Origin of the sequence: Iodobacter fluviatilis, assembly GCF_900451195.1 — a bacterium.
In the GTDB taxonomy this organism is placed as follows: domain Bacteria; phylum Pseudomonadota; class Gammaproteobacteria; order Burkholderiales; family Chitinibacteraceae; genus Iodobacter; species Iodobacter fluviatilis.
This window is the reverse complement of sequence record NZ_UGHR01000004.1, coordinates 518,779-576,449: the sequence shown is the minus strand read 5'-3', so window position 1 is coordinate 576,449 and position 57,671 is coordinate 518,779. Positions and strand designations below refer to the sequence as shown.

Here is a 57,671-nt window from a genome sequence, read left to right as displayed (position 1 = left end):
TGGTTAGTGGCTTTCCAGAACAGGCCTAATCTAGGCGAAAAGCCTTCAAATCTGGCTTCGCTGTAATCGTGGCCTGCGGCAGGCAGCGGGCTGTTATAGCGAAGTGCACGGTTTGGCACACCTTCTGCGGTGATGTGGTCATAGCGTACTGCTGCTGTCAGCGTCACATCGCCATAGCTCACGGCATCCTGCAGATAAACGCCCAAGCCTCTTTGCTGGCCGGCAGGCATATAGTAAGGCTGGAAATAGCCGTAGTTATAACTTGGGTCTTTGATAGCCGTGCTGCTTGGGTAATACATCAGCGTATCGCGCTGATGATCATGCCACTGCGTACCAACGCTCAGCACATGGGCAAATGGGCCACTTGTAAATAGGCTTTCATTGCGTAATTCAGCCAGCTTATCGGTGTAAGTCGCCCAGCTTTCATTGCCTAATGATCCCAGAAATGAGCCCACCGAAGCAGAGGCTGAACGTTGATCATGCTGATTGGTTTTAGAATAGCCGTAGCTGGCCAGCACATTAATCAGCGGTTGATCGCTTGGGCTAAAGCGCCATTTTGCCGTATAGGTTGTGTCTTCCTGATCCCGGTACAGCACCTTGCGCTTCCATGCTTCATCAAGGCCAAATTTTTTAATTTCTGCATCGGTAGGCGCTGGCGCGTCTTCACCCAGCGCAGCAAAAGGCGCCCATGCACTGCTGCGGCCTTGCATGGTCGAGAGTGTGAGTAACTGGTCTTCTGTCAGGCGGATATTGAGTTTGGCGAGGCTGGATGGCGCGTCAATGGCCGAAAAACGGAAAGGATCGCCATTGGGTTTGCGTAAATCATCAGCTTCGCGCTGGGTAAAATACACCAGCGCATCAAAACGGCCATCTTCTGTACGGCCATACACCGCCGCCGTGCTGTCTTGCTCATGATTATTGGTCTGATGCGAGTACTTAAGCAAAGCGCCTAGCTGAGCATCGCCCTGCAACAAATCTTTCGCGTCTTTTGTCTCAATGGTGATTACCCCGCCAAAGCCACCATTGCCATACATAGAGGTGTGCGGGCCTTTATTGACTTCAATTTGCTTCACCAGCTCTGGCTCAATAAAAATCGAGCCTTGGCGGTATTTTTCAAAGCCCTTAGGCGCGCCGTCCACAATCACTTTGACATCCTGAACTTTATTAAAGCCCCAGATATTTAAAGTTTGCCCACTCGGGCGCGATGAGCCGGTTAAATCCACACCTGGCAGGGTATCGAGCAAGGCGGCCACATTGCCAGCCTGCTGGCGTTCTATATCTTCATGATCTAAATAAGAGCGGCCCACGGTGGCGCTGCCTGTTTTTTCGCCAAATACAGTGATCGCAGGCAAGGTGGATTCAGCAGGCTTTTTTGTAGCGGCGTCGCTTGCTTCCTGCCCCTTGGTCTGGCTGGCAAAAGCAGAGGCGCTGAAGGCGGCGGCAAGTGCAAGCACCATGGCTGTATTTTGGATTTTCATTTTGCTCAAACTCATTTTTATAAGCACAAAGGACAAACTGATCACTCAATTTGTCCTTTATGTAAGGAAATCGACAGAAGCTGAGGAATGTAACTCAGTGTCATTACTATAAATGATAATGATTCCCATTAAAATAGATTCTTACAAAATATCCTTTTCATGCTGAAGGTTTTTGCACGCAGAGCATCAGCAAAAATCCACATTAAAAAAAATATCGCATCTTCCCCACTTGAAAAGGCCTTGCCCCGCCCATACCATCTAGCACTCGTTAGCAGTGAGTGCTAACAGCGTTCTGTAGGCCGTTTGGCCAAGCATTGAATGCCACTTTTTTATCTGGAGAGTGAACACCATGAAAATTCGTCCTTTGCATGACCGTGTAGTAATCAAACGCGTTGAAGCTGAAGAAAAAACTGCATCTGGCATCGTGTTGCCAGGTAACGCTGCTGAAAAGCCGGATATGGGCGAAGTGGTTGCCGTCGGTAACGGTAAGATTTTAGAAAACGGCTCTGTACGCCCAATGGCAGTTAAAGCGGGCGACAAGGTTATTTTTGGTAAGTACAGCGGCCAAACCGTGAAAGTCGATGGCGACGAACTGCTTGTAATGCGTGAAGAAGACATCATGGGCGTGATCGAAGGCTAAGCCTTATCCCGTCATGGCCAAGGCTTTTGCCCGGCCCGATCTCAAACTATTACGGAGTAAATAAACATGGCAGCAAAAGAAGTTAAATTTGGCGATTCAGCACGCGCCCGCATGGTAGCTGGTGTCAATATTCTGGCTGATGCAGTTAAAGTAACACTGGGCCCTAAGGGCCGTAACGTCGTGCTAGAACGCAGCTACGGCGCGCCTACCATCACCAAAGACGGTGTATCGGTAGCCAAAGAAATTGAACTGAAAGACAAGTTCGAAAACATGGGCGCACAAATGGTGAAAGAAGTCGCTTCTAAGACTTCTGATATCGCCGGTGACGGTACCACTACAGCCACTGTACTGGCACAAGCCATCGTACAAGAAGGCATGAAATACGTAGCCGCTGGCATGAATCCAATGGATCTGAAGCGCGGTATCGACAAAGCCGTCATCGCTTTAGTTGGCGAGCTGAAAAACATTGCTAAGCCTTGCTCTACCACTAAAGAAATCGCTCAAGTTGGCTCTATCTCTGCTAACAGCGACGAAATCATCGGTGAAAAAATCGCTGCTGCGATGGAAAAAGTAGGTAAAGAAGGCGTAATTACCGTTGAAGACGGTTCTGGCCTGGAAGACGAGCTGGATGTAGTTGAAGGTATGCAATTTGATCGCGGCTACCTCTCACCGTACTTCATCAACAACCCGGAAAAACAAATTGCCCTGCTGGACAATCCGTTTGTTCTGCTTTTCGACAAGAAAATCAGCAACATCCGTGACCTGCTGCCAGTACTGGAACAAGTGGCTAAAGCCGGCCGCCCACTGTTGATTATTGCTGAAGATGTAGATGGCGAAGCGCTGGCTACTCTGGTTGTAAACAACATCCGCGGTATTCTGAAGACTGTAGCTGTTAAGGCTCCAGGCTTTGGCGATCGTCGTAAAGCCATGCTGGAAGACATCGCTACCCTGACTGGCGGTACTGTGATCGCTGAAGAAGTTGGCCTGACACTAGAAAAAGCCACACTGGCTGAGCTGGGTTCTGCTAAGCGTATCGAAGTATCTAAAGAAAACACCATCATCATCGATGGCGCGGGTAATGAAGAAGGCATCAAAACACGCGTTGGCCTGATCCGTAAGCAAATCGAAGATGCAAGCAGCGATTACGATCGTGAAAAACTGCAAGAGCGCGTAGCTAAACTGGCTGGCGGCGTTGCAGTGATTAAAGTTGGCGCAGCAACCGAAGTAGAAATGAAAGAGAAAAAAGCCCGTGTTGAAGACGCACTGCACGCAACACGCGCAGCTGTGGAAGAAGGCATTGTGGCCGGTGGTGGTGTAGCTCTGCTGCGCGCACGCTCATCGATCATTGATCTGAAAGGCGCTAACGTTGATCAAGATGCAGGTATCAAGATCGTACTGAAAGCCATCGAAGCGCCACTGCGTCAAATCGTACAAAACGCAGGCGACGAGCCTAGTGTTGTTGTTTCTAAAGTACTGGAAGGCAAAGGTAACTTCGGTTACAACGCCGGTACTGGCGTTTACGGCGACATGGTAGAAATGGGTGTTCTGGACCCAGCTAAAGTAACCCGCTCGGCACTGCAACACGCAGCATCGATCGCTGGCCTGATGTTGACCACAGACTGCATGATTGCTGAGCTGCCAAAAGAAGAAGGCGCAGGCGGCATGCCAGATATGGGCGGCATGGGTGGTATGGGCGGCATGGGTATGTAATTAAGCCTTAGCCATCGGGCTTTACAGCCAGACGGCTCGCTTAGACAAAAACGCCACTTCTTTGGAAGTGGCGTTTTTTTATACCGCAGCTATTTCTTAAATGCCATTTTCTCTGCCAGCATCAGCCGAATATCCCTTCTGGCCTCGGCAGCCACCCAGCGTGCTTCTTCATCCTCGTCAGAGGGCTTAAGCGGCGGTACTACAACAGATTTACCATCATCCCCCATCGCCACCATGGTGAAATAACAGCTATTGGTGTGCCGCTCAGTCTGGGTGCGGATATTCTCTGCCACCACCCGAATACCCACTTCCATTGAAGTGCGGCCAGTGAAATTAACGCTAGCCAGAAAATGCACCAGCTCCCCCACAAAGATGGGCTGCTTAAACGTCACCTGATCCACCGAAAGCGTCACCGCATAAGCCCCCGCATAGCGGCTGGCACAGGCATAAGCCACCTGATCCAATTCTTTAAGCAAAGCCCCGCCATGCACCTTGCCAGAAAAATTAGCCATATCCGGCGTCATCAACACCGTCATCATCATTTGGTGCCGGGGCAAATTCAACATATCGCACTTCCTTTGTAAGATTTATTGCAGCATAGCGCGAGGAAGGGGAATCGCAAATACAGTGAAAGCTGCTGGCAGCCATGTAGGACGGTTTAGGTTGATCAGCCCGCGCTGCAATATTTCCACCAAACAAGCGCTCGATTAATTCCTACAGCACAACTTGCCATACGCGGGTTACGCCTGCGGCTAAGCCGCATTACGGAGCTTTTGTCATGGAGTAAATCAATTTTTATAGGGTGTACAACGACACAGTCGTTGCGCACCATAGAGCGGTGCGCAAGAAAAACGACTTGCGCACCCTATAAAAATCGGCTTTTTGCCATGCGTCTGTCTTAAATTTAATGCATACAAGGCTAACGCCTTATCAGCCCTGCATCATTTACCGCAACGCCTTGGGCAGATAAAACACGTCCAAGCTATACGCTAGAAAGCGTAAGATTTTCCACTTTAACTTACAAACAACCGTTCAGTAAAAACCAAACGAGCTTACGTAAAACCTTATCAATAGCACATCTACAATGGCTGTTATAAACCAATATTGGCATGTACCAGCTGACATGCATTTTTCCAAGTTATTGAAATAAACGGTAAGAAGCAGTACTTGGCTTTGTCTCAAACATGCAGTTCGTAGTACGCAGGTCGGGCTAACGCTTTATCTGTCCAGCATTTAATTATGTGCCCCCCCCTTAGGCAAATAAAACATGCCTAAGCTACACGCTATTTTACTTTAGGAAATTCAAATGACTATCGTCACTGTATTCGATTTTGAGGTGCCGGATATTCGCGCAGGTGACTACTTACTAGCAAAAGGAAAAGCGACAAGAGAATATGTTTCAGTCCATTATGGGCGCGTTATCGAAGGAACCGGCATAGATGTAGATTCAGCATTGCTGCACGATGGCGGGAGATATTCCGCCACGCTGAGTCAGAAATAATGATTGCGCTACGTAAGCTAGAGCTCCAACGAACATCTCACGGCACTACTAAACCTTCACATCTTACCCATTCAATCATCCAAACCTAGAGAAGCTTACACTCATGAAACGAAATATGGATTTGGTGCGATCAATTCTTCTAGAGCTTGAGGGCAGAACTCCGAACCTCACAAAGAATGACGACTTTGGGTACAACCTCGAAGAAGTTGCAACGGAGCTAGCAACGGACAAGAACACCTTGACCCATCATTTAACACTAATGTTCGAAGCAGGCCTTATTGACGGATGGGCACTCCGGGGGTTGGCTCATCCCCCAGGCAAAGCATTGCGATTAGATAGTGACTATGTATTCCATGTTGTACCACGCCACCTTACTTGGGAAGGCCATGAATTCCTTGACTCTGTACGAGATGCAGAGATATGGATGTACACCAAGAGCACCGCAGTGAGCGTGGGCTCATTTGGCTTTGACACCCTAAAAGATCTAGCCAAGGGCTTCATTAAGACAAAGATCAAAAATCATACGGGAATAGAACTTTAAACCTATGGCGACTGGGCCTCAGCAGTCCCCCCCCCAAGTCCGTGACTTTGCTTCAACGTTAGCCATAAGAGCCAAAACCATGTGGAAATACTATAAGCGCTTAGTAGAGGATACAAAAACATTGAATCTACTCGATCAGCAAGTAGTAGATGCTTTGTTTAAGCCGGCCCTTCAATCTCACGTCTTTGCCCCGGAAGATTTAATCTGGAGTCTGTCTGAGTGCGCATATCGCAGCGAAGTGTTTCTCCATCAACTTCTTCCCTTATCTGAGTTCTATCAATCAAGAAATGCCCCTCTCTCAGCGGCCATCTGGGGTATCTGGAATACTTTGCAGTATGCCCGAGGCCAAAGAGGTTTTTTTGCAACGGTATTTACAACTCGCTCCCAACAAAAAAAGCTGTTTATCGCTGCTAGAGCTCTTGTCGCCACTGCAGCGGTTCAATTTTCCAATGGTGAAGCTCAAACAAAGAGCACCTCTGGTGCACTTAGCGATTTACCTAGATACAAAACCTATGTAGCAGAGACTATTCAACACTTACAAGCAATCAGCAGTGGACCCTAACCATTGTGGAAACATCAAACGTTAGATCATGTGTAGCCATGTAGGGCTGATTAAATTTATCAAGCCGCGCTGAAATATCTCCACCCAACGGCCAGTCGATTACTGCTCAGCTTGCCATGCCTGAACGCGGGTTACGCCTCAGAACGTACCGCCCACCAGGACTGACGATCCTAAAGTCCAAAAAAAATGGCGAAACGTTTTAAACGCTTCGCCATCCTTGTCAGCACTTCATTTACACCGCGTAAGCCGTTACCACAGGAAAATCAATGGTGGTTTGCGCGGTGGAGTTGATATAGTTGGTCAGGGTATTGAGCGCAACGTGGCTGATGATTTCAATGATTTCGGCATCGTTAAAGCCCGCTTCTTTCACCGCCGCAACGGCTTCATTGCTTACATGACCACGCAGTTGCGCCACGCTGATTGCAAACCTTACCGCAGCATCGGCTTTGGGGTCATTGGATTTGCCGTGACGATTAGCCTCGATTTCGGCGGCATCCAGCTTAGCCAAATTGCTCGCCAAATAAGTATGGGCCGAAAGGCAATAATCGCAGCGGTTAAATTCAGCAATCGCCAAAGCAATGCGCTCCCCAGTTTTTGCACCCAGTGCGCCCTTGGCCAGCGCGCCACTTAAGCTCAGATAACCCTCTAATGCAGCAGGGCTATTGCCTACCAAGCGCATTAAATTGGGCACAACACCAAGTTGTTTTTTTACTGCATCTAATAGGGGTAAAGAAGAAGCTGGCGATTGCTCGGTGGTCAAAATAGCTAAGCGGGTCATGATTGAATTCCTTTTTGCAGTTGGGCTGAGAGTTCTCGATTCGCAGCTGCTTGGCGAGTGAGTACATCTTGCCACCGTACAAAAAATCAATGAATACTCATTATTTTGAATATATTATTTCTTTTTTTACAATAATCATTCAATGACTCTGATCACTATCAGCTAAGCCTGCATTGCTACATTTAAAGATTGTGCTGGAGCAACTCGCCAAGCTAAAACGAGCCATATCGCCAGTATTAAGGACAGCAAGCAGCAAAATATGCCATTTAGCTAACAAAATCCCGCATAATTCGCCCCCTGAATCGCTAAGCCCTCACACCGGATTTTTACATGTCTGTTATCTATCACGCCCACGTTTATTTCTTGCCCGAACAAATCAGCGCAGCAGAGCAGCTGCACAGCCTGCTAAGGGCGTCTTTAAGTGAGGATTGCTGGATGGGGGATTTAATTCACCGCGAGGTTGGGCCGCATACGCGCCCGATGTTTGAGATCAATTTTGCGGAAAGCTTGCTGCCCAAAGTACGCACCCTGTTAGACATGCACCGTGGTGAGCTGCCTGTGCTGATCCACCCAGAGCTAGCCGACGATGTAGAAGCCCATACCCATGGCGCATCTTGGTTAGGCGAAGAGCTTGCCTTGAAAATCCATACGCTAACCAGAGGCTAAACCGCATATTCTGCCCCTTTTCCCGAGGCTGAGACAAAAAAACGCCACCTGCTTAGGTGGCGTTTTATCAGGGCGGGGATTAAACCCCAGCGCCGTGCGCTTGTTCATCCGCATGGTAGCTAGAGCGTACCATGGCCCCCACGGCAGCGTGTTTAAAGCCAATCTCGTAAGCGAGCTTTTCAAAGGCTTTAAACTGATCTGGGTGCACATAGCGCAGCACGGGCAGGTGGCCGGTAGCGGTGGGCTGCAGGTACTGGCCGATGGTGATCATATCTACATCGTGGGCACGTAGATCGTGCATCACTTGGATGACTTCTTCATCGGTTTCGCCAAGGCCCACCATAATGCCGGATTTAGTCCGCACATCAGGGTACATGGCTTTAAAGCGCTTCAATAAATCTAAGGAATGCTGGTAATCCGAGCCTGGGCGCGCTTGTTTATACAGACGCGGTGCGGTTTCAAGATTGTGGTTCAGCACATCAGGCAGCGCCTGCTTGAACAGATCCAGCGCAATATCCAAGCGGCCACGGAAATCCGGCACCAGTACTTCTACTTGGGTATTAGGCGATTGCAGGCGTGATTGGGTAATGCAGTCTACAAAGTGCTGTGCGCCACCATCACGTAAATCATCACGATCGACCGAGGTAATCACCACGTATTTAAGCTTAAGCGCGGCAATGGTTTCGCCCAGATGAACCGGCTCTTGCGCATCCAGCGGATTTGGGCGGCCATGGCCCACATCGCAAAACGGGCAGCGACGGGTGCAGATATCGCCCATGATCATAAAAGTAGCCGTGCCCTTGCCAAAGCATTCGCCAATATTGGGACAGGCGGCTTCTTCGCACACGGTATGCAGCTTTTGGCTGCGCAGGATTTGTTTGATTTCACCAAAGCGGCCATTTAAAGATGGCGCTTGCACGCGAATCCAATCCGGCTTTTTGATGCGCTCATCCAGCTGCACAATCTTAATCGGGATGCGAGCCGTCTTGGCTTCGCCTTTGAGCTTTACGCCCACTTCTTTCGATGGCTGTTTAGTGTCTTGAGTCATGGCTGATCGCTGGCTGAGTAAGGTAGGGGCATTTAAAAAACGGGGCATGGCTTCGCCGCATTTTTAAAGCGCTAATACCCCTACATCGTTTAAGGATTTGATCTGGAAGGCTATTTTTTCGGCAAGTTTACCGGCAATTGCAGCTGATGTCGCATCGCTGGCGAAATCGCTGAGCTGAGTGACGCGCATACCGGCGTAGCCGCAGGGATTTATCCAGTCAAATGGCGTTAAATCCATATTCACATTCAGAGCTAAACCGTGATAGCTGCAGCCCTTACGTATCCGTAATCCTAAAGATGCAATTTTTGCCTCGCCCATTTCTGGGTTTACATACACGCCAGGGGCATCCACTTTGCCGTAAGCAGTGACGCCAAAATCAGCAAGGATATCGATGACAGACTGCTCTAGTTTTCTGACCAGCTCGCGCACACCCAAGCCATTGCGGCGTAAATCCAGCAACACATAAGCCACTACTTGGCCTGGGCCGTGGTAGGTAATCTGCCCGCCCCGGTCAATTTGCACGACAGGAATACTGGTGGCGGCAATCAGATGCTCAGGCTTGCCCGCTTGGCCCTGGGTGTAAACCGGAGGATGCTCAACCAGCCAGATTTCATCGGCAGTATCGGCATCGCGGCGCTCGGTGAATGCCTGCATGGCCCGCCATGTTGGCTCGTATTCAAGCATGCCCAGCTGTTTAATAATGAGCTCAGGCACTCACATCACCATCTTCACGAGCGGATGGGCGCGTAAAGCGGTATCGAGCGCATTCACTTCGTCTGCAGATTGGTAGGTGGCCGATAGCGTCACCGAAATAAAACTACCGCCACTGCTGGTACGAACAGAAATCCATTCTTCTTTAAAATCGGTGATATGCAGCACCGCCAGCTCATAAACCACGGCATGAAACTCATCATGCGGCACATCTTTATGGCTGATCGCCTTCATTGGCAACTCGGCCGGAAACTCAACTAAATCGGCCAGATTAGGCGCGTCTTGACTCATTATTGATACCTTTTTTACTCTGCACCGAGGCGCATTGCCTCGTTTTTAAATACTTGAAAATAGCCGTACATGGCTTGATACAGCGGCCCCGGCTGGCCAGAGCCAACGGTCTGACCATCTAAGCTCACTACCGCCAGCACTTCTTTAGATGACGAAGTTAGCCAGATTTCATCTGCAAGCCTGACTGTTGCTTCACTAATCGGGCGAATCTCAAGCGGCATATTATGCTGCCTGGCCAGCTCTATTACCAAGTCATAAGTAATGCCTGTCAGCATTAAATGGCTGGGAGGCGGGGCAAGTAACACGCCCTCTTTCACTACTAAGATGTTGCTGGATGCACCTTCTATCAAGAGGCCATCCCGAAAAAGAATGGTTTCGGCCACGCCAGCATCTACGGCCTGCTGTTTAAGCAAAACATTGGCCAGCAGGGAAATCGCCTTGATATTGCAGCGCTGCCAGCGAATATCGTCGCTCGACACGGCCGCCACACCATTGGCAACCGCCTCGCTGGTGGGCGGTAATAATTCATCGGCAAACATAAAGACTGTCGGCTCGGTTACAGCAGGGAAAGCATGATTGCGCGGAAAAGCTGGGCCACGGGTGATTTGCAGGTAAACGCTTTGATCTACAAAGCGCTGCTGATCAATCAGTTGCTGAATCCAAACCGCCCACTCTTCTGCCCCATAAGGGTTGGGCATATTAATCGCAGCCAAACTGGCTGCCAAGCGGCGCAGATGTTCGGTCAGCCTTAGAGGGTGGCGATTATAGACAGGGATTGCTTCATAGATCCCATCCCCAAACAAAAATCCGCGGTCTAAAACAGAAATCTGCAAATCAGCCAATGGCGCAAAGCGACCATTTAAAAAGCCTGTGAGTGCGGGGAAATCCATAAAGCCCTCCTCTGCAAAAAAACCATACTTCTTTAGCACGGAGCACACGGAGAAAAACAAAAACGAGTTTAAAAAAGAGCAAAACCCTCAAGGTTTTCTTCGTGAAACTCTGTGTCCTCTGGGATCGAAGTGGTTCAAGATCTGAGTTTTAAATATCAGCCAAAAATCGATTTAAACCACATGCGGATGGAATCCCATGCGCGGCCAAAGATATTGGCTTCCTGCACTTCTTCCAAAGCCACCACCGGTAATTCCACCAGCTGCTTATCGTTTAAGCTTACCGTTAATTTACCTACATTTTGGCCCACTTTAATCGGGGCAATCAGTGGCTGAGTGCTGGTAAAAGTCATTTTCAGGTTTTTAGCATCGCCTCGGCCCACGGTAATAAAGCGGTCTTCTAAAAAGCCCACATTAACCTTATCTGACTTGCCTTTCCAAACCGCCACATTAGAAACAGCCTGCTTGGCTGCGTAAAGGCGCGGTGTTTCTTGGAACTGAATACCCCAGTTCAGCAGCTTGCTGGATTCGCTTGCACGAACTTCATCGCTGGCCGTACCCACAACAACCGAAATCAAACGGCGGCCATCGCGCTTGGTCGACGCAACTAGGTTATATCCGGCGCTGGCCGTGTGGCCGGTTTTCATACCATCTACAAAAGGATCGCGGTAAAGCAGCAGATTACGGTTAGGCTGTTTGATATTGTTGTAAGCAAATTCTTTCATCGAGTAGATGGGATAGAACTCGGGAAAATCATGAATGATGGCGGCAGCCAGCTTGGCTAAATCGCCCACCGTCATATAGTGATCAGGATCAGGCAGGCCGGTACTGTTTTTAAAGTTAGTGCCATTCATGCCAAGACGCTTGGCTTCTTTGGTCATCAGCTGGGCAAACACTTCTTCGCTACCGGCAATGGCTTCGGCCAGCGTGACGCAAGCATCGTTACCACTTTGTACAATCATGCCCTTGATCAGGTTATCTACCGTTACAGGGATTTTGGGATCAAGAAACATGCGCGAGCCTTCGGTGCGCCAGCCTTTATCCGAAACGATGAGCTGCTGATCCAGCTTGAGCTTACCTTCTTTCACAAATTTAAAAGTGAGATAAGCCGTCATCAACTTGGTTAAAGAAGCGGGCTCTACACGCATCTCCGGATCACGTCCGGCAAGTTGAATGCCGCTTTGATAATCAGTGAGTAAATAAGCCTTTGCAGCAATATCCGGCACCGGCGGTACAAAAGCCTGTGCAGAGGTCGCAATTAAAAGGGAAAAAATAATAGCGGGGGTAGCAAGACGGGAGATCATGGCGGGCGATGTCTATCAAGGCTTAGAAAAATACGATTATAAAGGCAAGCAGCGACGGATATCGCCAAACTCACAGATAATAAGCATTATCTTTAAGGTAATAATTTGCCAATATTTGTACTGGTAATTACGCAGGCATGAAATCCGCGCAATTTCATGCATACGAAACGTTAAAGATCAAATTCCCCGCGCCCTACTTCTACAACTCGCCCGCCGACTTCTACGCGGCCCTCTGCCGTGATACTCAAACGCAGATGAGCCAAGCGCCCCGCTTTGTGGCCTTGGAGCATGGTTGCAGCAAACGGCAGCGCAACACCTTGCTTAAGTAAATAAGCGCCAAGATTAGCGCAGGCCGAGCCAGTGCCGTTGTCTTCCACAATCTGCCCATGTTGCGACCAAAAATAACGGGCAATGATTTCGCCATCCTGCCAAGCCCAAACCAGCGTGCCATCACGGTTACGCCCTTGCAGCACCACATTGCGAAACAAATGCGATGCGGGCTGGCAAGCCATGACATCAGCGGCACTGGCCAAGGGAACAATCAGCTGCTCTACGCCGCTATCCACACATAAAGCCTCCCCTACAAAAACGCTTAAAGGCAGGCCTAAGGCAGGAGCTAAATCAGATAAAGCTGGCCCAGCACGGTAAGTGGCTGCATTAGCCGTCAGCGTGGCCACATCGCCATTAAAGCGCACAGGAATCACACCCGCCTTTAGCTCTAAACTCACTTCATTACGCTGACCACGGATCACGGCAGCGGTGCCTAAGCTAGGATGCCCAGCAAAGGGCATTTCATTCATCGGGGTAAAAATGCTGACTTTGGCGCTCGCCACTTTAGAAGGAAAAACAAAGGTGGTTTCAGATAAATTAAGTTGAGCCGCCAATAATTGCATGGTCTGCTCATCAAGGCCGGTGGCGTCGGTAAACACAGCCAAAGGATTACCCGCAAAAATATTTTCGGCAAACACATTCACAAGGCGGTATGAATAAGTAGGCATGATGCACAGCTCTCGGGATGGGATACGCTTAGCATCACCGATTGTTGAGCAAAACAATAGCGACAGATTGCCCTTAAATCGATATAACAGAAAAAAATACACCGCTAAAGTGAAAACTTTTGCCAGAGTATTCATAGCGCGTCTGACATCGCTGCCAAGGTCTGTATAATGCCGTCGATACGCGTAGTAGCATGCCGTGCTCAGGCGGCTCGCAGAAAAATCACAAGACAACGCACAGATTTTGCCGGGTTTGCAGCGCCAATAAAGACTTATTGGTGAATAACACGATGAAATATGAGCGGGTCAGATGATTTTGCAGCCAGCAGATACTAAGCCCGACAGGCTGCCAGGAGCTCTCCGCACTTCGCACTTACTTGGTTCAAAAACTGGTTCAAAAATGATTCGCAAATTGATCGGCAAAGTTTTACGCCGCCCAGGCAAACGTGTGCTGCACGCCAAACACTACGGCATCCGCCGGGAACAACTTCATTCTGGCGCACTTAAAGTGTGTGACCGCCTGCAGGATGCAGGCTTTGAAGCCTACATCGTTGGTGGTGCGGTACGGGACTTGATGCTGGATAAATCGCCCAAAGATTTTGATGTGGCCACCAGCGCCACACCAGAGCAAGTACGGCATGTGTTCCACCGCTCGCGCATTATTGGCCGCCGCTTTCGCATTGTGCATGTGCCCTTTGGTGAAGAAATCATCGAAGTCACCACCTTCCGTGGCGCCAGTGAAGCCCCGACTGACGCCAGTGGCCGCATCCTGCGCGACAATGCCTATGGCGATATTGAAGAAGATGCTTCCCGCCGTGATTTCACAGTCAACGCGCTGTACTACAACCCGCGCACTGAAGAAATCCTAGATTTCCATCATGGCGTGGCCGATCTGGAAAACAAACGCCTGACCATTATTGGCGATCCGGATGTACGCTACCGCGAAGACCCGGTGCGGATGCTGCGTGCCATTCGTCTTTCGGCCAAGCTAGGTCTCACCATTGCGCCTGCCACCAAAACACCGATTCTGATTCACGCAAAGCTTCTGGAAAACATCCCCTCTGCGCGTTTATTTGATGAAATGATGAAGCTGCTTTTATCAGGCAGTGCATGGGCGTGTTTGATGTCCTTGCGCGAAAATGGCCTGCATAAATTGCTGTTTCCACTTTTGGAAAAGCAACTCTCCAAGCCCGAAACCACGGCCTTTTTACGTAAAGCGCTGGAAAGCACCGATCTGCGGATTAACGAAGATAAACCTGTTTCAGCCGGTTATATTTTTGCAGCCCTGCTTTGGCATGAAGTAGAAGCCGACTGGATTAAGCGCCAAGCTGCAGGTGAATACCCTGTGCCTGCTCTGGTTGAAGCCATGAATACGGTAGAGAGCAAGGTACAAAAGCGCATGGCGATTCCGAATCGCTACGGTGCGGCCATGAAAGAAATCTGGCTGTTGCAACCCCGCTTTGAACAGCGTGTGGGCACCCGCCCATGGCGCTTAATGGAGCAGCAACGCTTCCGTGCCGCTTATGACTTTTTGATGCTGCGTGCCGAATGTGGCATGGTAGACAAAGCGCTGGGCGATTGGTGGACACGTTTTCAGAATGCCGACGAAGACACTCGCATGGCGCTGATGGCCGCCGCAGCAGACAATGGCAAGCCAGCGGGTGCGCACGCTAAAAAGCGCCGCCGCCGCAAACCCAGCCCGAAGGGCGAATAAGTTAAGTAAAACCCAAACCTTGAGCAGCACTTTAAGCACACAGACCGCAACACCAGTAAGAAACGCGCTTTTTGTGATTTATAAAACGCAGCGTTTCACAGGCAAGCCATCGTGGCGTTGAATTTAGCCTTGATGATGACCCTGTACTCTGCTTCTAAGCGCTGTGTTTTCTGCCGGTCTCAAGTTTTGGGTTTCTGTTTTTTTAGCGGTATGCAATGGATTCCCCAATGACTACGGTCGCTTTTATTGCGCTGGGTGCCAATCTGGGCCAGCCTGTTTTGCAATTGCAACATGCTTTATCTTTACTCGCCAAACTGCCGCAAAGCCAGTTGCTGCAACAATCCAGCTTTTACAGCAGCAGCGCCATCGGCTACACCGATCAGCCCGATTTCATCAATGCCGTTGCCAGGCTGGAAACTTCGCTCAGCGCAGCCACCCTGCTGCAATCCTTGCTGGCGATTGAGGCCGAATGCGGTCGAAAGCGCACGTTTCAGGATGCGCCCCGTACCCTGGATTTAGACCTGCTGCTGTATGGTGATGCACTGATACGGCAAGATCACCTGATTGTGCCGCACCCGCGTATGCATCAAAGGGCGTTTGTGCTTCGCCCCCTTACCGAAATTGCCCCCGAAGTGATCATTCCCGGCCTCGGTGCTGCCAAATCCTTTCTGCCATCTGTGGCCGATCAGGCCTTAACTATTCTTGCCGCAGAGTAAAGACCTGAGCGTCTGCAGATTTAAGCGTGCATTGCCAGAACACGCTTGCCTGAAGAAAAACGCAGTTTTTTGAAAGAAAATGCACGGAATTTGACCCAATACTGCTTTTACACAGCAGAACAGTCTTAAATCCAGCAGTCTCCTGATGTAGACTTGCTGCATTGCGTCACCAACGCCAAACTTCCATGGATTACCCCTTACCATGAAAACCACTGTTAGTACCTTGCAGAACATGAAGCAAGCCGGGCAAAAAATCACCATGCTCACTTGCTATGACGCCAGCTTTGCCAGCCTCTTAAATGATGCAGGAGTAGAAATCCTGCTCGTTGGCGATTCCTTAGGTAACGTCATTCAAGGTCACAGCTCCACCCTGCCCGTCAGCCTTGCTGATATGGTTTACCACACCCGCTGCGTGGCACGCGGCAGCAAAGATGCGCTTGTGCTGGCCGATCTTCCTTTTGGCAGCTATCAGGTTTCCCCGCAGCAAGCCTACGCCAGTGCCGCCGAGCTGATGGCCGCAGGCGCTGAAATGGTAAAGCTAGAAGGCGGCATGATTATGGCCGAGACAGTCGATTTCTTAGCTAATCGCGGCATTCCGGTCTGCACCCATATTGGCTTGCAACCGCAATCAGTGAATGTTTATGGTGGCTATAAAGTTCAGGGAAAAAGCGAATTTGACGCTGAAGTGCTCAAACGCGACGCCCTAGCCCATCAGGCGGCAGGCGCGGCGCTTGTGCTGATGGAAATGGTGCCGGCTCATGTTGCTAAAGCTGTTACTGAGGCCCTCACCGTACCAACGATCGGTATTGGCGCAGGTGTTGATGTGGATGGTCAGGTGTTGGTTCTGCACGATATGCTGGCCGTTTACCCAGGTAAAAAAGCCCGCTTTGTTAAAAACTTTATGGCAGGCAGCCACAGCATTCAAGCCGCCGTTGAGGCCTATGTAAAAGCAGTGAAAGGTATGACTTTCCCCGCTGATGAACATAGCTTTTAAGCCACTGTCACTACAGCTCAGGGCAAGCTTGCCCCGCCCTGGGCGATGTATTCTTAACTACGGTTATTTATGAAAATCATCCATAGCATTGAAGAATTGCGCGCATGGCGTGCCACGGTTGGCACGGTTGCCTTTGTCCCCACCATGGGTAATTTACACGCCGGACACATGACCTTAATTGATGCTGCACGCAAAGAAGCTGAGCATATTGTGGTCAGTATTTTTGTGAACCGTCTGCAATTTGGCCAGGGCGAAGATTTTGAAATCTATCCGCGTACCTTAGAGCAAGATGCCGCGCTGATTGCAGCGCAGGGTGGCGTGGATGTGATTTTTGCGCCGGACGAAAAAGTCCTCTACCCCAAAGTGATCCAGCAATATCAGGTAGAGCCGCCAGCAATACAAGATGAGCTATGCGGCGCATTCCGCCCTGGCCATTTCCGCGGCGTAGCGACGGTAGTGACCAAGCTGTTTAATATTGTGCAGCCCAATGTAGCCTGTTTTGGCAAAAAAGATTACCAGCAGCTTTTTGTCATTAAAAGCATGGTGGAAGACTTAAACCAACCGGTCAGGATTGTGCCTGTAGACACTGGCCGTGCAGCAGATGGCTTAGCGCTTTCTTCCCGCAACGGTTATCTCAGCGCGGCACATAAGCTTGAAGCCACCCGCATTTATCATCATCTGAGCCGCATGAAAGCCGCCATTGAAGCGGGAGAGCGTGATTACGAGCGCCTTAGCGCAGAAACCACCGGCGATTTACTGGCTCACGGCTGGGTCAGCGTGGATTATGTAGAAATGCGTAATGCACTGACGCTCAAACCTGCAGCAGTAAGCGATCACCAGCTCGTGATTCTGATCGCCGCACGCTTGGGCCACACCCGCCTGATTGATAATATCGAAATCAGTTTGTAATCAAATATGCGGGCAAATGACTTTGCCCGCACAGTTAGTTGATGCTCAGGAACAACATCCAAATAAGCGCATAGCACGCTACTGCATATCGGCTTGCCCGCTTTAAACGCCTCATCCAGCCCGCCCCGCCTTGCTGTTTCCGCATCAAAAATGCGGCCCTCCCTTTTTTATCCCCGCTATCCAAAGCCATTTTTTCATAAAAAAACCTGATAAAACTAGGCAAAGGTAAGCCACTGCGCCCGCCTGCTTGCAAAAAACTTATTGGCAAGACAAGGCAATAAATAGCTTCTTCTACTAAATTGAGGAAATGCCGACAGATTAAACAGATGCCCAGCATGCAACACCTTTCTATATCGACCACGCCATGAAAGCAGCCTTCTTAAAAAAAGACGGGGTAATCGGTGTCGCCGTGCTGCTGGTTTATCTGGCTACTTTGCTGTTTACCTCTTTGATATCCAGCCTAGAGCAGCGCGCTTACGATGCAGGGGTAAAGCTGACTTCCCGCAATATTGATGCGCGGATTGCCGTCATCGCCATTGATCAGACCAGTATCGACAATATCGGGCGCTGGCCTTGGTCGCGTGAGATTCATGCTCAGCTGATTGATAAGTTGGCCGGCGCAGGAGCCAAAGTCATTGCCACAAGCGTGTTCTTTACTGAGCCCCAGCAAGACAGGGGCCTTGTGTATATCGAAAAACTGTATCGCCTGTATAAAGAAGACGCCTCAGCCCCCAATAGCGTGACATGGGCAGCGATGGGTTCAGTCTTTAACGAAGCGGTCGTTAAACTCAATGTGGATCAGCAACTGGCAAGCAGTGTGGCTAAGGCGGGCAATGTCATCCTGCCCATGCTGTTTGAATTAGGCGAGGCACAGGGCGAGCCAGATAAACCGCTCCAGCCTGCCGTCAGAAAATGGGAGCTGGAAGCCACAGGCAACCCCACTAATGGCTGGCCCACTTCGGCCAGAGGTGCAACTCAGCCTTTGGGTATGATTGCCGCCAGTGCGGCAGGGATTGGCAGCGAAAGTATTGTGCCGGATGACGATGGCGTAGTGCGCAGCATTCCGCTGGCAGTGCGTTATTTCGATCAGATTTATCCCACCTTCCCGCTGGTAGCTGCGGCCAGAAGCCTGAACCTTGGCCCTAAGCAAATTAAACTCAATCTCGGCGAATCAATCAGCCTTGCCAATGTAAAACTGCCTGTCAGCGCCGATGCGACTTTTCGCCCTTATTTCTACCCTAACCAAAATGGCAAGCCCGCCTTTCCTGTTGATTCTTTTTACGATGTACAGGCAGGGAAAATCCCGCTGGATAAATACAAAGGCAAAATTGTACTAATTGGTGCAACCGCACTGGGCATCGGCTCATCCTTAGTCACGCCCATTTCCCCCAATGAAGTCCCCGTGATTATTGCGGCCCACACCTTATCCAGCCTGCTGCAACAACATTATTTTGTATCCCCTGCATGGAGTCCTCTGTTTTCACTGGCGCTGGCGCTGCTGATTACCCTTTATCTTTGCCTGCTGCTACCCCGGCTCAAAGCGGGCCCGGCGGCCATGCTGACCAGTGCGCTCTTTTTGCTGCTTTTAATCAGCCACTTTGTGCTGATGAGCCAATCCATGTTGTGGATTCATTTAATGGGGCCAGCCAGCTTATTACTGCTCGGCCATGGTTTGCTCACCACCAAGCGTTATTTAATCAGCGAGCAAAAAGAAGAAAAATCGACTGCAGAATCTGCCGAATCCAACCGGATGCTGGGCATGGCTTTTCAGGGGCAGGGCCAGCTAGATATGGCGTTTGAAAAGTTGTCCAAAGTGCCTTTAGACGATGGGATGATGGGGGTTTTATATAACCTGGCGCTGGATTTTGAAAGAAAGCGGCAATTCAACAAGGCCGAAGCGGTTTACCAGTATATGGCAGGCCACAATCCCAAATACCGAGATCTGGAAGCCAAATTAAAACGTGCCCATCAGATGTCAGAAACCGTGATGCTGGGCGGTAGCTCAGGCGGCGGCGTCAATGGCAGCATGCTGCTGGAAGACGGCAGCGTAGAAAAACCCATGCTGGGGCGCTATCAGGTCGAAAAAGAACTGGGCAAGGGAGCGATGGGCATCGTTTACCTTGGCAAAGACCCCAAAATTGGCCGCGATGTGGCGATCAAAACCATGTCGCTCTCGCAAGAGTTTGAAGCTGATCAGCTGGATGATGCACGGCAGCGTTTTTTCCGGGAGGCCGAAACAGCCGGGCGGCTCAATCATCCCAATATCGTCACTATTTTTGATGCGGGAGAAGAGCACGACCTCTGTTATATCGCCATGGAATTTCTCAAAGGCAAGGATTTACTGGCCTATACCAAGGTGGACCATTTATTGCCATTGCTAGATTGTGCAAGTATTGTCAGGCAGGTTGCAGAGGCACTGCAGTATGCCCATGTGCAACACGTAGTCCACCGCGATATCAAGCCCGCCAATATTATGTATGAGCCCACCGAAAAAATCGTAAAAGTGACCGATTTTGGTATCGCTAGGATTACTGATTCAAGTAAAACCCGCACCGGCATGGTTTTGGGAACACCGTCTTATATGTCGCCCGAGCAGCTTTCGGGCAAAAAAATAGATGGCCGCTCTGATTTATTTTCATTGGGGGTCATGCTTTACCAGCTCAGTACCGGCAGTCTGCCTTTCACCGGAGAATCGATGGCTGAACTAATGTACAAAATAGCCAATGATGCACCGCAAGACCCCCGGCTGATAAACCCTCAATTACCACCCATGCTCGCCGCCATTATTATGAAAGCCTTACAAAAAGACGAAACCACCCGCTTCCAGACTGGCGCACACTTTGCGGCCGCGATGGCTAAGCTTGAAGCCGGATTACGCACAAGAGAAGCTAATGCTTAACCTCTCACAAGCGCTGGAAATGGCAGGCTTAACCGATTCCGGCCTGCATCGCGATCATAATGAAGACACCATTCACTTTAATGCTGAAAAAGGCCTTGTGGTGCTGGCCGACGGGATGGGTGGCTATAACGCCGGAGAAGTAGCCAGCGGAATCGCCGTAGAAATGGTGTGCCATGTGGTGCATGACGCAATGCAATCCAACTTTCCCCTGCACTTGCAAAGGCCAGACAGCCTTTGGCCCGCAGCACATGATGTGCTGATGGCGGCGGTGCATTATGCCAATCAGTCTATTTACGGCACGGCACAAAGCCAGCCGCAGTGTGCCGGAATGGGCACCACTCTGGTTTGTGCACTGTTTTATGATTCACGCCTTGCCGTTGCCCATGTGGGCGATTCCAGGCTCTATCGCCTACGGGGAGAAGAATTCACCCAGCTCACAAGAGATCACTCTTTTTTACAAGAACAAATAGACAGCGGCATCATTACAGCAGAAGACGCACGGCACTCCACATATAAAAACTTAGTCACCCGCGCGGTAGGAATAGAGAGTGGCGTACAGGCCGAATTACACGAGCATGCAGTATTGCCCGGCGATATTTATTTATTTTGCTCAGATGGCCTCAGCGATATGGCAGATGATGGCGATATTGCAGACACAATTACGGCTTTTAGCAGCAATATAGCGCTTGGCAGCAGGCAATTGATCCAGCTTGCCAACGATATGGGGGGAAAAGACAATATCTCTGCCATATTAGTAAGAGTAAAAGAAGCGTTCCCGGCCAATACTGGTTTGTGGTCAAAAATGAGTGCCTGGTTTACTTAGTCAGATTCTGTTTTAAGAGCGCTGCATTTATAAAAATGGCTCACTAAACAGGTCTTTTATCCAAGAAGAGAAACAAATTATGGCCAAAATCGTTCTTAGTCTGGACGGCGTTTTAATTAAAGAAATCAAGCTCAATAAAGAGCGGTTCACCATTGGCCGCCGTCCGAGCAATGATTTACAAATAGATAATCTTGCCGTATCCGGAGAGCACGCCGTATTAATCATGCAAGGCTCAAATGTACTGATTGAAGATTTAAACAGCACCAATGGCACTAAAGTAAATCATCAAGATATTCAAAAAGAGCGGCTGAAAGAAGGTGATGAGATTTTAGTAGGCAAACATATTCTGCGTTTTTACAGCGAAAAGCCAACAGAGAACACCGACTTTGAAAAAACCATGATGATGGGCCGCCCGCCTGTCATGGCGAAACCCGTGCCACCGCCCGCCCCGCCTGTTGCTGCAGATACCCCCGCTCCTGTGGCCCAAGCAATAGCGGACCATCCTTCGCCCGCTGCAGCCCCCCAGCCCGATTCGCTGATTCAGCAGCTGGGTGTCATTAAAGTACTCTCTGGAGCCAATACCGGCAAAGAGCTGGAGCTCAATAAAAAGCTCACAACACTTGGCAAAACAGGCGTGCAAGTGGCGGTCATTACAAAGCGGCCACAAGGCTATTTCCTGACCCACGTAGAAGGCGCACACCATCCCACGGTCAATAAAAAAGAGATTGGTGTACACGCTCATTTACTGCAAGAAAAAGACATCATCGAGCTCTTGGGCATCGAGATGACTTTCTTTTATCGCAGCTAAAAATGAAAGCCAGCTTCCGCAAACACTGGCCACAAGTATTACTCGGTGCACTGCTGCTGCTGCTGGCCCTGATGCACGTCCTTGGCACTCCCCGCCTTCCCACCCTCAGCCAGATAGATGTTTATCTTTACGATGTACGGTTAAGGCTGGGAATGCCCGGTGGCGTTGATTCAAGGATTGTGATTGTTGATATTGATGAAAAAAGTCTGGGCGAGCTTGGCCGCTGGCCATGGCGGCGTGATCATCTGGCAAAGCTGATCGATCAGTTATTCGATCACTATCAGATTAAAACCGTCGGCTTTGACGTGGTTTTTGCCGAGCCAGATGAAAGCTCCGGCCTTCCTGTTTTACGCAGAATGGCGGCCAATGAATTAAGCACAAACACCGCCTTTAAAAACGAATTAAACCGGCTAACCCCCGAGCTAGACACCGATGCGCGCTTTGCAAAAGCCCTGAATAACCGCTCTGTCATCACAGGCTTTTATTTTAGTAATGAAGCCAAAGCCGTTTCCAGCGGCGCCCTTCCCCCTGCCATTCTGAAAGCAAGCGATTTAGCCCCTGTCTCTAAGCAAATTGTGGGAGGGAAAAACTATGGCGGCAATTTACCCGGCTTGCAGCAAGCAGCTGGGCATGGCGGCCATTTTGTGCCCATTCTGGATAGTGATGGCATTGCCAGGCGCGTGTCATTAGTCGTAAAAATTGGCGAAGATTATTATCCTGCCCTCGGTTTAGCGCTCGCCAGAATGGCATTGGGCCAGGAAGCGTTCTCCCCAGTGATTGAAGAAAGTACTGAAGGTGTTTACGCACTGGAAGCATTTCGCTTAGGCAACCGGCGTTTGCCCGTGAATGAAAACGGCTGGGCGCTGATCCCCTTTAAAGGCCCGCAGGGAAGTTTTCCCTATGTTTCAGCAGCAGATGTTATTTCTGGAAAAGTAAGCCCTGAAATACTTAAAGATAAAATTGTTTTACTCGGCACCACGGCACCAGGCTTAAAAGACTTACGCGCAACCCCGGTAGGCGAATCTTATGCAGGGGTTGAGATTCATGCCAACTTGATTGCCGCGATTCTGGATCAGTCACTGCCCCAGCACCCCGGCTATTTATTTGGCGCGGAATTTTTGCTGCTGCTAATTTTGGGCCCACTGCTGATTTGGGTGCTGATCCGCTTCTCGCCACTTTTTGCCAGTGTATTTTGCCTGCTACTGATGCTTTTTCTGACTGCAGGCAATATAGCGCTCTGGCACTACGCCCATCTTGATATGCCGATGGCCGCATCTTTAATGATCATTGTTGGCCTCTACACCCTGAATATGGCCTATGGCTATTTCTTTGAAAGCCGCCGTAAACGCCAGCTCACCCAATTATTCGGCCAGTACGTTGTGCCTGAGCTGGTTGAACGTATGAGCGAAGATCCCGAGAAATACACAATGGAAGGCCAGAACCGCCCTCTTACCGTGTTATTTACCGATGTAAGAAGCTTTACCAAAATATCCGAAGGCATGCCAGCAGATGAGTTAAGCCGTTTTATGAATGAGTTTCTGACCGAAATCTCGACGGTGATCAGGCATCAGCACTTGGGAACCATTGATAAATACATCGGCGATTGCGTGATGGCCTTTTGGGGTGCCCCGGTTTTTGATCCCGATCACGCCCAGAATGCAGTACTGGCCTCTTTAGAGATTCAGGAAGCGATTCATCAGCTCAACCCCAAGCTGGCCGCACGCAACTGGCCTGCTATTTCTGTTGGCGTGGGCGTCAATACCGGCAATGTCACGGTAGGTGATATGGGATCGCAATTCCGGATGAATTACACCGTTATGGGCGATGCCGTTAATCTGGCATCTAGGGTAGAGAGCTTAACCAAATATTACGGGGTGAGTATTTTGGTAAGTGAAAACACCCGAAACGCCGCCCCAAACCTGGTTTACCGTGAAATAGACCGGGTACGCGTGATGGGCAAAACAGAGGCCGTTACCCTTTACGAGCCTCTGCCGCTTACCCGCCATGATGAAGCCGCCCTTATCCTCTTTCATGAAAGCCTCAAACTCTATCGTAAACAAGAGTGGGATCTGGCCGAAATGCAGCTGCTTAATCTGCAGAAAATAACAGCAGAAAACGAACATCATCTTTACAGTGTTTACTTAGAAAGAATCCAGAATTTCAGGCGTAATCCACCAGGTAGTAACTGGGATGGCGTACATCAATTCGACAGCAAATAGCAGGCTACTCGATGCACTTACGAATACTGGGGTGTAGTGGTGGAATAGGAGGTGCCAACCGCACCACGTCCTTTTTGCTCAATGATTCGATCCTGATCGATGCCGGCACAGGCGTGGGTGATCTGAGCTTTACGGCACTCACCCGTATTGAGCATATTTTTCTGACCCACGCCCATCTTGATCACATCGCCTGCCTGCCCATGCTGGCCGATACGATTTTAGGCAGCCGTAGCGCCCCGCTTACCGTGTATGCCAGTGAAGCCACTTTAGGGGTATTAAAAAAGCATATTTTTAATTGGGCAGTCTGGCCCGACTTTAATCAGATTCCCAGCCGCGAAGCACCTTTTCTGCGCTATGTCACACTCGATACAGGGCAATCTTGCCGGATAGAAGAATGCACCATTACCGCTATTCCTGCAGTTCACACCGTGCCTGCCGTGGGCTATCTGCTGGACAGCGGTAAAAACTCGCTTATTTTCAGCGGTGATTCAGTCTGCAGCCCTGCATTCTGGGACATCGTGAATGCCACTGAAAATCTCAGCCATTTAATTATCGAAACCGCATTCAGCAATCGGGAATACGAGCTGGCCAACGCCGCCAAACATTTTTGCCCGTTCACACTACTGGAGCAGCTCAAGCACCTCAGTCGCCCGTGCCAAGTATTGGTCACCCACCTGAAGCCCGCCGATTCAGAGCTGACCATGCAGGAAATACTGCGGGATAATATGAGCTTAAGCATCAGCAGATTAGAGCAAAACCAGCTGATCCATTTTTAATGCCAGCCCAGCGCATGCCCTATAACACTTTAAACCCTTGACCCTTATCGCCCCAAGCCATCCGTGAGTCATCATCATGAGTCAAAAAGACAGCGCCTTACGCTTTATGCATGAGCTTCAAAGCCTGACGAACCGCATTCATGCAACACGGCATATTGATGAGATTTTGCTGGAGATCAGCGGCGAAGCGTGCGCGGTTTTTGGCGCAGAACGCCTGACTATTTATGTGGCTAATGACACGGGCAACGAAATTATTTCCAGGGTTAAAACGGGGCTGGAAGGCTTTAAAGAGCTGCGGATCCCGGTGAATGATCGCAGCGTGGCCGGCTTTGTTGCCAATCATAAGCAGCTGGTTAATATCCGCGATGTCTACAACACCGAAGAGCTGACCAAATACAGCCCCACCCTGCAGTTTTTACAAGCCGTGGATAAACAAACCGGCTTTCATGCCAGAGAAATGCTGGCTGCACCTTTATTATCCGAAAACGATGGCACGCTGATTGGCGTAGTGCAGCTCATCAATAATAAGCAGCAGCACCCCTTTGAAAGCCAGACCGAAGATGGCATTCGCTTACTGGCAAAAACACTCGCCATTGCTTTACAACAAAGGCAACAACAGCCTTTTCCCTTTTCGCCCCAGCATAAGTATGGCGGGCTAGTTGCCGCCAATGTGATGACCCAGGCTGCACTTCAGGTAGCACTGCGTGAAAGCCACCGCGATAAAATCGATTTAGAAACATTACTCAGCGAAAAATATCAGGTGCCACTTGCGGCCCTTGGGCAATCGCTAGCGGGCTATTTTGGCGTGGCTTATGAAGCCTTTAAACCTGAAAGAGTAAAACCCTTAGATTTACTCAAACATATCAAACGGGAATACGCAGCAGAAAACGGATGGCTGCCTGTTGATGAGGAAAAAGAAGGCATTATTATCCTCACCACCGATCCAGAGCGTATTCGTGCCAGCCATACTGTTGCCCATGTGTTTCCCAATAAAAAAGCCATTTACCGGGTAAGCACCCGAGCTGAATTCCAAAAAACCCTGGATCTGTTTTTTGGCGAACAAAGTTTTGATAATAATATCGATGCCCTTCTTTCCACGATGGATGATGAAGACGCCGCCGAGCCTGTTTCACCCGAAGAAATCTCTGCGGCACAGGATAATGAGCTGGTCAAACTCGTCAATCAGATTATTGTTGAAGCCTATAAAACCGGCGTTTCCGATATCCATATCGAGCCCTCCCCCGGCAACGAAAAAACCCGTATCCGCTTTCGCCGCGATGGCTCTTTAGTGGCCTACAAAGAAGTGCCTGCCTCTTACCGCAACCCACTGGTCACGCGCATTAAAATCATGTGCGATCTGGATATCTCAGAAAAACGCAAACCCCAAGATGGCAAAATCAAGTTTAAAAAATATGTGCCCGGCTACGATATCGAGCTGCGCGTTGCAACCATTCCCACCCAGGGCGGTGTTGAAGATGTGGTGATGCGGATTCTGGCCTCGGGCGAACCCTTGCCGCTAGATAAACTGGCGCTATCAGAGCGCACCATCAGCAACCTGAAATCAGTGATCGCCAAACCCTATGGCCTGTTTTTTGTTTGCGGGCCAACCGGCTCGGGTAAAACCACCACCCTGCACTCGATTCTTAAGCACCTCAATACCCCCGATACCAAGATATGGACCGCAGAAGACCCAGTAGAAATCACCCAAAAAGGGTTGCGACAGGTTCAGGTTAATAATAAAGCTGGCCTGACTTTTGCCACCATTATGAAAGCCTTTTTGCGCGCCGACCCCGACATCATTATGGTGGGAGAAATGCGTGATAAAGAAACCACCAGCACAGGGATTGAAGCCTCGCTCACCGGGCATCTGGTGCTGGCCACCCTGCATACCAACAGCGCACCAGAATCAATTATCCGGCTGCTGGATATGGGCATGGATCCCTTTAACTTTGCAGATGCCCTGCTCGGCATTCTGGCGCAGCGCCTCGCTAAAAGACTATGTAAATGCAAAGAAGCCTATGAACCAGAAGAGGCAGAAATCAAGTCCATGCTAAAAGAATACAGCGAAGAACTAAAGCAAACGACCGACTGGCAGAAGAACCCCGAGCAGGCATCAGAGACCGTATATAAAGATTGGGTCACATCGTTTGCTAATAAAGAAGGGCAATTTACGCTTTACCGCGCCAAGGGCTGCGATGCTTGTAATAACACCGGCTATAAAGGCCGTTTAGGCCTGCATGAACTCTTAGTGGGCAGCGATAAAGTAAAAAAACAAATCCAAGAACATGCACGCGTCGCTGAGCTGCTCGCCACCGCACTGGAAGAAGGAATGCGGACTTTAAAGCAAGATGGCATCGAAAAAGTACTGCAAGGTCTGACCGATATGGCCCAGATTCGCAGCGTTTGTATCAAGTAAACCATCAATATATTCCGAGCAGCGGCCAAGCTAAACAAGAGCAAAAACACAAGCCGCCATCAGAATGGATTTGAATAATTAAATCGCAGCAGTTTGCGTTCAATTTGCTTTGCACGGACCCAACAGAGAAGCAATATGCTTAGCCACGATATCCTTCATGATCGTTTAGAGCAGCTTAATGCAATCGGGATTTCCCTCTCCTGCGAAAACCATATCGATAAACTGATGGAGACCATCCTGATTGCGGCCAAGCATCTGGTTAACGCCGATGCAGGTACGCTTTATCTGGTGAAAGAAGGGGCTTTGTACTTTGAAATTGTCATTACCGAATCACTGGGCATTGCCATGGGAGGCACCACAGGCCATCCCACCAACCTGCCCCCTGTGATGCTGCGCCACACCGATGGCACGCCCAACCTGAACAATGTGGTGGCCTGCGCGGTAAATAAAGACATCACCATTAATATTGAGGATGCCTATACCGCCGAAGGCTACGATTTTTCTGGCACCAAGCGTTTTGACGCCAGCGTGGGCTATCGATCCAAATCTTTTCTCACAGTGCCGATGAAAAACCACGAGCGGGAAATCATTGGCGTATTGCAGCTGATTAACGCCAAAGACGAGCACGGCGAGCTAAGTTATTTTGACGAAGACAGCCAGAGCATGGCCGAATCGCTTGCTTCACAAGCCGCAATTGCACTGACCAACCGGCGCCTGATCCACCAGCTGGAAGAGTTGTTTGAATCCTTTATCAATTTAATCAACTTGGCCATTGACGATAAATCACCCTATACCGGCGGCCATTGCCAGCGCGTTCCTGCTTTAACCATCATGATTGCAGAAGCCGTTAATAACGCCAATTACGGCAGCATGGCCGGTTTTACCATGGATAACCGCGATCGCTACGAATTAAAAATAGCGGGCCTGCTTCACGATTGCGGCAAAATCACGACTCCGGTGCATGTGGTAGACAAGGCTACTAAATTACAAACTATTTTTGATCGGATTCATTTAATTGATGCCCGCTTTGAAGTGCTCAAACGCGATGCAGAAATTGATTTTTTGCGCGGCAAATGCACTGAAACCGAATGGGAAACTCGCCAGGCGCAAATCGAATCAGACAGAACTTTTTTAAGGCACGCCAATACGGGCGGTGAATTTATGCCGGATAGCGCCTGTGATCGGGTAAAAGCCATTGCCCAGCAAAGCTGGCTTAGCCCGGATGGCATCATCAGCCCGTTTTTATCCGCAGAAGAAATAGAAAACCTGTCTATTGCCAAAGGCACACTCACCAGTGCCGAGCGCCAGATTATTAATCACCATATTGAAGTCACCATCGAAATGCTGGAATCCCTGCCATGGCCCAAGCATTTAAAAAACGTCGCCGAATTTGCCGGTGGCCACCATGAAAGAATGGACGGCAAAGGCTATCCGCGCGGCCTAACTAAAAACCAAATGAGTATTCAGGCCCGCATCATGGGCATCGCCGACGTATTTGAAGCCCTCACCGCGCGCGATCGCCCCTATAAAGACGGCATGAAGATATCCCAATCCCTCACCATCCTCGCCCGCATGGCAAAAGATCAACATATCGATGTGGATTTATTTGAAATCTTCGTCAAAGAAAAAGTATGGAAAAACTACGCCGAATTATTCTTGGGGCCATCGCAAATTGATGAAGTAGATGAAGAGAAATTATTGAGGATTGCCACTGGCAAAGATTAATCGATATATACAAAATACATAAAAAAACGGCCAGCAATTTGCTGGCCGTTTTTTTATCTGGTTTTCACAGTTTTTGCTCTGCAAAATGCACACGTTCAAAGTTGCTGCCGTATTCCAGAATGCTAATAAATTTTACTTTGATCATTCGTTCTCCATTCCATAGCTCGCACTGGCGGCCAGCTCTGAACCAGCCATTGGGCAGGAGCAGTGTTTGCGGGGCTTTCAGGGCGGGCATGGCGGGCAGCCAAACAATATTTGTGTATTCAGGTGTTGCCCTAGCGGGCTCGCAAGGCCGGATGGCGGCGGCTTTAGGCAGGCCCGGTAACAAGACTAGGCCCAGATGCAGATTGCCTTCGCTTTCTTCCAGCCAGCGCACCACGCCTGCTAAATAGCGGGCAGATGACTTCACCACCATCAGCTGATTCAGGCTGATACGCTCGCCCTGTGCAGCTGCACGGCTTAAGCGCAGGCCTTGAGCCGTTTCATTCACCACATCCCATAGCTCGATCGGTGGCAAAGGCTGCGGCTCATTACTTTGCCGTGATGGCGATAAATCACCAAAGAGGTGAATATTGATTAAATCACGGCTGCCTACTTTTACAGATTCTTCTGGCGGCGGGGTGTAATTGCCGTCAACCACATAACGATGCTGCGCGGGCAAAGCTAGGATCAGCGGCACGGTGCGTGGCTTAAGCTCGCGTGGTGCGCGCTCAGTGCCATGCTCGCACCAAAGCCGGTAAAGATCAGACAAAATATCCAGCGTTGCCTGCAGGCCCAGCTCGTTCCCCAAGCCCAGTTTTTCTGGTAATTCGCCCTGGCGAAGCAATTTAATACGTTTAGATAAAACCTGCGCCAATGCCAAGGTATCAATCTCGCGGATATCCGGCCCTTCTTTGGGCTGACCAAAACGCTGCGGGCTGCCAGGCTCTGCCAGATCAATCTGCAAAGGGGTTTTGCCCGGCAGTGCTGGCGCTTTAGGCGCAAGCTGGCTGCGCGTTGAAAATAGCTCCAGCATTTGGTCTATCCACAACAAACGCCGCAAGGTGTGCTGATTAGAATTGGCCGCAGAAAGCAGCAAGGTGTGGATAAAGACCGCTTGCACCGTGGTTAAATCCCCGACACTGAGCAGGCTATCTTTCACTTTTTTATCTGTAATCGCCAATTGCTCGGCATGCTGATAAAAACTGAATATTTTTACCCAAATTGCATCGGGTACTTTTCGCCCGACCATATAGTAGCAACGCACCACAAAACCCATACAGCGTACGGCACGCTCAGCAAGCAGGGGCAGAAACTCAAAGATGGGCGAATCATCGGCCTGGGCGTCTGTCCAGCAGCGGGCGTAGGCATCAGCCATGGCCTCCCACAGCTTACTGGCAGCCTGCCACTGTGCCTGCTCTGAATGACTCAGAGGCAGTGGCTTTGCGGCATATTCATGCGTTAAAGCAAACTGCACATCATGCACAGAGCTGCGTAAGATTTCTAATGATTTAAGCGCCTCCAGCGGGGCCATATTGCCTTCGGCCAGCGTTTCCATTGCGCCGCATAATTCTGCATGCGCCACGCGGGTATTCATCAGCGGCAATAAAATCAGCCAGTCTTTGGTGCTGCGTGCGTCGGTAAAAGGAACTTGGCTCATCGTTGTATGGCCTGCAAAGCGATTCTGAGCGCTAATAATTGTTTAGCAGATACTTTCGTTTCAGCATCCGGCTTAACGGCTTCTGCCCAAATGGGTGCAGGGAAATGTCTATCTTCTTTAAAGCGGGGAATAACATGCCAGTGCAAATGCGGCACCATATTACCCAAGCTGGCTAAATTAACTTTATCAGGCTGCAATGTGCTGCGTATGGCTGATTCCACAACAAAAACCAGCTGCATTAATCTTTGCCTGTCTTCGGCATTTAAATCACTGAATTCCGCCGTATGCTGTTTAAGGATAACGCGGCAAAAACCCGGATATCCCGCCTCATCAGCCAACACAACACGACAAAAATCATCCTGCCAGAGAATTTCTCCGCCGCTGTCAGAGCACAGTACACAATCTGAATTCATTACATTATTCCTGTTGATTTGCATCATTATAGGCTGAGCATTCGCCCAAATAAGCTGATGCTATTCTAACGCCGCCCCCCGGCTGCCGCTATCGGTAGCAACCATAACCTTACACCGTGAAAAATACATTTTATTTGGCACAGAATGTAACAAATCGCTCCCGCTCAGGCCGCCCAAAGTATTCAGAATCTCAGTACAATCATTTTTTAACCAAAATAATAGCCCATCCAATATGCAACTCTATTTATACGACAACTGGGAACGCCAATTACGGCCATTTCAAGCCATTCGCACCGATTGGGTTGGCTTGTACTGTTGCGGGCCCACTGTCTATGACTATGCGCATATCGGTAATTTACGCACTTATTTATTCGAAGATATTCTGCGCCGTACCCTGCAATTTAATGGCTATACCGTACGCCATATCGTCAACATTACCGACGTAGGGCATCTGGTTTCTGATGCCGATGAAGGTGAAGACAAAATGGAGCGCGGCAGCCGTAAATCGGGCAAATCCGCATGGGAGATCGCCGATTATTTCAGCGCGGTATTTAAAAATGATTTAACCACACTAAATATGCTGGAGCCCACACTCTGGTGCAAAGCCACCGAGCATATTGCAGAGCAAATTGCCTTTATCCAAGTGCTGGAAAAAAAAGGCTTTACCTACGCCAATAGCGACGGTATTTATTTTGATACGGCCAAACAAGACGATTATGGCTATCTGGCCCGCCTAAACCGCGATGGCCTCAATGCCGGCAGCCGCGTGGCGCTGGGCGAGAAGAAATCCATTACTGATTTTGCGCTATGGAAATTCAGCCCAGAGGGCAGCACCCGCCAAATGGAATGGGAAAGCCCATGGGGGCGCGGCTTTCCTGGATGGCATATCGAATGCTCAGCAATGTCGGCCAAATATCTGGAGCCTTGGTTTGATATTCATTGCGGCGGTGAAGACCATATTTCTATTCACCACAGCAATGAAATCGCCCAAAACCAAGCCTGCCACGGCACGCGCTTAGCTAACTTCTGGATGCACGGTTATTTCTTGCAGCTGGATGCCAGCAAAATGAGCAAATCCAGCGGTGATTTCCTGCGCCTGCAAACGCTAATCGACCAAGGCATTGATCCGATCGCCTACCGCTATCTTTGCCTGACGGCGCACTATCGCAGCCAGCTTAACTTTAATTGGGATGCCCTAAGTGGTGCACAAACTGCACTTGGTCGGCTGCGGGACAGTTACTTCGCCCTGCCCGATGGTGGCGAGTGCGATGGCGATTATCTGGTGAGATTCACAGAAGAAATCAACCAGGATCTCAATATTCCCCGCGCCATTGCTTTGATGTGGGAGCTGCTTAAATCCAATCTGGGCCCAAGCCATAAAAAAGCCACGCTGAACAAGTTTGATGAGGTATTGGGCCTCGGTTTAGCCGCTTGGCAACCTGCCATCGCAGCAGCTATTCCGGCAGAAATAGAGGCTTTAGCAGCCAAGCGCCAGCAATATCGCAAAGAAAAAAACTGGGCAGCGGCAGATCAGGTGCGCGGGGAGTTAAAAGCGTTGGGTTATGAGGTGGAAGATACAGCGGATGGCTGGATTGTGAAGAGCATTTAAACCGCATCTCCTGAGCAGGTGGCCGCAATGGCCGCCTGCAATAACTAACTGCGCTATTAATAACTTAAAAAATAAACACCTGATGGTAGTTTTAGCTGGTTCTGTTTAAATACAACTTAGCTAGCTTGGTGAAAACATGCTTTCAACATAAGAAGGAAAAAATGAACTTACTCTTTGTTTGGATAATGATTCTAATACCGGGCTTAATCATTAACTTTGTGATTCACAAATGGTGTTTAAAAAAACAAACAAAAAAATCTTCTGAAATTTGGCTGCTTATTATAAACGGTGTTTTCTTATCACCATTAATGGGTATCGCTATATTTTCAAACTCAGATGGCGGATATGGCGCAGGGCTGGGTGCCGTGCTTATATCCATGGCCAATACAGGCCTGAGTGTATTATTTATTATTTATGCAGCATTAAGTGATCGCCCTGAGCAAGCCACACGGCCACTAGGCACTGCCAATCCTGAATCAGATCAATTATAGTTTTTACTGCTTGGGATACGAATGTGATGGCAGATTCCTTTCCACTTTACGACTGTAATTTCACTTGCCTAGCGCCAATGATATTTACGGTGTTTTGGCCAATAACAAGTATTGCCCTCGTTGGGATGCTGATTATCAGCGCATTTCATATCAAAAAAGACTCAGGGAAAATATTGCTAACCAGCACTATCGTTCTCATATTTTGGTGGGCCAGTATTCTTATTTAAACGCTAACAAATGCAATACGTATTCCTTTGGTGAAGTTCTGAAGGCCGCTTGGTCATCATTTAATTTGCAGTTCTATCGCCTTAGCAAGGCGCTGAATTCCCTGCTTAATTTCCTCCGGCTCCAGGCTGCCGTAGCCTAAGCGCAATGCCTGAATGGCCTGGCCTTCTGCTGCGAAATCACTGCCGGGCAATACTTTCACCCCCTGCCTGCCTGCATCACTCTGCAAACGCTGCATATCCAGCGGCAGATTTATTTTTAACCACAAAGCCAAACCGCCACTGGGTAAATCAAAACTCACCTTATCCCCCATCAGGCTCTTAATTTCCTCCGCCATGATATTGCGACGGCTTTCATAAATGCGCAGCGCACGGCGAATGTGGCGTTTTAATTCTCCGCTTTGCATTAAATCGGTTACGGCCAGCTCGGTCACTGCATTTCCCTGCCTGTCGATCAGCATCACCTCAGCGGCGCAGCGATCAATAAAATCCTGAGGCCCAAAGACATAGCCCAGCCGTAAACCCGGTGCTAATACTTTGGAAAGCGAAGAAATATAAATCGCATTATCGGCAGTACTCATGCTCGCCAAGGGAAAAACAGGGCGATGAGCGAAATGAAACTCATGATCGTAGTCATCCTCAATAATCACAAAACCATAGCTGTCCGCCAGTGCTAATAGCTGCATACGGCGCTCTGGCGGCATCATTGTGGTGGTGGGGAACTGGTGATGGGGCGTCAGATAAATCGCTTTCAGGCGGTGCTGCTGGCAAAGCTGCTCCAGTTCATCCGGCCGCATACCTGACTCATCCTGACCAATTGCAAAGGTCTGTGCGCCCGCAGCCTGAAATGCCGCCCTCGCCGGCGGGTAGCTTAGCGCATCCAAAGCCACCGCATCGCCGGGTTTTAACAAAACACGCGCAGCAAGGTAAATACCCATCTGGCTGCCCCGCACCACGCACAATTGATTAAGACCCGCATTCAGTCCACGCTCCTGGCTGAGCATATCGCTAAGCGCCTGGCGCAAGGGCAATTCGCCACGCGGATCACCATAAGCCAAACGATTCGCCCTCGCCGTCGCGATTAAAGCCCTTCGGTAAGCCCGCCCCAGCACATCAAAGGGAATCAATCTGGAATCAGGCACGCCATCGGTAAAATCGATGAGATGCGACTCAAGCTCCGGCACTGCTTCCCTGATGATTTTTGCCTTGGCCACAGGCCGCTCTGTAGCGATCAGTGCGGGCAACACAAAAGTGCCGCGCCTGCCCTGAGTACAAAGCCAGCCTTGGGCAATCAGCTCATCAAACGCCTGAATCACCGTCTTGCGGTTTACACCCAGCTGGCGGGCGACCTCCCGCGAGCCAGGCAGTGCGCTGCCACCCGTTAAGCGCCCCCTTTGAATTTCATCCACGATGTATTGGGCAATTTGCAGATGCACAGCAAGCCCCGCTTGCCGGTCAATCTGCAGTAATAAGGACCAGGGGCGCAGCATGGCTTGCTCACAGAAATAACTGGACCATCTATATTATCAAATCTGGAGGTTTTTAATGGTCCAATAGCAGGCTAGAGTTTGGTTCTTGAAGTGAGCAAACCACAGCGATCTAAAAAAGGCGCCATGCAAAACAATCCAGCCATTGAGCCACACGCTAAAATTTTATATCCACAGGCGCAAACCCAGGCAGAAATTAGCGCCAATTTGGCGATGGTCAAAGATAAAATATCGGCCGCCTGCCTTAGAAGTGGCCGCAACCCTGATGCGGTTCAATTACTTCCGGTCAGCAAAACGATTCCTAGCTCACGCATTCAAATGGCCTACGCTGCGGGATGCCGTGCAATGGGCGAAAATAAAGTGCAGGAAGCGCAGGAAAAAGCCGCCTCTACGCAGCATTTAGCGGATTTACGCTGGATAGTAATCGGCCATTTGCAAAGCAATAAAGTCCGCCAGGTCTGCCGCTTTGCCTCCGAATTTCATGCGCTGGACAGCCTGAAACTGGCTCAGGCACTGGAAGATCAATTACAAAAAGAAGGCCGTGCGATGGACGTGCTGGTGCAGGTCAACACATCGGGCGAGGCCAGCAAGTATGGTTTGCAGCCCGCAGCAACCGTCGCATTTTTGCACAGTTTAAAAGATTTTAGCGCGCTCAAAGTACGCGGACTGATGACGCTGGCCATGCTCTCTACCCACAGCGATCAAGTCAGAAGCTGCTTTCAAACCTTGCGTAGTTTGCGGGACCAGCTGCAACAAAATACGCCCCAACTCTGCGAGCTTTCCATGGGAATGTCTGGCGATTTTGAGCTGGCCATTGAAGAAGGTGCCACCATTATCCGGGTCGGCCAGGCTATTTTTGGAGCAAGGGCCACAAGCGACCAATATTATTGGCCTGAAAAACAAGCAAAGGTGCAGCAAGAATGAAAACCGCTATCGTTATCCGCCATGTTTTATTTGAAGACTTCGGCATACTTGCGCCCCTATTGCAGGAGCATGATTTTGCTATTCGCTATTTGGAAGCAGGACTGGATGATCTGTCCCCCGCCGGGCAGGCCGATTTATTGATCGTCTTAGGCGGCCCTATCGGCGCATTCGACGAGGATAAATATCCCTTTATTCTGGATGAGCTGGCGGTGATAAAACACAGGCTAAGCTTACAAAAATTCACGCTGGGAATTTGCCTGGGCGCTCAGCTAATGGCGCGTGCCTTAGGGGCTGCAGTTGCACCTATGCAGCAACAAGAAATTGGTTTTAGCCCACTCACACTTACGGCAGCCGGAGAGAAATCTCCTCTTCTCGCCTTACAAAATCAGCCGGTCTTACACTGGCATGGCGATCAGTTCACTATTCCTCAGGGTGCAACACTGCTGGCCGCTTCAGCGCAATGCCCCCATCAGGCTTTCTCGCTGGGTGATTATGCTCTGGCGCTGCAATTTCACGCCGAAGCCGATTGCCAGCGAATCGAGCAATGGCTGATCGGCCATGCCGCGGAGCTGGCGATGGCAGGCACAGAGCCCAGCTTATTGCGTAAGCAAGCGGCAGAGAATGGCGCAACACTTAGCTCCGCCTGCAGATCACTGTTTACACAATGGCTCAGTCAATTACCCAACAATGCAACCATTCTGAATCGATAAAAATTAATCGAAAAATACCCCGGCAGGAATAGTGCCATTCACTTAAGGGCTTTGGCCTAAGCCTCCCCCTTTGAAAAAGGGGGACTGAGGGGTATTTTTTTTGAACTGGCTTTGTTTTGCGCTTTTTTATCAACAAGACGCAGTGCTAAATCCCTCCTGGCCCCCCTTTTCAAAGGGGGGAACAAGTGCATCAAACTGATGCAGATACGCTCAATTGGCTTAAGTGAACGGCCCCCGCAGGACCGGCTTTAACAGCGAACGCAGCGTTTTTGACAGCGCTTTCGCGGCTAAAGCCGCTCCTGCCAAGGTGCAATTCAGAATTGCGTCTAACAAAGGACACCACCATGAATAAATACCGCCTGCAAATCTGGCAATACGATCGCTTATGGGGCAGCTTTGAAAGCGAAGGCCCTCAGGCCAAATTTGCCATACAAGATATGCACCATCGCCTGCCAGCAGAGCAGGGCTTTCAATTTAAGCTGTTTATTGCCCGTAATGAAAAGCGAATCATCGAAAGCGGCCCGGCAGGAATACGATTACTCGCCGCAGAAGTGCTCTATGAAGAAATAGCCTGGCCGCTGCTGATTCATCAGCCAGAATAAAAAAATGGGCACAATATGTGCCCATTTTCTAGTGCTGACGAATCTGCATAAGCATCAAACCACTTACAGCAGTACCCGCTCAATCCCGCCGTTACGCGCTTTTTCTACATACTCCGGCATCCAGTTTGCGCCTAAAACCGTTTTAGCGATTTCTACCACGATGTAATCAGCGGTGGTGCCTGAATCGTCGTTATAGCGGCTCAAGCCTTGCAGGCAAGACGGGCAGGAGGTGAGGATTTTGACCGGTGTTGCAGCTCCCGATTCGGCGCGTAGTTTGTCCGCGCCTTTTTTCATTTCCTCTTCTTTTCTAAACCGTACTTGCGTAGCAATTTGCGGTTTAGATACGCCAAAGGTGCCGGATTCACCACAGCACCGGTCATTCAGCTCTACTTTCTGCCCCATCAGCTCATTCGCCACGTCGATGCCTTTATACGTCTTCATCGGGGTGTGGCACGGCTCGTGGTACATATAACGATCACCACTTACGCCTTCCAGTTTCACGCCTTTTTCCAGTAGATATTCGTGAATATCCAACAGACGGCAGCCAGGGAAGATCAGCTCAAACTGATATTTTTGCAGCTGATCCATACAGGTGCCGCAAGACACAATCACCGTTTTGATATCGAGGTAATTGAGCGTGGTAGCAAGGCGATGGAATAACACACGGTTATCCATGGTGATCTTATCGCCTTTGTCTTTCTCACCGCCTGATGTTTGCGGATAGCCGCAGCAGAGATAGCCAGGCGGCAGCACGGTTGTCGCTCCTACATGCCAGAGCATAGCTTGCGTGGCTAAACCCACCTGACTGAATAAGCGCTCTGAACCGCAACCAGGGAAGTAGAACACCGATTCTTGCTCTTCTGGTCGATTAAGGCGTTGTGGGTCCCGAATCACCGGCACCACGGTTGAATCCTCAACATCCAGCAAGGCGCGGGCGGTTTTCTTTGGCAAGCCCCCTGGCATAGGCTTGTTAATAAAATGGATCACCTGCGTTTTGATGGTCGCCTTGCCCACGGTGGCGGGCGGCGTTTTCAGGGCGGGTTTGAGTAAACCCATGCGCTTAGCCACGGCATGCGCTAAACGCTGGCCTTTATAGCCCCACTCGATCGTTACCTTGCGAATCAGCTTGATGGTGGCGGGGTCTTTTATGGTTAAGAAACCCATACCCAAGGCAGTAACAGGGTTGAATTTCTTTTTCCCTTCTTTGCGCAAGAAATTACGCATGGCGATCGATACATCGCCAAAATCGATATTCACCGGGCAAGGATTAACGCAGCGGTGACACACCGTGCAATGGTCGGCCACATCCCCCAGCTCGTCAAAATGCTTGAGCGACACGCCACGGCGCGTTTGCTCTTCGTATAAAAACGCTTCGGTGAGTAAACCGGTAGCCAGAATTTTATTACGCGGGCTGTACAGCAAATTAGCGCGCGGTACATGGGTGGAGCAAACCGGCTTACATTTACCGCAGCGCAGGCAGTCTTTTACGCTATTGCTGATCTCGCCGATATCGGATGCTTCCAGAATCAGCGACTCAGCCCCCAGCAGGCTAAATGATGGCGTGTAGGCATTGGCCAAATCCGCGCCCGGCATCAGCTTGCCTTTATTAAAGTGGCCGTTGGGATCAACACGCTGCTTATACGCTTCAAACGGGGCCAGCTCTGCGCGCGTCAAAAACTCATATTTAGTGATACCAATGCCATGCTCACCGGAAATCACGCCGTTTAGATTGCGGGCCACGCCCATAATCCGCGCCACGGCGTGGTGAGCGCGTTGCAGCATTTCGTAATCGTCGGAGTTCACAGGGATATTGGTATGCACATTGCCATCCCCCGCGTGCATATGCAAAGCAACCCAGGTACGGCCTTTCAGGACTTTCTGCTGAATGGCAAATACCAGCTCCATAATGGATTTATCGGTGCGGCCAGAAAACAGTGTTTCCAACTCGCCCAATAGTTCACGCTTCCAGCTGACCCGCAGCACAAAATCACGCAGCGCTAAAAAGACACTTTGCGGAATATCATCGCCAATCAGCTCTTTTTCCAAGGGCATGGTTGGAAATGCAGCACGATACAGCTCAAATGAATCATCCAGGTGATCAAAAATCCACTGCCAGTGCAGGCGGGATTTAGCAATCAAATCAAGGGCAGTTTCGCGTCTGTCGCCAATAAATTCTTCGGCGCTGACTGGCGCATCCCCTGCATCCACCGGCAGGCGGCCATGGGCAAAGAAATCTTGCAGCTTGTCGAGTAACTCCAGCTTGCTGGTCAGCGACAGCTCAATATTGATGCGCTCAATCGCGTCAGAATATTCACCAAGGCGTGGCAGCGGGATCACCACGTCTTCGTTCACTTTAAATGCATTGGTATGGCGGGCAATCGCCGCGGTGCGGGCGCGATCGAGCCAGAATTTTTTACGCGCTTCCGGCGTAACGGCCACAAAGCCTTCGCCACCACGCACATTCGCCAGCTGCACCACATGGCTAGATGCCTGGCCCACTGCGTCTTCATCATCAGACACCAGATCGGCAATCAGCACCATTTTGGGTCGGCCTCGGCTTTTAGCCTTGGTGGCATAACCTACGGCGCGCACATAGCGCCAGTCCAGATGCTCTAAACCGGCCAACTGCACACTGGGATGTGCATCCAGATAATTTTTGATTTCCACAATCGAAGGCACGGCACGGCTGACTTCGCCAAAGAATTCTAGGCACACCGTGCGCACATGCGCTGGCATACGATGCAACACAAAGCGGGCGCTGGTAATCAGCCCGTCGGTGCCTTCTTTCTGAATACCTGGCAGGCCGGAGAGGAATTTATCCGTTACATCTTTACCCAGGCCTTCCTTACGGAATTTGCTGCCCGGGATCACTAGGTTTTCATCGCTGATCAGCGTTTTGCCATCAGGCTTAAATTTGCGAATCCGGAATGTGGCTTGTTTGGCATCATGGATCTTGCCCATATTGTGATCCATGCGCTCGATAAACATCCAGTTGCCATCCGGATCAACCATCTTCCATGACACCAGATTATCCAGCGCCGTGCCCCAGAGTACGGCTTTTTTACCCCCCGCATTCATCGCCACATTGCCACCAATACAGGAAGCATCGGCTGAAGTAGGGTCCACCGCAAAGGCTAAACCTGCGGCCTCGGCTGTTTCCATCACGCGGCGGGTAACGACACCAGCGCCGCACTGAATGGTGGCCACTTTGCCAGCCACACCGGGGATTTCGCGGTATTCAACGCCGTTATGCTGATCGAGCTTTTCTGTATTGATCACAGCAGAAAGCGCCGTGAGCGGCACCGCTCCACCGGTATAACCTGTACCACCGCCACGCGGGATAATGGTTAGGCCAAGCTCGATACAGGCCGCCACCAAGGGGGCCATTTCCTCTTCGGTGTCAGGGGCAAGCACCACAAAGGGGTATTCAACGCGCCAGTCGGTGGCGTCCGTGACATGGCTAACCCGCGCTAGGCCATCGAAACAAATATTGTCATTACGGGTAATGCGGCCCATTTTTTTGAGCACTTTACGCCGCAGCAGGGCCACATCGATAAATTCGCGCTCAAAGCGCTCTACCGCCTCACGGGTGCGATCAATTAATAACGCAACCTGTGTGTTTTCTTGGCGACGTTTTTCGATCTCGTGCACACGGTGGTGCATGGCTTCGGCCAGCATATTCAGGCGTTTAGGATTATCGAGTAAATCGTCCTGCAGATAGGGGTTACGCTTCACGACCCATATGTCGCCCAATACTTCAAACAGCATCCGCGCAGACCGGCCGGTTTTACGTTGCTGACGTAAATCATCAAGCACCTGCCAGGCGTCTTCTCCCAGCAAGCGAATCACAATCTCACGATCAGAGAACGAAGTGTAGTTGTATGGAATTTCGCGCACACGATCATGCACAAGCTGCGGTGGGAGGGGAATAGTAATAGGCTCGGCCATGGGGGACTCTTAGGGCTTGCGGGGTCATGGGAGTGTTGATTTTAACGGAAAACCCCCATGCTTATAGCCCCATTTTTTTTGGGGACATATGCTCCCAGCCCTTAAACACCCGTTTTCACTGGTTTAGTCTTGTTTAAAAAGCATAAAACCAGCACAAGAATGCAACAGAATGGTGTACTTTTACTACCTTTTTTGCCCTAAAAATCGTGTAGGGAACATTCATTTTCCCTAAACCACCACACGGTTTCTGCCCTGCTGCTTTGCCTGATATAAACACTGATCAGAACGGCTTAGCAGGGCTTCAAGCGAAAGATCATCCACAATACTGGCAATCCCCACGCTAATCGTAATATTGAGTTCAGGGTGTATTCTCGACCAAATCCATGCATCTACTAAGCTGCGAAGCCGCTCGCCCACCTCAGTTGCGGCCACCCCTTCGTGATTAGGCAGGAGCACCACAAACTCCTCGCCACCATAACGCCCTACCAAATCATCCTGCCGGCAGCCTGATTTAAGCAGCGCGGCAATTTGCCTTAACACTTTATCCCCTACCGGATGGCCACAGCCATCATTCACCCTTTTAAAGTGATCCACATCAATCATTAATACAGATAAGGATTGCTGATTCTGCCGCTGCCTTTGAAACAGCTCACTACCCTGCTCTTCCAAACCACGGCGATTTAAAATACCGGTGAGGCCATCGTAGCTGGCCAGCCGCTCCACCCGCTGTATTTCCTTATGCTGGCTGGCACGCTGGCGGCGTAGATCGGCGTTTTCCAAGCGTGCACTTTCAATCTCTAATTGCATTTTCATGGCTTGCAATTTATGCGGAGAAAGCTGGCTTTTTACTGCTTGTTGCCCATGATGAAAACGCTTGAAATGAGCGAGGGCAAGTTTAAAATCACCTTTTAGTTCGGCTAAATCCGCCATCAATAATTCAAATTGAAAAATAAGATTAGCAGCACTTCTTAATGTGGCGTGCAATAAGCCCTGAGCTAAATAAGCTTCAGCCGGTTGTACATCGCGCCTTGAAAGGCTGATTTTTCCTAAAGCCAAATAATTGGCAGCCATGCCCCATTGGTTTTCCAGCTGCAAATTCAGCTTTAATGCGGCAAGCAAATTGCGCCGGGCAATTTGATATTTACCCAGCCCCCACTGTACTTGTCCTATTAAGCACAGTGCTTCGGAAACATATTCCAGATGATTAGCCCTTTTTGCATAAAACAAACCCTGCTGCAAAATAGTTAAGGCTTGGTCATATTCCAACAGGCTTAGATAATCGCCACCCAAATTGATATAAAGCAGCGCACACAATTGATCATTATTTATTTTAGAAACGAATTCAGCAGCCTGTTTATGGTGTTCTAATGCAGCAACAAAATCATCATGAGCATAGTAGATTTGTCCAAGCCCAATCTGAGCCTGAATATAAGCATGATCATCAGATAAATTAAGGGATAAATCCAGACAATATGACCAATACTGCAGGGCCAAATCATATTCGCACTGACAATAATATGCAGCTGCTATTTCCAGTAAAGAATCAACGATATGTGCGTGTAATGCATGCTCTTCACCCAGCATTAAACTGTGGCGCATTAAAGCAATGCTCTCTTCAAAGTAAGGGTCTCTGGCTAATGCCCGCGCGTGATTTAATAACCCCTGGGCATAACCCAAATGATACTCAATTTGCACAGCCAGTTTACATGCCTGCTCTGCCAGCTCGAGTGCGCTTTCTTTATTGTGCAAACACATCTGTCGGGCGCGAAGATTGATATTATCAATCACATCGTAGCTAAGCATGAGAGGCATCAAACTCTTTTTTTTGGCTTACCATCAAATTAGAACACTCTAATCGATAATATCAAGAAAAATAACAATATACGGACTAAATAAAAAAACTTACAGATAAGAATGAAAGATATTTAAATTAATTTATTCACAGAATAAGGATTAACTAGGTACAAGCAAGTTCATTTCCATTGATCTTAACTGCGCCGATGCAGATTGCTCTAAAAGCACTGCGCGTAAATTTTTATGCGTGATGTCATGTTTTTCATGCAAGTCTGGCTGATTCATTTTTTGATAGGCTGCCGCAAAGGTTTCATGAATTTCAGCCAATAAATACTGCGATTCCATCGCCTCTGCCAGGATAAATGCACGCTGCAGCTCATCCAGCGCTGCTTCATATTCTGCATTAGCTAAAGAGCAGCGGCCCAGTGCTAATAAATTAGCCGCCTCATTCCAGGTATTGATATGCAAGCGGTTAATTTTAAGTGCCACCAGAAAATTCATTCTGGCTCTTTCTATATCGCCACGCGCTAATCGAATCAAACCAAATACGCTATAGACTTCTGCCTCCAGCTCATAATTGCCTTCTGCTCTGACCAGAGGCAGTGCTTGCCTAGCAATTGACATTGCATCATCTAGGCGATTTAAGCGAAATAAATCAACCGCGATGTTTATCAGGCAAATACTTTGGTAATTAGCATCATGTTCGGCTTTAGCTAAATCCTGCGCTATTTTATGATGAATTAGTGCAACTTCAAATTGCTCATGGGCATAATATAGCTGCCCTAAGCCTATATGCGCACAAAGCCGCTGAGTTGTTTCGATTGCCTGTGCAGAAAGCTCAAGACAACGGCACCAGTATCTTGCCGCGCTTTCGTATTCACCCAGTGTATAAGCGTGCCTGCCCATCAATTGCAGCGCCTCGCCACGCCACACACCCAGCTCATCGGTTTCAGCAATATCCAGAACTTTATCTAGGATATCGATCGCCTCCCGGTGCCGGCCAAAAAGTTGTAAAACGCTGGAGTAAACGGTCAGTGCTGCGGCCTCGCTAAAACGGCAACCCATTTCAACGGCCAAATCTCTGGCCTGCGTCGCAAAAGCAAGTGAATCAACGCTGCGCGAAGAGATTAACTTTTTAGCTTGCTGAATGAGCTGATCAACCGAGGACACAAGCATTATTTACACCAAGTTGACGGATTGATTACGAGCGTATTTTAACACTTATAAAACACTGAATCTATGCGCAGTGCAGCATGACGCGATCTGCCAAAGGCTTCCCATGAGCTTGCGGTTTTACATCGCTATGAAGCACGAAAGCAGGTGCTTTTAGCCGGATACAGGCCGTTTGATAGCAGCCGTATTCATACTCTGCCAGTGTTTTATTTCCGACACGCTGATAGGCCATAGAAAGTAATTGATGAGCGTCCATAGCCTGACTGGCAAACCCCATTTCTGCCGCCAGCTCTTTTGCATTTTTAAAGCAGGAAATCGCTTCATCCATTTGTTCGCAGGCTAAGAAAATCCTGCCCTGCAGCAACAATTGCACAACATCTCCCCAACGCCATTCTTTGCAGCTTGCTTTTGCCTGTGCCAGCCTGAGCCTAGCGGCATCCAGGTTATTCGTTTCCAGCGCAATTTTTGCCATATAGACATAAATTTCACCAATCAATTCCGGCGCACAAGCCTGCTGAGCATAGGGATACGCCATCACTAAGGCGTGCTGGCTTTCATGCCATTGGTTTAATTTAAAAAATGCGGACGCAAGGTTAATCCATGCTCTTGCATGTAAAAGAGGCGGCATTTGCTGGTTTAATAAAGCAATTGCTTGCTGATGCTGCGCCAGAGACAACTCTATTTCACCATGAGCAAACTGAATCATGCCCATACCAATATGAGCATTGAGTTTGGCAATATCAGAAAACGAAGCCTGTTTTAAGCAATCAGACCAATATTCAGCAGCTTCAGGATAATCACCCAAAGAGTAATAAGTGAGTGCGATTTCTTGCAGCAGAGATTCCATGACTAAATTCTGACCGCTTATCTCGGACTGCGTTAAGGCCTGAAATAAAAGAGACAGAGACTCGTCAATACGGCCAAAAGAAAATAGCAGGCGAGCATACGTGAGCGTAAGACGGGCCAGCAATTCAACATCAGAAAGCTTACAAGCACAAAATAAAATCCAAGCCTCTTCCGCATAAGCCAGTGCAGCGGCTGGATCAAGAGAAGCTAAGCGGTCAGATTCGCTTAATAATCTTAATATTTCAGCATGTTGAGGCATATTGAATTGAGCAGGAAGAGAAGCTTGTGAGAGTATTCTGTTTGATTCTCTGACTCAACAATCTTTGGCAAAAACTGACAAATTCATTAAAAATTAATACACTATTTACTTGCTAAACAATCAGCCTAAGGAATATCTGCGTAAGGCATACGTCGTAATACTATGCTTGTTTTACGCATTAACTTACGATCCGATCTATTTTTATCAAAGTAGCGTGGGTTAGTCACCATAGAAGCCAGCTTGGCCGATTGGCTGGCTCCTAAGCGGGCAGCAGATGTTTTGTAGTAATAACGAGCAGCCGCTTCTGCTCCAAACACGCCATTTCCCCACTCGATTACATTCAGATAAATCTCAAAAATTCGCTGCTTATCTAAAATCGCTTCGAGCATCACTGTGATAATGGCTTCTTCAGCTTTTCGAAACGGGCTGCGGGCGCTGGATAAAAACAAATTTTTAGCTAGCTGCTGGCTGATCGTCGAGCCTCCTGCCACGATGCGGCCCTTTTTAATATTTTTTTCCCATGCAATCTGCATTCCTTCCCAATCAAAACCTTCATGATCCAGAAATTTGGCGTCTTCACTGGCCACCAGAGCGCGTTTCAGATTGGGCGAAATATGTGTGTAATCCACCCACTGATGGCGTAATACGGCCTCTGGGTTTTCTTTTTGAATTTGGCTGAGTTGCTCGCGCATAAAAGAAGTCGCCGATGGATTAATCCACTTCCAGGCTAAAACATGCGCAAAAATCCACAGATTCCACAATAAAAATAAAGCAAAAATACCGAGCAAGATTCGGCCTGCCCAGCCAGCAATTGAGCGTTGTGCCATTACAATGCTGCCCTCATGCTATTTAATACAGGCAGCACATCCGGACGCAGCCCGGTCCACAAATAAAACGCCTCTGCCGCCTGCCCCACCAGCATGCCTAAGCCATCCACGCATTGCGCCCCGGCCAGACGGGCGTCCGCCAGAAAAGGGGTCTCTCCCTTGCCATACATCATGTCATAAGCCAAAGCACCATCCGCAAATACGCCAGCAGGCAAGGCCAGAGACTGCCCGGATAAACTGGCCGAAGTGGCGTTGATGAGCACATCAAATGCGCCTTCAATTGCAACAAATGCAGAAGCATGAATATGCAACGACTCACCCGTAAAACGCTGCGCCAGGGCATTTGCCCGCTCAGGCGTGCGATTAGCAATACTCAGGCTAGCAGGTTGCTCAGCCAATAAGGGCTGCAATACCCCTGCGGCGGCTCCGCCTGCGCCCAGCACCAAAATCCGTTTTCCCTTTAAGGACCCATATCTGAGTAAATCACTGACTAAACCTGCACCATCTGTGTTATCGCCCAGCCAGCTGCCATCGGGATTTACTTTCAGCGTATTCACAGCACCCGCTGCTGCTGCACGCTCTGTCAGCGCGGTACAGAGGTGAAATGCTTCTTCTTTAAATGGCACCGTAATGTTTGCGCCCTGCACGCCAGACTCGGCGAAATCAGCAATGGCCTCTACAAAACCATCAAGGGGCACAAGGCAGCGCTCATAAGCAAAGTTTTCTAAACCAAATTGAGCGGCAAAGGCAAGATGAATCTGCGGAGATTTGCTGTGTGCAATTGGGTTACCCAAAACAAGATATTTCATAAAGCGTCCATATAAAGCCAGTTGGCATCCATCCGGATAAGGGATGCAAAAAGGCTCTGATCAATTCAAACATTCATGTCTGTTAAGCAGGGGAAATGGCTCTGAAGTACGCGACCGTTTAATTTCCTTGAGACTCACCTGAATTACTTTCTAGCCCTGAGTCCAGGCCAATCCGGCCGCTTTCCAGCCATTTACCTGCCCACGCTGTCCCGCAGCATTTTTATCTCCTTCAAAACCTTCCAGAATATTGAAGGCATTGCTATAGCCGTTCGCCGCAGCAAGTGCAGCAGCATCGTGCGAGCGTGCACCAGTGCGGCAAAGAAACATCACCACCGCCTGCGGATCAACCGTTGCTTGCAAAGCCGCCAGAAAACCAGGATTAAGCTCCATTTTGGGGTATTGCTTCCACTCATTCATTTCTGAATCAGGCACAAAGCCTACAAACTGCCATTCTGCGTGGGTACGCACATCCACAAGTTTTGCAGCAGGATGCGCGGCCAATAAGGCGGCAGCTTCAGCAGGAGTCAGCGCACCCTGGTAAGGTAAATTTGATGCGACGGCACGTTCATGGGCTTGTTGCAAGATAGTATCGACAGCGCTCATTACACTTTCTCCTGTTGAAAAGACACAAACCGCATATTTTACCCTCAGCCGCGGGCTGTGTTAGATAAGTTTGTTTTAGCTGAAAGGAAACTAAGCCAATAAGCGTTAGTCGGATTACAATCTCTGCAGTTTTAAAAAAAAACTTCATCTCAGCAGATAGATTTCTGCAGGCTTAAAAACCTAAGATAAGATCGGCACGAAACAGTGCTGGCATCGCACCAAAAAAGCACGCAAGATACGTTTTGCTCACCATAATGGTGCGTAAGTAGTTCACCCAGGTCGCCACTAAGCACTTATGGCACAATGGATGCAACCGTTTTAAAAATTGGCATAGTTATTGCTAAATGAACTTGTATACCGGCAACACCGGCGCCCGATCACTTTTACCCTCGCAACATTTTTGGAGAATCCCAAGATGGCAGTAGCCGACGTTCTCAACCTTATTCAGGAAAACGGCATCAAGTTTGTTGACCTGCGTTTCACCGACACCATGGGCAAAGAGCAGCACGTTACTGTTCCTTCGCACGTTGTTGACGAAGAATGGTTCACAACTGGCCATGCTTTTGACGGCTCTTCGATTGCGGGCTGGAAAGGCATTCAGGCATCTGACATGCTGCTGATGCCAGATGCATCCACTGCCAATGTTGATCCTTTCTACGATGAACCTACTGTATTTATGACTTGTGATGTGGTCGAGCCAGATACAGGTAAGGGCTACGATAGAGACCCACGCTCGGTTGCTAAGCGTGCTGAGCAGTACCTGAAAGCCACTGGCTTGGGTGATACCGCTTTCTTTGGCCCAGAACCAGAATTCTTTATTTTTGACGGCATCCGTTTTGGCTCAGACCTATCAGGCTGCTTCTACAAAATTGAATCTGACGAAGGCGCTTGGGCAACTGCCAATAAAGTGGAAGGCGGCAATAAAGGCCACCGTCCACGCCTGAAAGGCGGTTACTTCCCAGTGCCTCCAGTTGATAGCCACCAAGATATCCGCGCCACTATGGTGCTGATTCTGGAAGAGCTGGGCGTGCCGGTTGAAGTGTTCCACCACGAAGTCGCTAACGCGGGCCAGAACGAAATCGGTACTAAATTCAGCACCTTGGTACAACGTGCAGACTGGACTCAGATTCTGAAATACGTGGTGCATAACGTGGCTGACCAATACGGCAAAACAGCCACCTTTATGCCTAAGCCTATCGTTGGCGATAACGGCAGCGGTATGCACGTTCACCAATCGGTTTGGAAAGATGGCAAAAACTTGTTTGCAGGTAATGCCTACGCAGGTTTGAGCGAATTTGCCCTGTTCTACATCGGCGGTATCATCAAGCACGCTAAAGCTTTGAATGCGATTACCAACCCAGGTACAAACAGCTACAAGCGTCTGGTTCCGCATTATGAAGCGCCGGTTAAATTGGCTTACTCTGCACGCAACCGCTCTGCTTCGATCCGTATTCCACACGTATCGTCAGACAAAGGCCGTCGTATTGAAGCGCGTTTCCCAGATCCATTGGCTAACCCATACCTGTGCTTCTCTGCCCTGTTGATGGCTGGCCTTGATGGCGTGCAAAACAAGATTCACCCAGGCGATCCAGCAGACAAAAATCTGTATGACCTGCCACCAGAAGAAGACAAGTTGATCCCAACCGTGTGCGCATCCTTGGATGAAGCACTGGACGCACTGGATAAAGACCGTGAGTTCCTGACTCGTGGCGGCGTATTCAGCAATGAATGGATCGACAGCTATATCGAATTGAAGATGCAAGAAGTTAACCGCATCCGCATGAGCACTCACCCGGTTGAGTTCGATATGTACTACAGCCTGTAATCTTTTGATTCGCTGTAAAAAGCCCGCACGGATTAACTCGTGCGGGCTTTTTTATGGCCACAGCCATGGCTAAACTGCGACTTCTTACCCGCCAATCACCTTATTCCGCCCGCTGGCCTTCGCCTGATACAAACGCTCATCAGCTAATTTTAAAATATCCTCAGGATAAGCAAGCTGCTCGCCACTCACCGTTGCAACACCAATACTGACGGTAATTACCCCTGCCACAGAGGATTTTTCATGGGGTAAAGCTAACAGCTCGATATCGTGCCGCAGTTTTTCTGCCACGGCCACCGCGCCAATATGATCGGTGTCGGGCATGATCAGTACAAACTCTTCACCGCCATAGCGGGCGCCCATATCCCCGCCTCTGCCTAATCCATAGCGTAATACTGAAGCTACCCCTTGCAACGCTTTGTCCCCCATTGCATGGCCGTAGTGATCGTTGTATTGCTTAAAGAAATCAACATCAAGCAAAGCAATGGATAAAGCACAAGCTGCACGGGCACAGCGACGGCATTCATAAATAAAGGTTTGATCAAACTGGCGGCGATTGGGGATTTCGGTCAGCGCATCAATATTTGCCAGCGATTCCAGCAGGCGATGCTGCCGTGCTAATCGTAAATGCAGCGCCACTCTGGCACGCACCACGGTGGCATGAAAAGGCTTGGTAATATAATCCGAAGCCCCCATTTCTAGCCCGCGTGCCTCGTCTTCTGGCCGGTCTAGGCCGGTAATAAAAATAACGGCGATGCCCATCGTGGCTGGGTTTGCTTTTAAACGCTGCAATACTTCATAGCCGTCCATATCCGGCATCATCACATCCAGCAATATCAGATCAGGAATATGTTGAATTGCTTTTTCCAGCCCCTGCTCACCGCTTTTTGCCATAATCACCATATGCTCATTCTTGAGCAGCTCACCAAGCACTTTGCGATTAATAGGCGCATCATCAACGATTAATATTTTTTGCGGTGCGGTTTCACTCATAAATCCTCACTCAATTTATTATTTTCAAGATTTCCGGTCTTTGCAGAACGAATTGATTTAATTCATTCAGCGCATCCGCGTATTCCAAATCAACAATAGCCTTATAAATCACGTCTAACATGACTTTAATCTCCAGATCGCTATTCTGAGCAAGCAAACCCTGCTGCAGGTGATTAAATGCATCTTCGGCATTCACATCATCAGCCTGCAGGTAAGCACGCAATTGATTGATTAAATCCGGAATTTGCGCGGTGCAGTGCGAAGCATCCAAATTATCATACTCAGCAAGCAGAGATAAGCCATCCAGCAAATGATGCAAGGCGGTCATTAATTGAGGAAGCTGCGCCAGTGCGGCTTCCGAATTTCCCATCCGAAATGCATCTTCAATCAGGGCCGCTGTGGCACTGATGTTTTCTGCCCCCAAATAGGCGGAGGTTGATTTCACGCCATGAGCCAGCTGTTGCAGCTGATCCAGATTTACAGCAGAAAATGCAGCCTCTAGGCTGATGAGTAATTGAGCTGCATCCTTACGAAATAATTTAATTATTTTAGACAGGCGTAATACATCGCCAGCCGATCTTGCCAGCGCCACCTGCCAGTCCACGCCTGCAATCACTGGCAAAGCAGCTAAATAATCATTCTTATTTTTTATGGATTGCAAAGATGCTTTGCCCCATTGATCCGGTAATAATCCGGCCGGTAATGCTAGGCTTGCCGGCTTAATCCAGTGCAGCAATATATCGATTAAACCATCAGGATCGATGGGCTTGGTAATGTGATCATTCATTCCGGCTTGCAGGCTAAGCTGGCGATCACCGCTCATGGCATGCGCCGTCATGGCAATAATGGGCAACTCTTTGATGCCCAGAGCACGAATTTGCTGTGCGGCATTAAGCCCGTCTAATTCAGGCATCTGTATATCCATCAGTACTAAATCATAATGGCTTGTGCTCACTTTATGAATCGCCTCATAGCCATTCACGGCAATATCGATCGTAACTGGCACATCGGCCAGAATACCCAGCGCTACTTCCCGGTTAATCTCATTATCTTCGACTAATAAAATTCGTGCCCCCTTTAATTGCAATACCGCATTTGCCATCTCAAGCGCAAAAACGTGGTCTGGCGGGATCTGAGCAGGTAATCCGCCATACAAGGCCTCGTTAATACAATTAAAAAGTTGTGAGGCATTAATCGGCTTGGTTAAAAAACCATCAATATTTAAGCCTTCTGTTTGTTGTTTTAAATCGTCCTTAGAATAAGCGGTGACCATCAGAATAGCGGGCATCTTCGCCTGATCCGATTGCTGGCGAATTCGCTGCGCCGTTTCAATTCCATCCATATCGGCCATATGCCAATCCATCAGGACCAGATCAAATGGCTGGCCATTTTTTTTAAACTGCTCCAGCACAGTAAGCGCTGCGGCACCCGAATCAACCACCTGAAATTGCACCCCAAACGATAGCAACATATCCCCCAGCAATTCTCGGGAGGCCGCATTATCGTCCACCACCAATAAATTTAATTTTTCTAAGTTATCTGCTGAATACGTCATTTTGTCCGGGAAATCATCGCAAATACCCAGCTCAAGACAAAAATCAAAACAGCTGCCTTTCCCCGCTTCACTGCGAACCGAAATATGCCCCCCCATTAACTCAAGCAACTGCCGCACAATTGACAGCCCCAGGCCAGTACCGCCATATTTGCGGGTAATGGAGCCGTCTGCCTGCGTAAATGCCTGGAATAATCCTTCCAGCTGCTCAGGGCTCATGCCAATACCCGTGTCGCTTACAGAAAAATGCAGTAGCACGCGATCCGGCTTCATTTCTTTCACCATCACAGCAATAATTATTTCGCCCTGAGCGGTGAATTTAGCGGCATTGCCTGCCAGATTAATCAAAACCTGCCCCAGCCGCAGCGGATCCCCCATTAAATAACGGGGCACATCTGCGCCAACGTGCAAAATCACTTCAATTCCTTTGTTTTCTGTTTTAGGCGTAATCAGGCTGGATGCGTTTTCTAAAACGGTTTCAAGACTAAATGGCACCGTTTCCAGGCTTAATTTTCCCGCTTCAATTTTTGAAAAATCGAGAATATCATTGATTAAGCCGAGTAAATTCTCACCTGCAGTAAGCGCTTTTTCAACGTAATTACGTTGCTGGGCATCCAATACCGTGCGCAGCGCCAGCCGGCTCATCCCGATAATGGCATTCAGAGGGGTACGAATTTCATGGCTCATTCTGGCTAAGAAATCACCTTTGGCACGGCTTGCTTCTTCTGCCTGCTCCATGGCTCTTTTTTGCGCAGCAGCCAGCTCACGCCGCGCCGTGATATCGGTCAGCACCACAACATCTCCGCCGCCGGGTATACAATTTCTGCCCAGCTGTAACCAGCGGTCACCTAGGCGAATTTCAATACTTCCCAGCCCGGCCCCCAGCCAGTCCACCTTTCTGATCGTCCAATCCGGGCTGCAATGATGCACTTCAGAAATCTTTTGCATCATGCCCTCCAGATCGAACCCCAAAAGCTCACTCTGGGGAATCTCGACCAGCCGGGCAAATGCTTCATTCACCATAATCAGCTGCTGCCGGGCATCAAAGCCCACAAAACCACTGGACATCGATTGCACCGCCGCATTAAGCCTAGCCTGAGCATCGCGTAAATCTTGTTGCGTGGCATTGAGCTGAATGGCATTGCGGCGAAAAACCGCCAGCGCAGCGGCCATCGCCCCAACTTCATCCTTGCGCTCAAGACCTATCACCTCCATTGAGGAGCGGCCTTCTGCCAATTGCTTCATGACTTGCGTCATATCCAAAATAGGGCGGGCAATCAGGCGGGCTAATAAAACAGAAATGATGATGGATCCAAGACTCACAAGGACAACAATTGACCATGCCAGTGCACGGGCATGCTCCGCCTCTGCCAGCACCTGTGAGATATGCTGATTCGCCAGTAGCTCTGCGCTCTTTACATGGCGGTTTAACTTTTCACGGATCAAAGCATAATGACCGGTCACATCTTCTGCCGCGAGCCCCCCTGCGGCGATATCAATACTAACTAAACTGGCGCTGCGCTCAGCATCATCTAAAAAATGCTCAATACTTGTAATCAATTGAGCATCCAGCTTGTATTGCTTCAGATGCGGAGTTTCTTTTTTTAAGTATTCAATCTGAGCCAGTAAATTCGACCTTAATCGGGCAACAGACGTTTTATCAAAAAAATTGGTTTCCCAAACGACCAGCCTTTGTAAATCAATTTGTATATGGGATAACTCCAGCGCAAAGCGATTAATCGCAGCAATATCCGGCAGTGTTTCCTGGCCAAGCCAGCGCGCGGCCTGACGCGCACTTTCACCCTGGCCAAGCCCTACCACGGTCACAATGAGCAGAGCCACAGTAAAGATAAAAGGCAGCAGCATAAATTTCATGGTTAAAGGGAAGTTAACCAATGTCCGCATCAATTTACGCAGCAAAACCTTCATCGTGCGACACCTCTGAAGTGATAACAACGCACATGGCCCTTGCCCCAACAGAGTCTCTAGCGGGGTAAGTTGCCGATTATTCCTTCAGCCAGCCAATACATTTTTTCCAGCTCCTGCGCTGCGCTTGCAAATTTCTGCCCGGCTGTAATCTGCAGTTTGCCGGTGTTATCTTTTACCGTGCCGGAAAAAACAAACATTTTTCCGCTTTTAATCAATTCACGTACCCGGTCAGCCTCCGCACGGACGGCCACAGGAACAAGCGGACCATAGGGGGTGTTGCGCAGCAAACCACCGGCAAAGCCCGCTCTTACGGCTCGTGGCCAGTCTTTATTAGACCGGATTCTTTTTACGTAATCCGGGTAAAGATGAGTCCAGTCAAATTCTGCGCCAGTCAGCAAAGATTTCGGAGCCATGCTGCTCTGATCAAAATGGTAGCCACAATAATGAATGCCCTGCGCTTCACACAACGCAGCCAGTTTAATTGGAGAATCAATATGGCAAGAAACAACATCTACTTTTTTATTAACTAATTCTTTAAATGCAGCCATTTCTTTTTGGGGATTATTCCAGTCACCCGTAAACTGCAAAACCATTTCTGCCTGCGGATTAGCCCGCCGCGCACCTAGCATAAAGGCATTGATATTGCGTAATACCTGCGGAATGGGCTTGGCTGCAATAAAACCCATGCGGCCACTTGCACTCATCAGCCCGGCCACAAGGCCACTAATATATTGAGCCTCGTCGGTATACGCAAAATAGGTGCCCACATTTTCTGGATAGATGCCTTGCCGGTATACGGCCCCCGCATGTAAAAACACTACATCAGGATATTGCCGGGCGGCTTCCAGTACATAAGGATTGAAATAACCATACGAGGTGGCAAAGATAATGCGGCAATTTTTTTGCCCGACCAGTATCTTAATCGCCACCGATGCCTCTTTACCTTCGGGAATAGAATAAAGCTCGTGGATTTCCACATCACTCAGTGCCGCCACTGCGTGGGCGCCCGCTGCATGAGCTTGGTTGTAGCCCAGATCATTTGCAGCGCCCAGATAAATAAAGCCCACTGCAAATTTGCCTTTGCCTCCCGCAGCCCATGCCGCTGGCCCCAGCGCACTTAAAATCCCCGAACCAGCCAAAGCCGCCAGAACTTTGCGTCTGCTGGCCTGATCGACACGATTCATGCAGCCTCTCCAGGCAAAAGAAACATTGATACAAAAATGCTGCCCGCTTTTTAATGATTTCAGCTTAGTTTTTTAAGCCGCACTCTGCCGCAGCAATCATCAAACTGAGCCATTCATAGGGCTAATTAGGCCTGCCCTTCATTATTCCGCTGAAAATATGGCGCATGAATCAGGCTGGAAACGGCCGTGCGCAGCATTCGCTCACAATCGGGTAAAGCCGCCTGAGGACGGTCTGGGTAAAAATCCTGCAACATGTCGTAAGTGCCATCAAAGACCGTATGCAAATACAGATTACTCAAGCGTAAATCGAGGGTATCGGGCAGCTCTTTATTTTGCACCGCGCGGCGCAAAAGACGCAGGCTGTAATGCATCGCTAATTTTGTAATCAAATCCCTGTGCCTGATCAGAGCGGTATTTTCCGGGCTGCGCTCGCACTTAAAATACAAAATGGCAATCACAGACTGAGCCGTGCCCGGCTGGCAAAAGAGGTTTAAATAATAAAGCCCGGTTTGTACCAGCGCCTCCATCGCGCTGTTGCCAGCGGGGATAAAATGCATCGTTTCAAGTGCAAACATGCGCTCGCTCATGGCCTTGCATACATCGATTTTATTAGGGTAATGGCCGTAAACCGCCCCACGGGATACACCTGCAGCATCAGCAATATCGGCCATAGTGGCTTGTGCCACGCCCTTATCTAAAAACACCTGCTCCGCCCCATTCAGGATGGCATCACGGGTTTTTTGCGCGTCTTCTTTGGTTTTTCTTGCCATGATGTTCCTCTAAGTTCCCGGAATTATTACATAGCATTAATTAATCGTGCGTGACTGATTAAATGTTAACCTAGCCAGCTCTTTAATCCTGTGGCCACGGTGCCGCAAGTGAGCTTTTATGAATCAACAAAACGTACAGGACCTGAATACTCTTCCAGTCAAAACCCTCTTCTGGCGTTATGTCATTCCCTCCATTGCAGGCATGCTGGTGATCGGTCTCTATACCGTAGTCGATGGCATCTTTGTAGGCCGCTATGTGGGCGCCCATGCATTGGCAGCCATAAACCTTGCTTATCCGCTGATTCTGCTGCAAGTGGGATTAGGGGCCATGATCAGCATGGGGGCCGCCACACGAATTTCTATCTTGCAAGGTGCAGGCCGCAATCAAGAAGCAAAGCAGGCGCTCGCCAACACCCTGCTGATTATCGCGGCACTGGGTATTCTTTTACCCATTATTGGCATCAGCCAGCTGGATTATTTACTGGCATTACTCAATGCAGACAATGACCCAGCCGTGCTGCAAGAGGCTCGCTCCTATCTATCTTTAATGCTGTGGGGCGGGCTGGTAACCATCGGCCAGATGGCTGTTATTTATTTAGTCAGAAATGATGGCCGGCCACAGTTTATTACCTGGTTAGTGGTGATTGGCGGCTTTAGTAATATGGCGCTAAATTATGTGTTTGTAGTCGTTCTGGGATGGGGGCTGGCAGGCTCTGCAGGGGCTACCTTATTGGTTGAAACAGTCATCACAGTGACAGGGCTGATCTATTTCTTCAGCCCGTTTGCACGATTAAGGATCGCACTGAAAGATCTGCGCCCGCACTGGCAAAGCATGCCTTCGATGCTGGGCCTCGGAATATCCAGCCTACTTATGGAGGCAAATTTAGCCTTTCTGCTCTTTGCGCATAATTACCAGCTGCTGGAATACGGCCAAGGTAGTGATGTCGCCGCATATGCAGTAGCAGGTTATACCGAAGCCGTGTTTATTTTGTTGATACACGGGCTGGCGCTGGGGATGCAGCCACTATTAAGCCACGCTACCGGTGCAAAACAAGCACAAAGACTGGCGCAAACTTTATCTTATGGTTTACAAGTCAGCCTGGCCATCAGCCTTACATTACTGGCCATCGTGCAGTTTTTTCCGCAAACCATTGCTACGCTTTACGCAGGCCAGGATCAGGCACTCATCGAATCTGCAACAAGAGCCCTGCAAATGCACTTATTTGCACTCCCCTTTGATGGCGCAATAATTGTGGGGGTGATCGCCTTACAAGCCATGGCACTCACCCGCTTATCCATGCTGGGGACTTTAGGCAAAACACTACTCCTGATACCGGCACTTTGGTTTATACCGCAATGGTGGGGGGTTGATGGCGTGTATCTTGCGCTACCATTTGTCAATATGCTGATTGGCATGGTGATTGCCAGCGTATTATGGCGCGAATTGTGCCGTCTGAAGCACGGCCATCAATCAACCGTATACTCCGTTATCTAAGCGGCAGAGCAGCCACCCTTGCAATATGCAGTTGATATTGCAAGGGTGGCTGCTGTTTTTCGTTTAAAATACAGGCAGATGGCACCTTGTCCCGGCAAGGTGCAGCGATTACCTGCCTCTATCTGCGCTTTAGGAAAGAAAGCCCACATGTCTGTTATTCAAGATCATTATGCAAAATTAGGCGTTTCACCCACAGCCAGCATCGATTTAATTAAATCCGCATACCGCAAAAATGCAGCCCGCTACCACCCGGATAAAAACCCGGACCCTGCAGCAGTTGCACAATTCAGAGCCATTCAGGAAGCATATGAAGTGCTGGCCGACGCAACACGCCGCCAGGCTTACGATGACTACCGGCAGCGCAGCCTGATCGACAATCCACAAGAGATTGCCCGAGAGATTGCCGAAAAATATATTAAAGGAATTACCCAGTGAGCATTTCCCCATACTTTGCTGA

The 57,671-nt window shown here is 49.4% G+C and carries 49 protein-coding genes (2 of these 49 only partly in view); 26 read left to right on the top strand and 23 right to left on the bottom strand.

Annotation, left to right across the window (positions count from 1 at the left end; genetic code table 11):
• Positions 1–1,478 carry the 5' portion of a TonB-dependent hemoglobin/transferrin/lactoferrin family receptor gene (locus tag DYD62_RS21370; protein WP_165928667.1) on the bottom strand. The gene continues 796 nt to the left of window position 1, outside the view, so only the first 1,478 of its 2,274 coding nucleotides appear in the window; it begins with the start codon at positions 1,476–1,478; its stop codon lies beyond the left edge, outside the window.
• 349 nt (positions 1,479–1,827) lie between these two features.
• Here DYD62_RS21370 and groES point away from each other — a divergent pair, with 349 nt between their 5' ends.
• Together groES and groL are read left to right on the top strand one after the other, a co-directional pair.
• A complete protein-coding gene (gene groES / locus DYD62_RS21365; RefSeq protein WP_046350280.1) occupies positions 1,828–2,118 on the top strand; it encodes a co-chaperone GroES in 291 nt (96 codons plus the stop codon).
• A gap of 66 nt (positions 2,119–2,184) precedes the next feature.
• Entirely contained in the window at positions 2,185–3,828 is a 1,644-nt protein-coding gene (gene groL, locus DYD62_RS21360) for a chaperonin GroEL (protein WP_115229924.1), read from the top strand.
• Positions 3,829–3,917: 89 nt separating this feature from the next.
• On the opposite strand, the gene DYD62_RS21355 is transcribed toward groL, so the two are convergent.
• The gene (locus DYD62_RS21355; protein ID WP_207916522.1) at positions 3,918–4,394 is read right to left on the bottom strand and encodes an acyl-CoA thioesterase; all 477 of its coding nucleotides are present in this window, start codon (positions 4,392–4,394) and stop codon (positions 3,918–3,920) included.
• 740 nt (positions 4,395–5,134) lie between these two features.
• Here DYD62_RS21355 and DYD62_RS21350 point away from each other — a divergent pair.
• The 3 genes from DYD62_RS21350 to DYD62_RS21340 all read left to right on the top strand — a co-directional run bounded on the left by DYD62_RS21350 (position 5,135) and on the right by DYD62_RS21340 (position 6,432).
• The gene (locus DYD62_RS21350) at positions 5,135–5,329 is read left to right on the top strand and encodes a hypothetical protein (RefSeq protein ID WP_115229923.1); all 195 of its coding nucleotides are present in this window, start codon (positions 5,135–5,137) and stop codon (positions 5,327–5,329) included.
• Between the two features lie 103 nt (positions 5,330–5,432).
• On the top strand, positions 5,433–5,870 hold the full coding sequence (locus DYD62_RS21345; protein WP_115229922.1) for a DUF2513 domain-containing protein: 438 nt from the start codon (positions 5,433–5,435) through the stop codon (positions 5,868–5,870).
• 79 nt (positions 5,871–5,949) lie between these two features.
• The gene (locus DYD62_RS21340; RefSeq protein WP_132038662.1) at positions 5,950–6,432 is read left to right on the top strand and encodes a hypothetical protein; all 483 of its coding nucleotides are present in this window, start codon (positions 5,950–5,952) and stop codon (positions 6,430–6,432) included.
• A gap of 232 nt (positions 6,433–6,664) precedes the next feature.
• On the opposite strand, the gene DYD62_RS21335 is transcribed toward DYD62_RS21340, so the two are convergent.
• The gene (locus DYD62_RS21335; protein ID WP_115229920.1) at positions 6,665–7,210 is read right to left on the bottom strand and encodes a carboxymuconolactone decarboxylase family protein; all 546 of its coding nucleotides are present in this window, start codon (positions 7,208–7,210) and stop codon (positions 6,665–6,667) included.
• 330 nt (positions 7,211–7,540) lie between these two features.
• On the opposite strand from DYD62_RS21335, the gene DYD62_RS21330 reads away from it, so the two are divergent.
• Positions 7,541–7,876, top strand: a complete 336-nt coding sequence (locus DYD62_RS21330; protein WP_115229919.1) for a DOPA 4,5-dioxygenase family protein — start codon at positions 7,541–7,543, stop codon at positions 7,874–7,876.
• A gap of 79 nt (positions 7,877–7,955) precedes the next feature.
• Here DYD62_RS21330 and lipA read toward each other — a convergent pair whose 3' ends face one another.
• The 6 genes from lipA to DYD62_RS21300 all read right to left on the bottom strand — a co-directional run bounded on the left by lipA (position 7,956) and on the right by DYD62_RS21300 (position 13,115).
• Positions 7,956–8,924 carry a lipoyl synthase gene (gene lipA / locus DYD62_RS21325; RefSeq protein WP_115230006.1) on the bottom strand — a complete coding sequence of 323 codons (969 nt, stop codon included), beginning with the start codon at positions 8,922–8,924 and terminating at the stop codon, positions 7,956–7,958.
• Between the two features lie 63 nt (positions 8,925–8,987).
• The gene (gene lipB / locus DYD62_RS21320) at positions 8,988–9,638 is read right to left on the bottom strand and encodes a lipoyl(octanoyl) transferase LipB (RefSeq protein WP_267896138.1); all 651 of its coding nucleotides are present in this window, start codon (positions 9,636–9,638) and stop codon (positions 8,988–8,990) included.
• Positions 9,639–9,926: a YbeD family protein gene (locus DYD62_RS21315; protein ID WP_115229918.1), complete on the bottom strand. Its 288-nt coding sequence runs from the start codon at positions 9,924–9,926 to the stop codon at positions 9,639–9,641.
• A 14-nt stretch (positions 9,927–9,940) separates the two neighbouring features.
• On the bottom strand, positions 9,941–10,816 hold the full coding sequence (locus DYD62_RS21310; RefSeq protein ID WP_115229917.1) for a D-amino acid aminotransferase: 876 nt from the start codon (positions 10,814–10,816) through the stop codon (positions 9,941–9,943).
• 155 nt (positions 10,817–10,971) lie between these two features.
• A complete protein-coding gene (locus DYD62_RS21305; protein WP_115229916.1) occupies positions 10,972–12,117 on the bottom strand; it encodes a D-alanyl-D-alanine carboxypeptidase family protein in 1,146 nt (381 codons plus the stop codon).
• A gap of 170 nt (positions 12,118–12,287) precedes the next feature.
• Positions 12,288–13,115 carry a PhzF family phenazine biosynthesis protein gene (locus DYD62_RS21300; RefSeq protein ID WP_115230004.1) on the bottom strand — a complete coding sequence of 276 codons (828 nt, stop codon included), beginning with the start codon at positions 13,113–13,115 and terminating at the stop codon, positions 12,288–12,290.
• 397 nt (positions 13,116–13,512) lie between these two features.
• Here DYD62_RS21300 and pcnB point away from each other — a divergent pair, with 397 nt between their 5' ends.
• The 11 genes from pcnB (at position 13,513) to DYD62_RS21240 (ending at position 29,111) form a co-directional block, all read left to right on the top strand.
• Positions 13,513–14,826 (top strand): polynucleotide adenylyltransferase PcnB, encoded by a 1,314-nt coding sequence (gene pcnB / locus DYD62_RS21295; RefSeq protein WP_115230003.1) that lies wholly within the window; start codon positions 13,513–13,515, stop codon positions 14,824–14,826.
• A gap of 227 nt (positions 14,827–15,053) precedes the next feature.
• Positions 15,054–15,542, top strand: coding sequence for a 2-amino-4-hydroxy-6-hydroxymethyldihydropteridine diphosphokinase (gene folK, locus DYD62_RS21290; RefSeq protein ID WP_115229915.1), 489 nt, complete (start codon positions 15,054–15,056; stop codon positions 15,540–15,542).
• 202 nt (positions 15,543–15,744) lie between these two features.
• Complete coding sequence (panB, locus tag DYD62_RS21285) at positions 15,745–16,536, top strand: 3-methyl-2-oxobutanoate hydroxymethyltransferase (RefSeq protein ID WP_115229914.1); 792 nt, start codon at positions 15,745–15,747, stop codon at positions 16,534–16,536.
• Positions 16,537–16,605: 69 nt separating this feature from the next.
• Positions 16,606–17,445 (top strand): pantoate--beta-alanine ligase, encoded by an 840-nt coding sequence (panC, locus tag DYD62_RS21280; protein ID WP_115229913.1) that lies wholly within the window; start codon positions 16,606–16,608, stop codon positions 17,443–17,445.
• 364 nt (positions 17,446–17,809) lie between these two features.
• Complete coding sequence (locus tag DYD62_RS21270) at positions 17,810–20,344, top strand: CHASE2 domain-containing serine/threonine-protein kinase (protein ID WP_115229911.1); 2,535 nt, start codon at positions 17,810–17,812, stop codon at positions 20,342–20,344.
• Entirely contained in the window at positions 20,337–21,167 is an 831-nt protein-coding gene (locus DYD62_RS21265; RefSeq protein WP_207916519.1) for a Stp1/IreP family PP2C-type Ser/Thr phosphatase, read from the top strand. Before DYD62_RS21270 ends, DYD62_RS21265 begins: the two co-directional genes overlap by 8 nt.
• A 79-nt stretch (positions 21,168–21,246) precedes the next feature.
• Positions 21,247–21,975 carry an FHA domain-containing protein gene (locus tag DYD62_RS21260; protein ID WP_115229910.1) on the top strand — a complete coding sequence of 243 codons (729 nt, stop codon included), beginning with the start codon at positions 21,247–21,249 and terminating at the stop codon, positions 21,973–21,975.
• Positions 21,976–21,977: 2 nt separating this feature from the next.
• Positions 21,978–24,194 carry a CHASE2 domain-containing protein gene (locus DYD62_RS21255; RefSeq protein ID WP_115229909.1) on the top strand — a complete coding sequence of 739 codons (2,217 nt, stop codon included), beginning with the start codon at positions 21,978–21,980 and terminating at the stop codon, positions 24,192–24,194.
• A gap of 11 nt (positions 24,195–24,205) precedes the next feature.
• Complete coding sequence (locus DYD62_RS21250) at positions 24,206–24,970, top strand: MBL fold metallo-hydrolase (RefSeq protein WP_115229908.1); 765 nt, start codon at positions 24,206–24,208, stop codon at positions 24,968–24,970.
• A gap of 76 nt (positions 24,971–25,046) precedes the next feature.
• The gene (locus tag DYD62_RS21245) at positions 25,047–27,386 is read left to right on the top strand and encodes a GspE/PulE family protein (RefSeq protein ID WP_115229907.1); all 2,340 of its coding nucleotides are present in this window, start codon (positions 25,047–25,049) and stop codon (positions 27,384–27,386) included.
• A 135-nt stretch (positions 27,387–27,521) separates the two neighbouring features.
• Complete coding sequence (locus DYD62_RS21240) at positions 27,522–29,111, top strand: HD family phosphohydrolase (protein ID WP_115229906.1); 1,590 nt, start codon at positions 27,522–27,524, stop codon at positions 29,109–29,111.
• A 64-nt stretch (positions 29,112–29,175) separates the two neighbouring features.
• Here the strand turns inward: DYD62_RS21240 and DYD62_RS21235 are convergent, their stop codons facing one another.
• Both DYD62_RS21235 and DYD62_RS21230 read right to left on the bottom strand, forming a co-directional pair.
• Positions 29,176–30,750 carry a cyclic-di-GMP receptor FimW-related protein gene (locus DYD62_RS21235; RefSeq protein WP_115229905.1) on the bottom strand — a complete coding sequence of 525 codons (1,575 nt, stop codon included), beginning with the start codon at positions 30,748–30,750 and terminating at the stop codon, positions 29,176–29,178.
• A complete protein-coding gene (locus tag DYD62_RS21230) occupies positions 30,747–31,163 on the bottom strand; it encodes an HIT family protein (protein WP_115229904.1) in 417 nt (138 codons plus the stop codon). The genes DYD62_RS21235 and DYD62_RS21230 overlap by 4 nt, the downstream gene beginning before the upstream one ends.
• A 232-nt stretch (positions 31,164–31,395) precedes the next feature.
• Here DYD62_RS21230 and cysS point away from each other — a divergent pair, with 232 nt between their 5' ends.
• Together cysS and DYD62_RS21220 are read left to right on the top strand one after the other, a co-directional pair.
• Positions 31,396–32,772 (top strand): cysteine--tRNA ligase, encoded by a 1,377-nt coding sequence (gene cysS, locus DYD62_RS21225; RefSeq protein ID WP_115229903.1) that lies wholly within the window; start codon positions 31,396–31,398, stop codon positions 32,770–32,772.
• A 161-nt stretch (positions 32,773–32,933) separates the two neighbouring features.
• Entirely contained in the window at positions 32,934–33,263 is a 330-nt protein-coding gene (locus DYD62_RS21220; RefSeq protein ID WP_132038661.1) for a hypothetical protein, read from the top strand.
• A 283-nt stretch (positions 33,264–33,546) separates the two neighbouring features.
• On the opposite strand, the gene pdxR is transcribed toward DYD62_RS21220, so the two are convergent.
• Complete coding sequence (pdxR, locus tag DYD62_RS21215; protein ID WP_115229901.1) at positions 33,547–34,977, bottom strand: MocR-like pyridoxine biosynthesis transcription factor PdxR; 1,431 nt, start codon at positions 34,975–34,977, stop codon at positions 33,547–33,549.
• A 123-nt stretch (positions 34,978–35,100) separates the two neighbouring features.
• On the opposite strand from pdxR, the gene DYD62_RS21210 reads away from it, so the two are divergent.
• The 3 genes from DYD62_RS21210 (at position 35,101) to DYD62_RS21200 (ending at position 37,210) form a co-directional block, all read left to right on the top strand.
• Entirely contained in the window at positions 35,101–35,898 is a 798-nt protein-coding gene (locus DYD62_RS21210; RefSeq protein WP_115230001.1) for a YggS family pyridoxal phosphate-dependent enzyme, read from the top strand.
• The gene (locus tag DYD62_RS21205; protein WP_115229900.1) at positions 35,895–36,608 is read left to right on the top strand and encodes a glutamine amidotransferase; all 714 of its coding nucleotides are present in this window, start codon (positions 35,895–35,897) and stop codon (positions 36,606–36,608) included. Before DYD62_RS21210 ends, DYD62_RS21205 begins: the two co-directional genes overlap by 4 nt.
• 344 nt (positions 36,609–36,952) lie before the next feature.
• Entirely contained in the window at positions 36,953–37,210 is a 258-nt protein-coding gene (locus tag DYD62_RS21200) for a cytoplasmic protein (RefSeq protein WP_115229899.1), read from the top strand.
• A 63-nt stretch (positions 37,211–37,273) separates the two neighbouring features.
• Here DYD62_RS21200 and DYD62_RS21195 read toward each other — a convergent pair whose 3' ends face one another.
• From DYD62_RS21195 to DYD62_RS21165, 7 genes are all read right to left on the bottom strand, one after another.
• Positions 37,274–41,158 (bottom strand): DUF3683 domain-containing protein, encoded by a 3,885-nt coding sequence (locus tag DYD62_RS21195; RefSeq protein ID WP_115229898.1) that lies wholly within the window; start codon positions 41,156–41,158, stop codon positions 37,274–37,276.
• 228 nt (positions 41,159–41,386) lie between these two features.
• The gene (locus tag DYD62_RS21190) at positions 41,387–42,970 is read right to left on the bottom strand and encodes a tetratricopeptide repeat-containing diguanylate cyclase (protein WP_115229897.1); all 1,584 of its coding nucleotides are present in this window, start codon (positions 42,968–42,970) and stop codon (positions 41,387–41,389) included.
• Between the two features lie 141 nt (positions 42,971–43,111).
• On the bottom strand, positions 43,112–44,128 hold the full coding sequence (locus DYD62_RS21185) for a tetratricopeptide repeat protein (protein WP_115229896.1): 1,017 nt from the start codon (positions 44,126–44,128) through the stop codon (positions 43,112–43,114).
• Positions 44,129–44,189: 61 nt separating this feature from the next.
• On the bottom strand, positions 44,190–45,230 hold the full coding sequence (locus tag DYD62_RS21180; protein ID WP_115229895.1) for a tetratricopeptide repeat protein: 1,041 nt from the start codon (positions 45,228–45,230) through the stop codon (positions 44,190–44,192).
• A gap of 125 nt (positions 45,231–45,355) precedes the next feature.
• On the bottom strand, positions 45,356–46,057 hold the full coding sequence (gene mtgA / locus DYD62_RS21175) for a monofunctional biosynthetic peptidoglycan transglycosylase (protein ID WP_115229894.1): 702 nt from the start codon (positions 46,055–46,057) through the stop codon (positions 45,356–45,358).
• The gene (aroE, locus tag DYD62_RS21170; RefSeq protein ID WP_115229893.1) at positions 46,057–46,866 is read right to left on the bottom strand and encodes a shikimate dehydrogenase; all 810 of its coding nucleotides are present in this window, start codon (positions 46,864–46,866) and stop codon (positions 46,057–46,059) included. The genes mtgA and aroE overlap by 1 nt, the downstream gene beginning before the upstream one ends.
• 150 nt (positions 46,867–47,016) lie before the next feature.
• Positions 47,017–47,469, bottom strand: coding sequence for a rhodanese-like domain-containing protein (locus DYD62_RS21165; RefSeq protein WP_115229892.1), 453 nt, complete (start codon positions 47,467–47,469; stop codon positions 47,017–47,019).
• 415 nt (positions 47,470–47,884) lie between these two features.
• Here DYD62_RS21165 and glnA point away from each other — a divergent pair, with 415 nt between their 5' ends.
• A complete protein-coding gene (gene glnA, locus DYD62_RS21160) occupies positions 47,885–49,294 on the top strand; it encodes a type I glutamate--ammonia ligase (RefSeq protein ID WP_115229891.1) in 1,410 nt (469 codons plus the stop codon).
• Between the two features lie 84 nt (positions 49,295–49,378).
• Here glnA and DYD62_RS21155 read toward each other — a convergent pair whose 3' ends face one another.
• The 4 genes from DYD62_RS21155 to DYD62_RS21140 form a co-directional block, all read right to left on the bottom strand.
• Positions 49,379–50,284 (bottom strand): diguanylate cyclase, encoded by a 906-nt coding sequence (locus DYD62_RS21155; protein ID WP_115229890.1) that lies wholly within the window; start codon positions 50,282–50,284, stop codon positions 49,379–49,381.
• Positions 50,285–50,294: 10 nt separating this feature from the next.
• A complete protein-coding gene (locus tag DYD62_RS21150) occupies positions 50,295–53,765 on the bottom strand; it encodes a hybrid sensor histidine kinase/response regulator (protein WP_115229889.1) in 3,471 nt (1,156 codons plus the stop codon).
• Positions 53,766–53,821: 56 nt separating this feature from the next.
• Positions 53,822–54,949, bottom strand: a complete 1,128-nt coding sequence (locus DYD62_RS21145; RefSeq protein WP_115229888.1) for a BMP family ABC transporter substrate-binding protein — start codon at positions 54,947–54,949, stop codon at positions 53,822–53,824.
• 125 nt (positions 54,950–55,074) lie between these two features.
• Positions 55,075–55,719: a TetR family transcriptional regulator gene (locus tag DYD62_RS21140; protein ID WP_115229887.1), complete on the bottom strand. Its 645-nt coding sequence runs from the start codon at positions 55,717–55,719 to the stop codon at positions 55,075–55,077.
• Positions 55,720–55,837: 118 nt separating this feature from the next.
• Here DYD62_RS21140 and DYD62_RS21135 point away from each other — a divergent pair, with 118 nt between their 5' ends.
• The 3 genes from DYD62_RS21135 to DYD62_RS21125 form a co-directional block, all read left to right on the top strand.
• Complete coding sequence (locus tag DYD62_RS21135) at positions 55,838–57,214, top strand: MATE family efflux transporter (RefSeq protein ID WP_115229886.1); 1,377 nt, start codon at positions 55,838–55,840, stop codon at positions 57,212–57,214.
• A gap of 147 nt (positions 57,215–57,361) precedes the next feature.
• Complete coding sequence (locus tag DYD62_RS21130; RefSeq protein ID WP_207916516.1) at positions 57,362–57,649, top strand: DnaJ domain-containing protein; 288 nt, start codon at positions 57,362–57,364, stop codon at positions 57,647–57,649.
• On the top strand, positions 57,646–57,671 hold the beginning of the coding sequence (locus DYD62_RS21125; protein WP_115229885.1) for a hypothetical protein. It continues 514 nt past the right edge of the window; only the first 26 of its 540 coding nucleotides appear in the window; the start codon lies at positions 57,646–57,648; its stop codon lies beyond the right edge, outside the window. Before DYD62_RS21130 ends, DYD62_RS21125 begins: the two co-directional genes overlap by 4 nt.

Coding starts and splice junctions, on each gene's coding strand:
- mtgA (WP_115229894.1), bottom strand. CDS start 46,057: ATGGCACAACGCTCAATTGCTGGCTGGGCAGGCCGAATCTTGCTCGGT.
- DYD62_RS21260 (WP_115229910.1), top strand. CDS start 21,247: ATGGCCAAAATCGTTCTTAGTCTGGACGGCGTTTTAATTAAAGAAATC.
- DYD62_RS21245 (WP_115229907.1), top strand. CDS start 25,047: ATGAGTCAAAAAGACAGCGCCTTACGCTTTATGCATGAGCTTCAAAGC.
- DYD62_RS21255 (WP_115229909.1), top strand. CDS start 21,978: ATGAAAGCCAGCTTCCGCAAACACTGGCCACAAGTATTACTCGGTGCA.
- DYD62_RS21345 (WP_115229922.1), top strand. CDS start 5,433: ATGAAACGAAATATGGATTTGGTGCGATCAATTCTTCTAGAGCTTGAG.
- DYD62_RS21155 (WP_115229890.1), bottom strand. CDS start 50,284: ATGAGTGAAACCGCACCGCAAAAAATATTAATCGTTGATGATGCGCCT.
- DYD62_RS21340 (WP_132038662.1), top strand. CDS start 5,950: ATGTGGAAATACTATAAGCGCTTAGTAGAGGATACAAAAACATTGAAT.
- folK (WP_115229915.1), top strand. CDS start 15,054: ATGACTACGGTCGCTTTTATTGCGCTGGGTGCCAATCTGGGCCAGCCT.
- DYD62_RS21235 (WP_115229905.1), bottom strand. CDS start 30,750: ATGAGCCAAGTTCCTTTTACCGACGCACGCAGCACCAAAGACTGGCTG.
- DYD62_RS21270 (WP_115229911.1), top strand. CDS start 17,810: ATGAAAGCAGCCTTCTTAAAAAAAGACGGGGTAATCGGTGTCGCCGTG.
- pcnB (WP_115230003.1), top strand. CDS start 13,513: ATGATTCGCAAATTGATCGGCAAAGTTTTACGCCGCCCAGGCAAACGT.
- cysS (WP_115229903.1), top strand. CDS start 31,396: ATGCAACTCTATTTATACGACAACTGGGAACGCCAATTACGGCCATTT.
- DYD62_RS21205 (WP_115229900.1), top strand. CDS start 35,895: ATGAAAACCGCTATCGTTATCCGCCATGTTTTATTTGAAGACTTCGGC.
- pdxR (WP_115229901.1), bottom strand. CDS start 34,977: ATGCTGCGCCCCTGGTCCTTATTACTGCAGATTGACCGGCAAGCGGGG.
- DYD62_RS21185 (WP_115229896.1), bottom strand. CDS start 44,128: ATGCTTGTGTCCTCGGTTGATCAGCTCATTCAGCAAGCTAAAAAGTTA.
- DYD62_RS21220 (WP_132038661.1), top strand. CDS start 32,934: ATGAACTTACTCTTTGTTTGGATAATGATTCTAATACCGGGCTTAATC.
- DYD62_RS21130 (WP_207916516.1), top strand. CDS start 57,362: ATGTCTGTTATTCAAGATCATTATGCAAAATTAGGCGTTTCACCCACA.
- DYD62_RS21200 (WP_115229899.1), top strand. CDS start 36,953: ATGAATAAATACCGCCTGCAAATCTGGCAATACGATCGCTTATGGGGC.
- DYD62_RS21165 (WP_115229892.1), bottom strand. CDS start 47,469: ATGAGCGCTGTCGATACTATCTTGCAACAAGCCCATGAACGTGCCGTC.
- DYD62_RS21250 (WP_115229908.1), top strand. CDS start 24,206: ATGCACTTACGAATACTGGGGTGTAGTGGTGGAATAGGAGGTGCCAAC.
- panB (WP_115229914.1), top strand. CDS start 15,745: ATGAAAACCACTGTTAGTACCTTGCAGAACATGAAGCAAGCCGGGCAA.
- DYD62_RS21335 (WP_115229920.1), bottom strand. CDS start 7,210: ATGACCCGCTTAGCTATTTTGACCACCGAGCAATCGCCAGCTTCTTCT.
- DYD62_RS21300 (WP_115230004.1), bottom strand. CDS start 13,115: ATGCCTACTTATTCATACCGCCTTGTGAATGTGTTTGCCGAAAATATT.
- DYD62_RS21240 (WP_115229906.1), top strand. CDS start 27,522: ATGCTTAGCCACGATATCCTTCATGATCGTTTAGAGCAGCTTAATGCA.
- DYD62_RS21195 (WP_115229898.1), bottom strand. CDS start 41,158: ATGGCCGAGCCTATTACTATTCCCCTCCCACCGCAGCTTGTGCATGAT.
- DYD62_RS21140 (WP_115229887.1), bottom strand. CDS start 55,719: ATGGCAAGAAAAACCAAAGAAGACGCGCAAAAAACCCGTGATGCCATC.
- DYD62_RS21150 (WP_115229889.1), bottom strand. CDS start 53,765: ATGAAGGTTTTGCTGCGTAAATTGATGCGGACATTGGTTAACTTCCCT.
- DYD62_RS21310 (WP_115229917.1), bottom strand. CDS start 10,816: ATGGATTTCCCCGCACTCACAGGCTTTTTAAATGGTCGCTTTGCGCCA.
- groES (WP_046350280.1), top strand. CDS start 1,828: ATGAAAATTCGTCCTTTGCATGACCGTGTAGTAATCAAACGCGTTGAA.
- glnA (WP_115229891.1), top strand. CDS start 47,885: ATGGCAGTAGCCGACGTTCTCAACCTTATTCAGGAAAACGGCATCAAG.
- groL (WP_115229924.1), top strand. CDS start 2,185: ATGGCAGCAAAAGAAGTTAAATTTGGCGATTCAGCACGCGCCCGCATG.
- lipA (WP_115230006.1), bottom strand. CDS start 8,924: ATGACTCAAGACACTAAACAGCCATCGAAAGAAGTGGGCGTAAAGCTC.
- panC (WP_115229913.1), top strand. CDS start 16,606: ATGAAAATCATCCATAGCATTGAAGAATTGCGCGCATGGCGTGCCACG.
- DYD62_RS21145 (WP_115229888.1), bottom strand. CDS start 54,949: ATGAATCGTGTCGATCAGGCCAGCAGACGCAAAGTTCTGGCGGCTTTG.
- DYD62_RS21210 (WP_115230001.1), top strand. CDS start 35,101: ATGCAAAACAATCCAGCCATTGAGCCACACGCTAAAATTTTATATCCA.
- DYD62_RS21330 (WP_115229919.1), top strand. CDS start 7,541: ATGTCTGTTATCTATCACGCCCACGTTTATTTCTTGCCCGAACAAATC.
- DYD62_RS21355 (WP_207916522.1), bottom strand. CDS start 4,394: ATGTTGAATTTGCCCCGGCACCAAATGATGATGACGGTGTTGATGACG.
- DYD62_RS21180 (WP_115229895.1), bottom strand. CDS start 45,230: ATGCCTCAACATGCTGAAATATTAAGATTATTAAGCGAATCTGACCGC.
- DYD62_RS21350 (WP_115229923.1), top strand. CDS start 5,135: ATGACTATCGTCACTGTATTCGATTTTGAGGTGCCGGATATTCGCGCA.
- DYD62_RS21230 (WP_115229904.1), bottom strand. CDS start 31,163: ATGAATTCAGATTGTGTACTGTGCTCTGACAGCGGCGGAGAAATTCTC.
- DYD62_RS21190 (WP_115229897.1), bottom strand. CDS start 42,970: ATGCCTCTCATGCTTAGCTACGATGTGATTGATAATATCAATCTTCGC.
- DYD62_RS21305 (WP_115229916.1), bottom strand. CDS start 12,117: ATGATCTCCCGTCTTGCTACCCCCGCTATTATTTTTTCCCTTTTAATT.
- DYD62_RS21315 (WP_115229918.1), bottom strand. CDS start 9,926: ATGAGTCAAGACGCGCCTAATCTGGCCGATTTAGTTGAGTTTCCGGCC.
- DYD62_RS21265 (WP_207916519.1), top strand. CDS start 20,337: ATGCTTAACCTCTCACAAGCGCTGGAAATGGCAGGCTTAACCGATTCC.
- DYD62_RS21135 (WP_115229886.1), top strand. CDS start 55,838: ATGAATCAACAAAACGTACAGGACCTGAATACTCTTCCAGTCAAAACC.
- aroE (WP_115229893.1), bottom strand. CDS start 46,866: ATGAAATATCTTGTTTTGGGTAACCCAATTGCACACAGCAAATCTCCG.